Source organism: Rhizobium sp. 3T7, assembly GCF_020166565.1.
Classification (GTDB): Bacteria; Pseudomonadota; Alphaproteobacteria; order Rhizobiales; family Rhizobiaceae; genus Rhizobium.
Window position 1 is genome coordinate 337,099 of record NZ_JAIQXS010000002.1, and the last position, 57,465, is coordinate 394,563.

Below are 57,465 nucleotides of genomic sequence, written 5' to 3' on the forward strand. Positions count from 1 at the left end.
TGGACATCGGAACCGGCCTTGGAGAGGATAAGCTGGTTCACCCGTTGCATGTCCGCTTTAGTCAAATCGACCAGCGGCTTGACGGATGCCAGTTTGTTTTTGCTTTCTTCAAGCGGTATGACCACGCCCAACGACCCGGACTCCTGTTAAATTATCGAGTTGGACAATAGAAAGGGGCGATTGGCGCGGCAAGGGGTGAATTGTCGCGTCGCGCAAATTTGAAAGGGATTTTCCGGCAAATGCATGAACTTATTCGCGCCAATGATCCCGTGTTGCTCTCCTACGCGGAGAGCCTGCTGAAGGATGCGGGGATCCACTGCTTCATCGCCGATCAAGGCATGAGCGTTCTGGAAGGGTCGCTGGGCATGTTGCAGCGCCGGCTGCTTGTCGATGACGAGGAGGCGGATCGGGCACGGCGGATCCTCGCGGATGCCGGGCTCGGCGACGAACTGCGTGCTCCCAAGTGAGCCTGAGATGACGGGAGATGTTGCCGAGACGATCGACGCCTTTCATCGGGGGCTGTTCCATGTGGTGCAGCCGAAGGGCAGGGGGCATCGCTCGGGCATGGATGCAATGCTGCTGGCTGCGCTTGTGGCCGACGACCGTCCGATCAAGGTCGCGGATCTCGGTGCCGGCGCAGGTGCCGCCGGCTTGGCCGTCGCGTCGCGGCTGCCGGCCGCCGAAGTCGTGCTCTTCGAGCGCTCCGGCGAGATGGCCGACTATGCGCGCCGCAGCGTCCTCCTGCCTCAAAATGCCTATCTGGCGGGCCGCGTTTCCGTCGTCGAGGCGGATGTCACGCTAAGGGCGAAGGCGCGCAACGAAGCCGGTCTCCCCGACGAGAGCTTTCATCACGTCATCATGAACCCGCCGTTCAACGATGCGGGCGATCGCCGCACACCCGATGCCTTGAAGGCGGAGGCACACGCGATGACGGAAGGACTGTTCGAAAGCTGGGTGCGGACGGCCGGGGCGATCATGATCCCCGGCGGGCAATTGTCCCTGATCGCACGGCCGGAATCGATTGCAGAAATCATCGATGCCTGCGGACGCCGTTTCGGCGGCATCGAAGTCACCGCGATCCATCCGCGCGAGGGCGAGAGTGCCGTGCGTATCCTCGTCACGGCCATAAAAGGGTCGCGCGCGCGGCTTTCGCTGCGCGCGCCACTCATCATGCACGAGGAGGGGACGCATAAATTCTCCCCCTTCGTTGACGATCTCAACAATGGCCGGGCGGCCTATGCCAGGCGCTAGCCGGTGACGAAGTCGAACAGCAGCTTGACATTGAGACCGGCAATCAGGGCTGCGATCACGTAGGCGATTGCGCTTAGCCAGCGCGGGGCGACCAGCGCGCCCATCTTCGCCTTGCTCGCCGTAAACATCACGAGCGGGAAGACGGCGAAGGACAGCTGAAGGCTGAGCACGACCTGGGTCAGGATCAGCAGTTCCGCCGTACCCTTGTCGCCATACCAGATCGTGACGAAGGCGGCCGGAACAATGGCGATCGCACGGGTGATCAGGCGACGAACCCACGGTTGTAGCCGGATCTTCAGGAAGCCTTCCATAACGATCTGGCCGGCAAGCGTTGCCGTAACCGTCGAGTTCAGGCCGCAGCAAAGGAGTGCGATGCCGAAGAGTGTTGGAGCGATTGCCAGGCCAAGCAACGGTGCGAGCAACGAAGATGCCTCGCCCAATTCCACGACGTCCGTCTTGCCGTTCGCATGGAAGGCAGCGGCTGCAAGGATCAGGATCGATGCATTGATCAGCAGCGCAAAGCAGAGCGCTATGGTCGAGTCGATCGTCGCGTAGGTCAGCGCCTGGCGCTTTTCCGGCACCGTGTGGCCGTAAGCGCGGGTCTGTACGATGCCCGAGTGCAGGTAGAGATTGTGCGGCATCACGGTGGCGCCGAGAATGCCGAGCGCGAGATAGAGCATCTCAGGATTGGAAACGATCTCGGTCGTCGGGAAGAAGCCCCGGATCACCGCACCCCATTCCGGGTCGGCAAGGAAGATCTGCACGCCAAAGCACACGGCGATGATGGCGAGCAGGGCGATCACGAAAGCTTCTACCCAACGGAAGCCGATCTTCTGCAGATAAAGGATGAGGAACACGTCGAGCGACGTGATAAGCACGCCGAGCTCAAGCGGAATTCCGAAAAGAAGATTGAGGCCGATGGCGGTACCGATCACTTCCGCGATATCGGTCGCGATGATGGCGATTTCGGCAAACGCCCAGAGCGGAATGGAGACGTACTTCGGGTAGGCGTCACGGCAGGCCTGCGCAAGGTCGCGGCCGGACGCGATCGCAAGACGGGCGCACAGTGACTGCAGGACGATCGCCATCAGATTGGAAAGGAGGGCAACGGTCAGCAGCGCATAGCCGAACTTCGAACCGCCGGCGAGCGAAGTCGCCCAGTTGCCGGGATCCATGTAGCCGACGGCCACCATGTAGCCGGGCCCGAGGAACGCGGCGATGCGCCGCCAGCGCGTCCCGTGTTTCTGCGTCTGGATTGAGCGGTAGACATCGGAAAGCGATGCCTCTTCGCGCTCGTGTCGCCAGCCGGCCTTTGTGTTCGTATTTACGATGTCCATGCAATCTCGCCCTTTTTACCAGTAGGAGCAGTATGTCTGATTGGAATGATAATGCAAGTCATTCGCAATAAGATTTGTGAATGGGAGATGTTTTCTGCAGCGACCATTGCGTTTGTCGCTCCGTTGCATACATGGAAGGCGTTTGATGATGTCGCCGCAAAGGATGGAAAATGGCCGGATTTTTGAAGAGGTTGCTGCCGAAGCGTTTCCGCAAGGAAGGTGTGGTCATCCCCGTGGTTCGACTTCACGGCCCGATCATGAGCGGCGGAAGCCAGTTCCGGCCCACTCTCAATCTCGCCGCTGCGGCGCAGGTCCTGGAGAAGGCCTTTAGCTTCAAGGATGCGCCGGCGGTTGCGATCTCGCTCAATTCGCCGGGTGGCTCCCCGGTGCAGTCGCGACTCGTCTTTACCCGCATCCGCGAACTCGCACGTGAAAAGCAGAAGAAGGTTCTCGTCTTCATAGAAGATGTTGCGGCATCCGGTGGCTACATGATCGCGCTTGCTGGCGACGAAATCATTGCCGACCCCACTTCCATCGTCGGCTCGATCGGCGTCGTCTCCGGTGGCTTCGGTTTCCCGGAGCTGCTGAAGAAGATCGGGGTGGAACGCCGCGTCTATACTGCGGGGGAAAACAAGGTGATCCTTGATCCATTCCAGCCCGAGAAGGAAAAGGATATCGAATACCTGAAGACCCTGCAGCTGGAAATCCATCAGGTGTTCATCTCCATGGTTCGCGAACGACGTGCCGGCAAACTGAAGAACGACGATGTGGTGTTCTCCGGGCTCTTCTGGACGGGCACGCGCGGCCTCGAACTCGGCCTGATCGACGGCCTCGGCGACATGCGCCAGGAATTGAAGCGCCGCTTTGGGGCCAAAACCAAACTCGAGCTGGTGATGCCCGCGCGCGGTCTATTCGGAAGGCGCATTCCCGGTATATCGTCAGCCAACTTGGAAGGTGCCGGAGCCGGTCTCGCGACCGGACTTGTCGAGGCCGCCGAGGAGAAGGCATTGTGGAGCAGATACGGGCTCTGAGGGATTAAAGGCTGGCATCATGCCGCAACTGATAATCATTGTCGTGCTGGTGGTTGGCGCCTGGCTTCTCTACCGCCGCTTTGTTGCCGACGCGAAGCGGCTCGCCGAGCGATCCCGCCGTGCCGAGAAGGAGCGCCAGACGGGTGCCATCGGCACACTGGTCAAGGATCCGGTTACGGGCGAATACCATCTGAAGAAGGACGACGACGAGTAGAGCCGCAAAAGCCTTGACCCGTCTGGCGCGTCGTGGCACCTGTCCGCGCACTTTTGTACGAATTCGGAAGCCGTTCCATGTCTGCAGCAATCCCCGACCACATGAACCCGAAGCGCTCGTTCCAGGCGCTGATCCTCACGCTCCATAATTACTGGGCGGACAAGGGTTGTGCGGTGCTGCAGCCCTACGACATGGAAGTTGGCGCCGGTACGTTCCACCCGGCAACGACGCTGCGTGCGCTCGGTCCCAAGCCGTGGAAGGCTGCTTACGTGCAGCCGTCGCGCCGCCCGTCGGACGGCCGCTATGGCGAGAACCCCAACCGCCTGCAGCACTATTACCAGTATCAGGTCCTCCTGAAGCCGAACCCGCCGAACCTGCAGGAGCTCTATCTCGGCTCGCTCGCGGCGATCGGCCTCGATCCGCTGCTGCATGATATCCGTTTCGTCGAGGATGACTGGGAAAGCCCGACCCTCGGCGCCTGGGGTCTTGGCTGGGAGTGCTGGTGCGACGGGATGGAAGTGTCGCAGTTCACTTATTTCCAGCAGGTCTGCGGCATCGAATGCTCACCTGTCTCGGGCGAGCTGACCTACGGTCTGGAGCGCCTTGCGATGTACGTCCAGGGCGTCGACAATGTCTACGACCTGAACTTCAACGGTCGCGAGGGCGACGAGAAGATCAGCTACGGCGACGTCTTCCTACAGGCGGAGCAGGAATATTCCCGCCACAATTTCGAGTACGCCAACACGGAAATGCTGCACCGGCACTTCATCGACGCCGAGAAGGAATGCCAGGCGCTCCTCGCCGCCGGCGCGCCGGGCGACAGCGATAATCAGAAGCTGCACAAGTGCGTCTTCCCGGCCTACGACCAGTGCATCAAGGCAAGCCATGTCTTCAATCTGTTGGATGCCCGCGGTGTGATCTCCGTTACCGAGCGTCAGAGCTACATTCTGCGGGTACGGACGCTCGCCAAGGCCTGCGGCGAGGCCTTCCTAATGACCGATGCAGGTGGGGCGAATCTAGCGAAAACTGCCGCTTGAAGGGCGGCAGTCAGTGGCGATCGCCGCTTCTGGCCTCGACACGGCGCACCACCGGGCTCGCTATGTTCTGGACAAAGAAGTACGAAGCGATGGCCAGCATGTTGAGCAAGAAAAGTACTGCGCTCATGGTCTGAATGATCCTCGTCGCAAGTTTCTCGGGCACGTTTGTTTCAACCGTGCAAGATGAAAATAGGACGTGGGCCGGCGCGACCGTATCGTGATCTTTCGCTACCCTTGTCCTTGATTGTCCCGAAGAGATCGGAAATGCGGGATGACAATCTGCGGTAACGCGCATAGTCTCCCGGCATACTTTCGGGCGTTGCGGGGGATTCGTGATGTATATTATTCTTGGCCTTGTCGTTCTGGCCGCGCTTTATGCCGTCTTCATTTACAACGGCCTCGTTCGCGCACGGCAGATGGCTGAGGAAGCCTGGTCCGGTATTGATGTGCAGCTGAAGCGCCGCGCCGACCTGATCCCCAATCTCATCGAGACGGTCAAGGGCTATGCCGCGCACGAGAAGACGACGCTCGAAGAGGTCGTTGCCCTCCGCAACAAGGCCCAATCAGTTCCAGCAGGCGATGTCGCTGGTCGCGCCCAGGCGGAAGGCCTGCTTGGCCAGGCGCTCGGCCGTGTGCTGGCTCTCGCCGAAGCCTATCCCGACCTGAAGGCGAACGAGAATTTCCGCGAGCTGCAGACCTCGCTCGAGACGATGGAAAGCGAAATCCAGATGGCCCGCCGCTATTACAATGGTGCGGCTCGTGATCTGAACGTCAAGGTCGAGAGCTTCCCGTCCAATCTGGTCGCCGGCCAGTTCGGTTTCCAGAAGCGGGAGTATTTCGAGATTACCAACGAAGCGGATCGCGCCGTTCCGACGGTAAAGTTCTGATATCCGCCATTTGCCTTTGCGTAAAAGCTGCTATGAGCAGGGCATGATCGTGGCTGGAAACGGCCTTCGCGCAAAGACGGAAAAGACAAGGTTATGAGTAAAGAGAAGCTCACCATCATCCCGCCGGACAAGCCGCTGATAGGCCGCGCCATCCCCCCCGGCTCGAAGTCGATCACCAACCGCGCGCTGCTTCTGGCAGGTCTCGCCAAGGGTACCAGCCGCCTGACCGGCGCTTTGAAGAGCGACGACACGCGTTACATGGCCGATGCTCTCCGCGGCATGGGCGTGATCATCGAGGAGCCGGATGACACGAGCTTCGTCGTCACGGGCAGCGGCAAGCTGCTGCCGCCACAGGTGCCGCTCTTCCTCGGCAACGCCGGAACGGCGACGCGCTTCCTGACGGCTGCTGCCGCCCTGGTGGATGGCCCGGTTGTCGTCGATGGTGACCAACACATGCGCAAGCGCCCGATCGGCCCGCTCGTCGATGCGCTGCGTTCGCTTGGCATCGACGCATCGACCGAAACCGGCTGCCCGCCCGTCACCGTCAAGGGCACCGGCCGCTTCGAAGCGAGCCGCATCCAGATCGATGGAGGCCTGTCGAGCCAGTATGTCTCGGCGCTCCTGATGATGGCCGCCGGCGGCGACAAGCCGGTGACGATCGAGTTACTTGGCGAGGATATTGGTGCGCTCGGCTACATCGATCTGACGACGTCGGCGATGCGCGCCTTTGGCGCCAAGGTCGAGAAGACCAGCCCGGTGACCTGGCGCGTCGAGCCGACCGGCTACACCGCGGCCGACTTTGTGGTCGAGCCGGACGCCTCGGCCGCGACCTACCTCTGGGCGGCGGAAGTGCTGACGTCAGGCAAGATCGACCTCGGCGTTGCGAACGGCGCGTTCACGCAGCCGGATGCGAAGGCCTATGACCTGATCGCCAAGTTCCCGCATCTTCCGGCCGTCATCGACGGTTCGCAGATGCAGGATGCGGTTCCGACCCTTGCCGTTCTTGCGGCTTTCAACGAGACGCCGGTTCGTTTCGTCGGCATCGCCAATCTGCGCGTCAAGGAATGCGATCGCATTCGAGCGGTCTCGACCGGCCTCACGCAGATCCGTCAGGATCTGGCGCGCGAGGAAGGCGATGACCTGATCGTCCAGTCCGATCCGGATCTCGCCGGACAGCGCCTGCCGGCCAAGATCGACACCTTCGCCGATCACCGCATCGCCATGAGTTTTGCGCTAGCCGGCCTAAAGATCGCGGGCATCACGATCCTTGATCCGGACTGCGTTGGTAAAACCTTCCCGGCCTACTGGCGGACGCTGGCAGGGCTTGGTGTGACCTATGCCGACGAGGGCTGACACTATCTGACGCGGCCGGGACGCCGCAGGCGAGGGGTATGATGATCCGACGGCTTTCCGGCCTCTGCTTCGTTCTGTTTCTGATGCTTGCGGCGCGTGGCGCCATCGCTGCGGAGGTGATCAACGCCTTCGTGTCAAACATCGCGCTTGAGAAGAGCGGGGCGATGACGGTGACGGAGACGATCACCGTCAATGCCGAAGGCAATCGCATCCGGCGCGGCATCTTCCGCGATTTTCCGCTGACCTATCAGGATGAAGAAGGCCGCCTCCGCCGTGTCGATTTCGACGTTATCTCGGTCAAGCGCGATGGTCGCGACGAGCCTTGGCATACCGAGTCCATCAGTGGCGGTATCCGCATCTATGCCGGCTCGGAAGACGTCACCGTCAGCTATGGCCGCCACGAATACGTCTTCACCTACCGCACCAATCGCCAGATCCGCTACTTCGACAATCACGATGAGCTCTACTGGAATGTCACCGGCAACGGCTGGATCTTCCCGATCCTGACGGCGACGGCGACGGTCAACCTTCCTGACGGTGTCAGCGCGACCGACACTGTTTTTTTCACTGGCCCGCAGGGGGCGACGGACAGGAATGCAAGCGTTTCCGGCGGCGGCGGCCGATTGCTGTTTTCGACGACCCGGCCGCTCAATGCCGGCGAAGGGCTGACAATTGCCGTCAAGATGCCGAAGGGCTCGATCGATCCGCCGAGCGCCGACGATAAACGGCGCTGGTGGCTGAGCGACAACCGCGACTACTTCCTCGGCTTCGGTGGCCTTCTCCTCGTCTTCCTCTACTACACGCGTTCCTGGCTGAAGGTCGGCCGCGATCCGGCCCGCGGCGTGCTGGTGCCGCGCTGGGAGCCGCCCGACGGCATCTCGCCGGCACTGGTGAACTATATCGACAATCACGGTTTCTCCGGGCAGGGTTGGACGGCGCTGTCGGCCACGGCCCTCAATCTGGCGGTGCGCGGCTATGTGTTACTGGAAGACCTCAAGAACGCGATCATCATCCGCCGCACCGACAAGCCGGTCGGCAAGGAGAAGCTTGAGGCCGGCGAAACGAGCTTGCTGAATGCCGTCGGCGCCAAGGGCTCCCTGACGATCGACGAGGCCAACGGAACGAAGGTAAAGTCGGCGGGGGACAGTTTCCGGGCCGCCATCGAGCGCGAGCACCGCGGCAAATACTACAATGCGAATACCGGCTACACGACGGGTGGTATCGCACTCAGCGCCGCCTCGTTGGTGGCCCTCTTCGTCTTTGGAACGCTGGAGCCGGAGACCATCGCCTTGATGATCATTCCGATCGTCGTTGTCGTCTTTATTTCCGTCTTCGTTGCCGGCTTTGCCAAGTCGTTCCGCCCCGGCAGGTCGCTCGGCGCGAAGGTCATGTCCGTGATCGCCATCGGTATCGCCACCTTTATCGGCTTCAGCATTGTGTCGTCTCTGGCCTTGGCGCTGTTCTCGTCGCTAGTGGAACTCCACGAGACGCCAATGCTGTTTGCCATCGGCGGCATCATTCTTTTGAACCTGCTCTATGTCTTCATCATGGGTGCGCCGACGCCGCTCGGGGCCAAGCTGATGGATGGCATCGACGGCCTGCGCCAGTACATGACGCTGGCTGAGAAGGACCGCATGAATATGGCGGGGGCGCCCGAGATGTCGCCGCAGCATTTCGAGAAGCTGTTGCCTTATGCTGTGGCGCTCGGCGTCGAAAAGCCCTGGTCGAGGGCCTTCGAGACCTGGCTTGCGGCAGCAGCGGCGGGCGCAGCTGCGGCAGCCTATGCTCCCTCCTGGTATTCCGGCAATTTCGGCAGTGGCAATTTCTCCGATCGCATCGGCGGCTTCTCCTCATCGATGGCCTCGACGATTGCGTCCACCATCCCGGCACCGCCCTCCAGTTCGTCTTCCGGTTTTTCCGGCGGCGGGTCCTCGGGCGGTTTTTCTGGGGGCGGCGGGGGCGGCGGTGGTGGTGGCGGCTGGTAAGGCTTCTTGCTCAAGCATTCCTGCTTGACCTTTCGGCGCTCTCCCCTTAACCGCCAGACGGAAACGCGAAAGGGACGGGCATGAAGGTTCTGTTGATCGGATCGGGCGGACGCGAGCACGCATTGGCCTGGAAGCTGGCGCAATCGCCTGTCATGACGGAATTCTACGCCGCGCCCGGCAATCCGGGCATTGCCGAGCACGCGACCCTGGTTGCCCTCAATGTCGACGACCATGATGCCGTCATTGCCTTCTGCAAGGGCAAGGCGATCGATTTCGTCGTCGTCGGCCCGGAAGCACCGCTGGTCGCAGGCATAGCCGACAAGCTGCGCGCCGAAGGCTTTCCCGTCTTCGGCCCGTCGGCGGCAGCAGCCCAGCTCGAAGGCTCGAAGGGCTTCACCAAGGATATCTGCGCCCGCTACGACATCCCGACCGGTGCCTATCAGCGCTTCAACAATGCGCCTAAGGCCAAGGCCTATATCCGCGAGCAGGGCGCCCCAATCGTCGTCAAGGCCGATGGCCTTGCTGCCGGCAAGGGCGTGACCGTCGCTATGACCGTCGAGGAGGCGCTCGCAGCCGTCGACGACTGCTTCGAGGGCGCCTTCGGTGCCGCTGGCGCCGAGGTTGTCATCGAAGCCTATCTCGATGGTGAGGAAGCGAGCTTTTTCTGCCTGTGCGACGGCAAGCATGTCCTGCCTCTCGCAACCGCCCAGGATCACAAGCGGGTGGGCGAGGGTGACACCGGCCCGAACACCGGCGGCATGGGTGCCTATTCGCCCGCACCCGTGATGACGGCCGACATGGTCGAACGCACGATGAAGGAAATCATCGAGCCGACGATGCGCGGCATGGCCGAAAGCGGCTATCCCTTCTCCGGCGTCTTCTTCGCCGGTCTGATGATCACCGCCAAGGGGCCGGAACTGATCGAATACAATGTCCGCTTCGGCGATCCGGAATGCCAGGTGCTGATGATGCGGCTGAAGAGCGATCTGCTGCCGCTCCTCATCGCTACCGCCAACGGCACGCTGGATCAGGTCTCAGCCGAATGGACGGGCGATCCGGCCCTGACCGTCGTGATGGCATCGAAGGGCTATCCGGGCTCCTACGACAAGAACACGCCGATCCGCCATGTTCCCGAAGCGGGCGAGGGAGGCAAGGTGTTCCATGCAGGCACGGCCATGAAGGACGGAGCGCTGGTCGCGACCGGCGGGCGGGTACTCAACGTCACGGCGACGGGCAAGACGGTCGGCGAGGCGCAGACGCGCGCCTACGCGCTGCTCGATAAGGTCGATTGGGACAACGGCTTCTGCCGCCGCGATATCGGCTGGCGGGCGATCGAACGCGAAAAAAGCGTTCGGTAGATCTGCCACCAACTTGCTTTTGTTTATCGAGGCCTCCTTCGCGGTCGGTCGGAAACGACGCACATCCTCGATTTGAACAGGAAGTCAGGTCAGCGGCGTGATGTTCTGATTGAGACGGAACATATTGTGCGGATCGAGCCGCCTCTTTAGGCGCGCAAGCCGCTGGTACTTCTCCGGGCCATACGCATCTAAAGCTACGACCGTGCCGGCATCGGCTTGCTCGTTGACGTAGTTCCCAGCCATCGAGAACGTCGAAAGCGACTTGCCGGTGATCCGCCCCCCAGGCAATGCATCGGTCGTCATCGGCAGCATCGTCCCAGACCGGCTCTGCAAGCCAGTAGTAGCTGGCACCTCTTCCCGTATATGCAGTTGCCTCGTCTGCTACATTGGCCACCGCTCCTCCGAGTTGCAGCACCGAAATCTCGGCATCTGGCGTTGGCGCATCGGCGATGGAGAGCAGCAAGGTGTCGATTGCTTCATCGGTTACATCAGACCAGAATCCGCCCTTGCAATAATACCGTCGAGAACAGGCGAAGTGCTCGTCGTTGCGGCTCTGCAGGCTGAGATAGGGTAGTTTCTCAATAATCCCGATGCCACCATCAGCCAGCACTCCGAACGGTGACAAGACCGCGTGAGCGAGGGCAGCATCCCCGACCAAACTGTCGTAGTGTTGAGGCCTGTGGCTGTCGCTGTGAAGTTGAGGGTGGTTTCGCGACGCTTCATGTGAGCCGATGGAGCGCTCGGGCTTTTGTGCGCAGAAGCGGTCACAGGCGGCATGTCCTACCGAACAGTGCGAAAAGGCGTGAGCAAAACGCGAAATCGGGTCAGTTCCCTAAATTTTTACTCTTTCCCCTGACGGGATGGAAACAAAGGCGCGCTAGTCTCTTCTCAACGTGAGACGGAGTGTTCCATGCGTCAGGTCTTCTTTGCTGCGATAGCTGTGTTTGCCGCGGGTTCCGCCTGCGCCTCTTCTATCGAGGTGGTCGGCAAGGACACGCGCACCAATGGCGGGAGCATCAGCCAGGAAAGCTGCCAAAGCTGCCCGCCGCTCGAATCTGTCGAGCGCAAGAAGGACTACACCGTCCCGACCCTTACACCCGGCTCGCTGCAATCTTCTGAGATTCGCGATGTCAACGGCGAGAAGAAGCTCTATCGCACCGAAGGCTGGATGGGCGGCTCACCCGTCGTTTTCGTAACCAAGGCTCCGGCCGTGTCCATGACGGCCGCTGCACAGCCGTCCGACAACATCGACCGCGCCTCGACGACGGCTGCGGTCATCGGTGGCGACGTCAAGCCGATCGCGGCAGGCGTGGTAGGTGCGCCGAAGGAACAAACGGCCCCGCTCGACGTTTCCAAGTTTGAACTTCGGTTCTGATCTCCAGTTCCCTGCCCCAGCCTGACCAGAGTTTCGGTCGACCGGGGTCCACCCCCGCGTGGGGATAAAATGCGTCCCTGAGAGAAGCAGGGACGCATTTTTCGTCTCTAATGGGCCTTGCCGGCTGGTGTGCCTCCAATGGTCGGCGCAAGCAGACGTGCAAGGGCCTGCAACACTGTCGAAACGTTCGCCCACCGCAGATAGTGCTGAATGCCCTGCGCCTCCGCAACGGCGGATGCTCCAACTTCGCCTTCGATAGCCGTCTGTTGTGGAACTGGCTCAGGCGAAGGGGAGTAGATACGCCCCTGATCGAGGGAAAGGATGGTCAGCGTCGTTATCATGGCCGTCTCCCACTTGCGGTTTTGCTGTGGGAGGCAGTCTCTGCCGAATGGGGCGTTCCGGTCCTGAAACGCTCAAGGAAAAGTTCCGAAACGATCCGAAACTAGGGTCAGGCCCTAGCGTTCCGGGACACCCGCTATTTTCAGCCCGTCAAGGAGGGCAGCGATGCGATCCGGATATTTGCCCGCTTGACCGGCGCGGATGCGCTCGATCGTGATATCAGGCGTCAGTCGTCTCAAAGCCGCAAGGTGGCGCTGGGCTTCCTCCATGCGCCCGAGATGCGCGCTCGCAGCAACGAGCACCCATAGAGTTGGCTCGAAATTCGGATTGCTTGCCAGTGCTCTCGAAGCCCAGGCCAGGGCCTGGTCGTACTCACCGAGGATCACATGAGCGTGGGCTATACCGCAAAGCGAGAAATGTGCGCCTCGATCACCCGGGGTCAAGCGGTTGGCCCTGTGGAAGTGGCTGAGCGCATCGCTGACATTGCCGCAATGAAGATGCCCGACGCCTGCCCTGACGACGGCCATCGGATTGTTGGGATTGGATTCCGCCGCCGCTTGCAGAACCGCGAGACCCCAGTCGTAGTCCTTCACCGTCTGCATCAAGGCGACGCCGCAATGGGCCATGACCATGGCGTCGCCGGCGCCGTGCTCCAGCGCGCGGCGCGCCAGTGCGGCACATGCCTGCACATCGTCCTCGGTGAGCGCCGGCCAGCCCATTGTGTAGCGATGCTCGAGCGCCCAAGTGGCATGCGCAAGCAGCTGTGCATTGTCGGGCTCGGCGGCAAGCCCCTGCATGAGAAGGGCATATGCGGCCGCGTTGTCTTTTTCGGTCTCGGTCGAGATCTTGGCCAGGGCCTGCAGGTAGATGTCGTAGGTGGCCACGCTTCCGGGCCGTTCGCGCCGTGATCGCTCGATCTCGGCCGTTTGGATCAGTGGTTCGATCAGCATTGCGACGCTGTCGGTGATGCGATCCTGAAAGTCGAAAATCTCGTCCAAAGTGCCATCGAAAGTCTGCGCCCATATGTGCGTGCTGCTCTGGCCCTCGACAAGCTCAGCCACGATGCGCAGCCGATTGCCGGATTGTCGAATGCTGCCTTCGAGCACATAGCTGACGCCGAGTTCGGCGGCGATCTTGCGCACATCCATTGTACTGCCCTTGTAGGCAAAAGAGCAGTCCCGGGCGACCACGGCAAAGCTTCGGAACCGGCTTAGTGCCGCAATGATGTCGTCGACGATCCCATCGGCAAAATAGTCCTGCCTTGGATCGCCGCTGAGATTGCTGAAGGGGAGGACAGCGAGCGTCGGCCGTAATTCTGGGGCGGTCGCAGCGGCTTTCGCCTCCGCATTCGTCCGGATGAAACGGTAACCGACGCGCGGCACCGTCGCGATCCATTCCTGTCCGTCGGGTGCAGGGCCAAGCGCCTTGCGCAACGCCGCGACCTGCACGGTCAGGTTGCTCTCCTCGACGGCAATTCCGGGCCAGACACATTCCATCAGCGTATCTTTGGAAACAATACTCCCGCGAGCTTCAAGCAACGCTTCAAGAAGGGCGATGCCGCGTTGGCCAAGCGCGACCGCCCGCCCGTTCCGCAGCAGTCCGCAGCCGGGATCGAGAACAAATTCACCGAAGGCATGCGAAGCCTCAACCATGCCGGAAATATAGCTTAACGACTGCCAGCGGAAAACTGGAGAACGTGCTCTGGCGTGTGCGCTTCAACCTGCGGACGCGCAACTGACTCGAAATTTCCGCTAACTGCAAGAATGCACTGATTATATTTGATCCTTCGGGCCATCATCACTTGGAAATTCGTAATTCCTTCACTCCAACTCCAACTCCAACTCCAACGTATAGGGGCGCATTCTTCTGTTTGTATTTTTTCAGAAACTTCCCGATTTCATCATCATAGGAACATGTAGAGACTGGTTAAGCATTCCTTAGAATAAACTGACCATTTTTAGCGCCGACCGGTAGCCGCATGTCAATTTCGCAGCAGTAAGAGGGGGTGGCTAATCAGCCCTCGTATACGCGGTAGGAAACCGCGCCGGATATCCCAACCGAGCTCTGTTGCGAGGCATAATGAAGAATTTGAAGATTTCCAGACAGCTTATTTTGCTGGTCGTTGGCCTGATGGTAGCGTTTGCAATCGGAACCACCATCCAGGTTCGCTCCTCGGTCAATGCGATCTATAAGGAACGCTATGATATGCTGCGTTCTGAGGTTCAGTCCGCGGTCTCCATTCTCAAGCAGTACCAGGAGAAGGTGACCGCTGGCGCAATGACCCAGGAAGAGGCCCAGAAGCAGGCCTACGCTACGCTCAACGGCATGAAATATGACCCCGATGGTTACTTCTTCGGCTATAGCTACGACATCCAGATGATGTTCCACTACGATGCCTCGAAGGTTGGGCAGTTCAACAAGGGGCAGCCGGACAGCAAAGGCAAGCTCTATCGCGAAGAACTGGTCAAGCTTGGGCAGCAGGGCGGCGGTCTCGTCGAATACTATTCCACAGCGAAGCCCGGCCAGCCGGCCGGAGATTTTCGCAAGACGGCATATGCATTGGCCTTCGAGCCCTGGAAGATCGTCGTCGTCACCGGCGTCTACATGGATGATCTCGATGCCCAAGTCGATGACACGATCCTAGCCGCATTGGCTGGCAGCATCGTCCTACTCTTCGTCGCCATTGTGGCTGCCTATCTGGTCATCCGCGGTATTTCAAACCCCTTGAAGGACGTTCACAATGCCCTGCAATCGGTGGCTGATGAGGACGTCTCCATCAAAATACCGCACACCAACATGGCCAACGAAGTTGGCATGATGGCCAAGGCGACGCTGTCGCTGCAGCAGAAGGTTAAGGAGCGTCACGCCATGTCCGAGCGCGAGGCCGCCCAGCAGATGGCCCTCGACGGCGAGCGCGAAAACAGCCAGCGCCTGCAGCACGAGGAAGCGATCGCCCAGAATCACGTCGTCTCGACCATCGGCCAGGCGCTCGAGCAGATTGCCCGTGGCGACCTCACGGTCCGTTGCGCCGATCTCGGCCAGAAGTACGCTGCGCTCCGCGACAACTTCAACGATGCTCTGTCGCACCTCGAAGCCGCCATGGCCAAGGTCAGCGCCAAGGGCGGCGACATCGCCGTAAGCAAGGAGGAAATCCGTCGCGCCTCCAACGATCTGTCGCAGCGCACCGAACGCCAGGCCGCGAGCCTGGAGGAGACTTCGGCAGCGCTCGACGAGTTGACCGTCGCAGTCCGCCAGACCGCTGACGGCGCCCATGAAGCCAGCAAGCGCGTTCATGCCGTCAGCACGGAAGCGAGCCGCAGCGATGCGGTGGTCTCCGAAGCGATCGAAGCGATGAGCGGCATCGAAAAGTCGTCTGCCGAAATCGGCAAGATTATCGGCGTCATCGACGAAATCGCCTTCCAGACGAACCTGCTGGCGCTGAACGCTGGCGTCGAAGCTGCACGCGCCGGCGAATCCGGCAAGGGCTTTGCGGTCGTCGCTCAGGAAGTTCGCGAACTGGCACAGCGCTCGGCCGCCGCGGCCAAGGAGATCAAGGATCAGATCGCCCGTTCGTCCGGTCAGGTCGATCACGGCGTCCGCCTGGTCGGCGAAGCCGGTGAGGCACTGAAGCGCATCTCCGACCAGATCAAGGCCGCCAACGAGATCGTCGCCAAGATCGCCCATAGCGCCTCCGAGCAGGATACGACATTACGTTCGATCTCCTCCTCGATGAACCAGCTCGATGCCGCCACCCAACAGAACGCTGCGATGGCGGAGGAGACAACTGCTTCGGCAGAATCCCTCGCAAGCGACACCGACGAACTGTTGAACCTCATCCGCGGCTTCCGCGTTGGCGGCGGTAACGACTATGCCGCACAGGTCCGTCGCGCCGCATGAGGCTAGAAACAAAAGACGGCTGTCGGAGCGATCCGGCGGCCGTTTTTGCATGGAGGTTGGCCCAGAAGCGTTCACACGGCGCTGTGGGCCTCGCCGGTGGCGAGCCTTGCGACAAGTTCTTCGATGTCGCGGTCGGAGTAGACGGCGATGCCGGCCTGCTTCAGAAGCGCAGCCGTCACGCCATTCCCCGCCTGCCTGCTTCCCGAGAACGTTCCGTCATAGACAAAGCCAGAGCCGCATGACGGGCTGCCATCGATCAGCAGCGCATAGCGGCAGCCGGTTTCGGTCGCGAGTGCCAGCGCATTCTCCGCCGCCTTTCTGAATTCTTCCGTCACATCACCACCGCTGATCTCGACGACGCGCGCATGGCCGGCCAGCACATCCTCACCCGTGGCGCCGCCTTCGATCTCGGCCTGCGGGCGCGGCACCGGCATTCCGGCAGACATTTCGGGACAGATGGTCACCATCCTGCCTTCCTCGATCCACCGCGCGATTGCGGGGTGTGCGAGTGGCTTCGACCGGCCGTCGTAACGAACTGCATGGCCCATGAGGCAGGCGCTGACGAGAATCTTATCCATCGCTTTGGCATAGCCTCAAGGACGTGATAGTTCCAGCCCGCCGTGAGGTGTGATGAAAGGGAGCAGGGTGCAGCAAAGCATTGGCGCGGAAAAGACATGACCGATCTTGCGGTCTATGCTGGGCTTTTCCTGGCGGCTCTTGCGGCAGCCACGATTTTCCCGATGCAGTCGGAAGCTGGCCTTGTCGCGCTCATCGTGACGAAGCAATATCCGGTCCTTGCGCTGATCGCGGTGGCAACCGTCGGCAACGTCCTCGGCTCGATCGTCAACTGGCTGCTGGGCGTCGGCATCGAGCACCTTCGCGACAAGCGTTGGTTTCCGGTCAGCCAGCCCGCTCTCGACAAGGCGCAGCGCTGGTATCGCCGCTACGGCAAGTGGTCGCTGCTTCTGAGCTGGATGCCGGTCATTGGCGATCCCATCACCATCGTTGCCGGTGTTTTGCGCGAACCGTTCCCAATGTTCCTGCTGCTCGTGACTATCGCGAAGACCGTTCGTTACGCCGTTCTCGCTGCCGCGACTCTCGGGGTGATGAGCTGACGCGGGCAGAATTCCATCCTTGAATCAGAATCTGAACAAGGAGGAAATTCTGCAAATGACGCCGGATCTTAAGGTGCCATCCGCATGTCAAATCTGACGCGCGGGCGCCTTACCCCGAGATCTTCGAGAAGTCGGCGACCGTGCCGGTTGCCTCGCGGATCAGGCGCAGGAGCGCCAGTCGGTTGGCGCGAATGGCGGCGTCCTCGTCGTTAACAAGCACGTCGTCGAAGAAGCGGTCGACCGGCGCGCGCAGCCTGGAGAGCGCTTCCATGGCCGAGCGGAAGTCTTCCTTGTCCACGGCTGCCGAAGCCTCGGCCGAGGCCTTGTTGATCGCGGCGAAGAGCTCCTTCTCAGCGGCGAGCCGGAACAGGTTTTCCGAAACGCCGTCGGCGATCACCGTGCCCTTCTTCTCCTCGGCGGCCAGAATCTGCGTGGCGCGCTTGGTGCCGACCAGAAGGTTTTTGCCGTCTTCCGACGTGATGAAGGCGGTCAGCGCCTCAACGCGGCGGGCGATCATCAAGAGATCGTCGGCCTCGGGCGTAACCACGGCATCGATGAGGTCATAGCGCGCGCCCTGATCGCGAAGGTAGACCTTCAGGCGGTCATGGAAGAAGGAGAGGAGGTCGAGTTCGCGTGACGATTCGCTTTCAGCAGCACCAAGTGAGACAAGGTCGTCCCCGTCTTGGAGCGCCGAGCTTACAGCTTTCGTCACGCCCAGATCGCTATCAATCCGCGCGATATGCGACGCAATCGGCGTTAGCAGCGGAATGCGGACCTTGCGCTCGAGTAGGATGCGGATAACGCCGAGCGCTGCGCGACGAAGCGCGAACGGATCCTTCGAGCCCGTCGGCTTCTCGTCGATGGCCCAGAAGCCGGTCAGCGTGTCGAGCTTGTCGGCGAGCGCAACAGTGATCGCAACCTTGTCCTGCGGAACGCGGTCGGTCGGACCCATCGGCTTCCAGTGGTCCTCAATCGCTGCTGCGACCGATGCATCCTCGCCCTGGAGCGCCGCATAGCGGCGGCCCATCAGGCCCTGCAGTTCCGGAAACTCGCCAACCGCCTCAGTGCGAAGATCCGCCTTGGCAAGCACTGCTGCCCGGTCGACCAGCTTGTAGTCGGCGCCGATCTGCATCACGAGCTTGGCCGCCAGTGCGCGAATGCGCTCCACGCGCGCGCCCTGCGTTCCAAGCTTGGCATGGAACGTCACGTTGAGCGCATCGAGCTTGGCCATGCGCTGGTCGAGCGGCTTGGAAAGGTCGAGGTTGAATTTTGCGGCCGAAGCCTCCAGCGTTTCCAGATCCGGCAGATTGCCCTGGTCGCGCTTCCAGAAGTGCAGCGCGTCGGAAAGGCGAGCGCGTACGACCTTGCCGTTGCCGCGGATGATCTCCTTGCCGCCGTCGCTCGCCTGGATGTTCGAAACGAGGATGAACTTGCTTGAAAGCGTGTCGCCGCCGACTGGGCGCGTCACGAAGCACTTCTGGTTCGTCTTGATGGTCAGCCGGATGATATCGGCCGGGATCGAGAGGTAATCTTCCTCGAAGCTTCCCATCAGCACCTGCGGCCACTCGACGAGCCCGGAGACCTCTTCCAGCAGGCCTTCGTCCTCGACCAACTCCAGCCCGTTCGCAAAGGCGACATCGCGGGCGTCGTGCAGGATGATGTCCTTGCGGCGATCGGCGTCGAGAATGACCTTCGCCTTTTCAAGATTGGCGACATAATCGTCGAAGCGCTTCACGGTGATGGCATCAGGCGCATGGAAGCGATGACCATAGGTCACGTTGGAGGCAACGATGCCGTCGATCGTAAACGGGATGACGGCCGTTTCCTCATGCTCCGTGCCGAAGGTGCAGACGATCGACTGCAGCGGACGTACCCAGCGCAGCGAGCCGGGCTGAGCAGAGGCCGCGCCCCAGCGCATCGGCTTCGGCCAGGGGAAATCGCGGATGATGCCGGGCATGATATCGCTGATGATCTTTTCGGCGGCGCGGCCCGGCTTGGAGATCACGGCGATGTAGAAGTCGCCCTTCTTCGGATCGCTCTGAACCTGCGCCTCGGAAACGGAGGAAAGGCCGGCGCCGCGTAGGAAGCCTTCGATCGCCTTCTCGTTGGCGTCTGTGCGGGGCCCCTTCTTCTCTTCGCGCACATCGGCGGAACGCGCCGACAGGCCGCGAATGTCGAGCGTCAGCCGGCGCGGCGTCCAGTATTCGCGCGCACCCTCGTAGGAAAGTCCTGCCTCGACAAGCGCATCGGTCACGAGCTTCTTCAGGTCGCCGGCAGCCTTGCGCTGCAGGCGGGCCGGGATCTCTTCGGAGCGGAGTTCTAGGAGCAGATCTGGCATGTCACTTTCCTTGCCTTCTCTGGGGAAGGCGCCACAAAGGCGGGGCTAAAAACGGTCGCCTCTGCTAGCAAAGAATGCCGCATCTGCACAACCGCAAAAACGGCTGCCAGCCGTGCTATGTTGCTGTGGATAGGGACGTCGGGCATTGCCTTGTCGTTTTTCGCCGCTATGGTCCCGCAACTTTTGTAAAACGCAGGAATTCTCATGGCCGCTGACCTCCGCTCGCTCGCCGCTGTCATCTCCTCCGAAATCAATGCCCGGCCGGACCAGGCCAAGGCAGCGATCGAGCTGCTCGACGAGGGTGCGACCGTGCCCTTCATTGCGCGCTACCGCAAGGAAGTGACGGGCGGGTTGGACGATACGCAGCTGCGCAATCTGGCGGAGCGGCTGGTCTATCTGCGCGAACTGGAAGCGCGCCGCGACACCATCGTCGAATCCATCACCGGCCAGGGCAAGATGACCGAGGAACTGCTCCGCAAGATCACCGGTGCCGCCAGCAAGGCCGAGCTGGAAGATCTCTATCTCCCTTATAAGCCAAAGCGCCGCACCCGTGCAGAGATCGCCCGCGAGCGTGGCCTCGGGCCGCTGGCGGAAGCAATCCTTGCAGACCGCTCAAAGGAGCCTGCCACGCTGGCGGAAGGCTACATCACAGCCGATGTGCCCGATGTGAAGACGGCACTCGAAGGCGCGCGTGATATCGTCGCTGAAGGCATCGCCGAAAATGCGGACCTCCTCGGCAAGCTGCGTGCCCATATGCGCGGTGCGGCCTTGTTGAAGGCGAAGGTGGTCGACGGCAAGCAGACGCCGGGCGAGAAGTTCTCGGACTATTTCGACCATTCCGAGCGCTGGGCGACCGCACCGGGCCATCGCGCGCTCGCAATGCTGCGCGGTTGGAACGAGGAAGTGCTGACACTGACGATCGAGGCCGACGCCGAGGTTGCCTCTCCCAACAAGCCGGTAGAGCGGATGATCGCGGCCACCTATGAGATCGGCGCGAGCCGCCCCGGCGACCGCTGGCTGATGGAGGTGGCGAGCTGGACCTGGCGCGTCAAGCTCTCCATGTCGCTGTCGCTCGACTTGATGCGCGAGCTTCGCGAGCGCGCCGAGGAAGAGGCGATTCACGTCTTCGCCCGCAATCTCAAGGACCTGTTGCTCGCAGCACCCGCCGGTTCGCGCCCCACGATGGGCCTCGATCCGGGCATCCGTACCGGCGTCAAGGTCGCCGTCACCGATGCGACCGGCAAGGTCGTCGCGACGTCCACCGTCTATCCTTTCCAGCCGAGAAACGACGTGCGCGGCGCGCAGCTGGAGCTTGCTTCACTGATCCGCAAGCACAATGTCGAGCTGATCTCGATTGGTAACGGCACCGGCAGCCGTGAGACCGAGAAGCTGGTGGCCGACATGCTCGCCGAGCTGCCGGGCGCCAAACCGACCAAGGTGATCGTCTCGGAAGCAGGCGCCTCCGTCTATTCAGCCTCGGAAACGGCAGCGTTGGAATTCCCCAACCTCGATGTATCGCTGCGCGGCGCCGTCTCCATCGCCCGCCGCCTGCAGGATCCGCTGGCCGAGCTCGTCAAGATCGAGCCGAAGTCGATCGGCGTCGGCCAGTATCAGCACGACGTCGACCAGCAGAAGCTCTCGCGCTCGCTCGACGCCGTTGTCGAAGATGCGGTGAATGCCGTCGGCGTCGATCTCAACACTGCCTCCGCGCCGCTGCTGTCGCGCGTCTCCGGTCTGGGTGCCTCGATTGCCGACGCGATCGTCAAGCACCGCGACAGCGAAGGCCGCTTCGAGACGCGCCGCGATCTCCTGAAAGTCGCGCGCCTCGGCCAGCGCACCTTCGAGCAATGCGCCGGCTTTCTGCGCATTCGTGATGGCAAGGAGCCGCTCGACGCCTCCTCGGTCCACCCGGAAGCCTATGGCGTCGCCAAGAAGATCGTTGCTGCCTGCGGTCGCGACCTGCGTGCGCTGATGGGCGATAGCGCGGCGCTGAAGGCGGTCGATCCGCGTCAGTTCATCGACGAGAAATTTGGCCTGCCGACAGTGAAGGACATTCTGGCCGAGTTGGAAAAACCCGGCCGCGACCCGCGCCCGAGCTTCAAGACCGCGACCTTTGCCGAAGGCGTCCACGAGATCTCGGATCTCAAACCCGGCATGATACTGGAAGGCACGGTCACCAACGTCGCGGCCTTTGGCGCTTTTGTCGACATAGGCGTCCATCAGGACGGATTGGTTCACGTTTCCCAGCTCGCCGATCGCTTCGTCAAAGACCCTCACGAAGTTGTGAAAGCTGGCGATGTCGTGAAGGTTCGCGTCGTGGAGGTCGATGCGAAGCGCAAGCGCATCAGTCTGTCGATGAGAAAGGACGACGGTTCGCAGCCTTCGGCGCCGCGTGGCGAGTCGCGTGGAAATCAGCCGGTTCGCGGTCAGAACGACCGACGTTCTGCCCCTTCAAAACCGGAGAGTCAGGGAGCCTTTGGCGCTGCGCTGGCCGAAGCGATGAAGCGAAAATAAGCGCTTAGCAGTCGCATTTGCAAAAATGTCACACTTCGGAGGCCATGTCGCCGGGGTGCGAATTATGGCGCTTGTAAGGCGGGCGAGAGGTACTAAGTTGATTGGACTATCCTGTCACATTGCGAGGCCTTGTTCATGGCGTCGGCTTTCTTATCGATCGTCAAAAAACTCATCCGCAAGGGTAATCTGAAGCTCACTCTCGCCAATGGCGAGACGCATATGGTGGGCGACGGCACTGGTGATCTGGTTGTCGTTCGCGTTGCCGACGAGGAGGCGGAGAAGCTGATCCGCCGCGACCCCACCCTCAAGCTCGGCGAAATGTACATGGAGGGCCGGTTCATTCTTGAACGCGGCAGCATCTACGATTTCCTGGAGATGGTGAAACAGAACACCACCAACGAAATCTTCGATATCCCGATGGCGGCCCTCCTGATCAGCCGCATCGCTCTTCAACAGTTGAAAAGCCGTCTGCCGGTCAATCGCAACAAGCGCAACGTCGCGCACCACTACGATCTGTCCGAAAGGCTGTTCGAACTCTTCCTCGACGAGGATTGGCAGTATTCCTGCGCCTACTACGACCCACCGGGCATCAGCTTGGAGGAGGCCCAGGTTGCCAAGAAGCGCCACATCGCCGCCAAGCTCCTGCTAGAACCGAACCAGCGCGTGCTTGAGATTGGCTCCGGCTGGGGCGGCATGGGCATGTATCTGGCGGAAGCCGCGCCCGGCCTTGATGTCACCGGCATCACGCTCAGTGAAGAACAATTGAAGATCTCGCGCGAGCGTTCGAAACAGCGCGGTCTGGCCGACCGCGTCCGCTTCGATCTGCAGGACTACCGGACGATGACCGGTCAGAAGTTCGATCGCATCGTCTCGGTCGGCATGTTTGAGCATGTCGGCATCGGCAACTTCGACAAGTACTTCAAGAAAGTGCACGAGTTGCTGGCCGATGACGGCGTCATGCTGCTGCATTCCATTGCCCGACCGAAGCCAAGCTTCGCGACCAACGCCTTCATCGAGAAGTATATCTTTCCGCAAGGCTACATTCCCTCGATCGGAGAGACGATCCCCGTGATCGAGAAGGCCGGTCTTCTGGTGCGCGATGTTGAAGTGCTGCCGCTTCACTACGCCCAAACGCTCCGCCATTGGCGCGAGCGTTTCGTTGCCCACAAGGCGGAAGCCGTCGCCCTGTACGATGAGCGCTTCTTCCGCATGTGGGAGTTCTATCTGGCCGGTTCGGAAATCGGCTTCCGCTGGGACGAACTCTTCGTCATGCAGATCCAGATTTCCAAGAACCAGTTTTCCACGCCTGATAACCGCAACTACATTGCGGAGAACGAGGCGAAGCTGAAGGAATTCGAGGCGACGCGTCCGCCGCTCGAAAAGGTTATACTCTGATCAACCGGGAAGGCGCGGCACCAACCGCGCCTTTTCTTTTTTGGAAAGAGACCGGCACATGAGCAGTGCGTTTCCCGAGATCTATCTCGTCCGGCACGGCGAAACGGAATGGAGCCTTTCCGGAAGACACACCGGCCGCAGCGATATTCCTCTGACGGCAAACGGCGAGGAAGCGGCGCGCCAGCTCGGTCCGCGCCTTGCGGGCAAGAGCCTCGCCGCCGTGTGGTCCAGCCCGTCGCAGCGTGCCCGCAACACCTGCGAACTCTCCGGCTTTGGCGCCGGCGCGATCGTCAAGGACGATCTGGCCGAGTGGGACTACGGCGCCTACGAGGGCATCACCACCAAGGAAATCCATGCAAGCCGACCCGGCTGGCAGCTGTTTCGCGATGGGTGTCCGAGCGGCGAGGCGGCAGGCGATGTCGGTGCACGGGCAGATCGGATCATCTCGGAACTGCGGCAGGCCAATGCCCCCATCCTGATCTTCTCGAGCTCGCATTTCCTGCGCGTGCTCGGCGCCCGCTGGCTCGGACTACCGCCGGCCAATGGCGCCTGCCTCATCCTGGACACGGCAAGCATCAGCGTTCTCGGCTACGAGCACGATGTGACGGAGCCGGTAATCCGACGATGGAATAGCGTATAGAAATACGACTTTGACGAGCAGTCTCGACTCAGATTGAGTGCGTGTATAGACGCGCGAGGGAGGGCGGGATGCTACGCGAGACATTCAGCATTATCGGCAGAAACTGGTCCATGTACGTGGTTGTCGTCATCGGTACCATGGCCCTTTCGATATTCGATGAACTCTCGGGCAAAACGACGTCCGGTGGAGCGACGAGCTTCATTTGGAGTTATGTCGCGATGTGTGTTCAGGGGGCGGTCATTTACTCCGCGCCGTTTGCTGAGGTCGGAAAGCGCGCGGGCTTCGGACGAACGTTTCCTTACTTTCTCAAGACCGTAGCGCTTCTCATCGGAGCGCTCGTCATCTCGCTGCCGATATTCATGTTTTTGCCCTCGGAGTTAGGCGTATCTGTAAGCGTGCTGCTGTTCGCTTTCGCTCTGTTGGTCGCCTATGCACTGGTATTGTCGCTTTTGGGAACCTGGCCAACTTCGAGCATCACCGGTCGCGGGACAACGCTTGTGGATGCTCTCCGGCGCGGCACAGCACGATTTTTCCCAACGTCCGGTCGGCTCGTTGCCGGGATGATTTTGCCGGCGGTTCTGTCGATGCTGCTTGTCGTGGTTACGTCTCAGTTTGGGACCTCGCCGTTGCCGTTGGTCGATGGGAAACCGAATGTCGTCATGCTCGCGATCTCGGCTGCCGCGGCATTTCTTCAGGCGCTCGGTGTGAGCTATGCCGCAGTTGTCGTTGCCCGCGTTTATCTTTCAGGGGAGCAACGTTTTGCGGAGTTTGGCACTGCGGCCGCATGATGGCTTGACCCGCACCTTGACCGATCGCTAGATGGCTTCATGCAACAGATCGGCGGAATAAACGGGCGCGTTGCGGATGCGCCTTCGAACAATTGGGTTTATCGGGTCCTGCCTCCATGGCTCTGGCCCTATGCGCAGCTTGCGCGGTGGGATCGGCCGATTGGCTGGCAGCTCCTGATGTGGCCCTGTTTCTGGTCGGCGGCGATGGCCGCAAATGCGACTGCCCATCTTGGGCAGTTTTCCGGCGGCCAGCTGATTTTCCATCTTGTACTTTATTTCATCGGCGCGGTCGCGATGCGGGGGGCAGGGTGCACCTATAACGATCTCGTCGATCACCAGATCGATATGGAAGTGGCCCGCACCCGCTCGCGGCCGCTGCCATCCGGCCGCGTGACGCGCACGCAGGCCAAGATGTTCATCGTCCTGCAGGCGCTGGTTGGGCTGCTCGTCGTTCTGCAGCTTAACTGGTTCTCGGTCATCCTCGGCGTCGTCTCACTCGCCATCGTAGCGCTTTATCCCTTTGCCAAGCGCTTCACGGACTGGCCGCAATTCTTCCTCGGCCTTGCTTTTTCCTGGGGCGCCTTGATGGGTTGGGCGGCGATTTTTGGCAGCCTTTCGCTGGCGCCGATTGTCCTCTACATCGCCTCGGTCGTCTGGACGATCGGTTACGACACGATTTATGCCCATCAGGACAAGGAAGACGATGAGCTGATCGGCGTTCGTTCCACCGCGCGGCTGTTCGGCGACAAGACGAAACAGTGGCTCGTTGGCCTCTATGGTCTGACGCTCGTGCTCGCCTTCTGCGCCTTCCTCGTTGCGGGCGTCGGCCTGTTTGCCTATCTCGGCCTGCTCATTGCTGCCGGCATGTTTGCCTGGCAAATCGTAACGCTGGATATCAGCGACGGCGATCAGTGCCTGGCATTGTTCAAGTCCAACAATCGCGTTGGCCTGATCATTTTTCTCGGCCTCTTTCTTTCTCTTCTTTTCGTCCTGCCCTGAGGCGGAAACGACAATACCCGGCACAGCGGCCGGGCATTGATAATCTGAAACGGGGCGCCCCCTTAGCTGCGGGCGATAATTTCCTTGCCTTCGATCTTCATGGCGACGCCGAGCTTTCCGGTTGTGCGGCGCACGAGGAAGCGCGGGCGGCGATTGGCGAAGTAGGAGTGGCGGCGCCGCGGCTTCAAGGCGCTGGTGCGTAGGTCGCCTAGATGTTCTTCGAGCGGACGTGCGACGCCGTCGGCCTCGACCATCAGCATCGGAATGCGGAAGGCTTCCGACCAGCTGCGCCAATCGGCGGCGATATCCGCGAGGTCGTGAGCGACCAGCAGCGGTACGCAGAGCTCCGGATCTTCGTGGTGAAGCTCCAGTGTTACGGTCACTTCGCCGTTGCCGTGGTCAATGGCGCGGGCGGCAACGCCCTTGAAGGCGCGCTTGGGAAGTGCGATCGAAAGCGGCAGGCCGCTTGAGGGAAGAACCTTGCGCAGGATAGCGCCACGTTCGTCGATCGTTATGCTGACGTCACTTGAGGAGTCGTGGATGGCGTAGCTGACCTGCTGGGGAAAGCGAGACGGATCGAGACGCAGTGTCGTTCCAGCCCATACGGGCTTCATAACGGTGTTGTTCATGTTCATTCTACCCTTGTCTTACCTGAGAGCCGGTTTCCGGTCTTCTCCTCGGGGCTTTTCGCCCTCTATGGCTCGACAATAGGCGGCGCCTGTTCCGGACAGCTTAAAAATTGCGGTTAAGAAAACTTTGCCTCCCTGGATGGTTATCAAAACCGAAGCCGGCAAGGTTTCCGGAGGATGAACGCCGGCTGTGCCATATTGCAACGCAGGATGGGTAAGTCTCGGGTAAGCTTTTTATCGCAAAATAGCGCAGAACCAATCTGTCATACTTTGAAGACTTTGCCGAAAAGGGCGCGTTATGATCTCTGCTTCGATGGCCTACAACATATTGTCGGGGAACATGAAGCAGAGCCTGGATCGCGTTGCCGCCCAGGCAACGGTCAAGCGCGACGCTGAGTATTACAAGGAAAACATCAACAAGGTCAAAGACGTCGACGATTTCCTCGGCAACTACCGCCTCTACAGCTACGCGATGAAGGCCTATGGCCTAGATGACATGACTTACGCCAAGGCCTTTATGAAGAAAGTGCTGGAAAGCGATCTCACCAACGCCGATAGCTTCGCCAACAAGCTGACAGATACGCGATACAAGGAGTTCGCTGCCGCGTTCAATTTCAATTCGCCGGCAGCGGATGCGCAGAGCGACGCCCAGGAAGACGATCTGATTGGTCTCTACACACAGTCCTTTGCGGACGAGAGCAAGAATGCCACGACCGAGACCGACTATTACAGCAACGCAATCGACGCGGTGCAGGATGTTTCCGACATTGTCAGCAACAGTCGTGTCCGCACCTATGTCCTGAAAGCCTACGGCATTGACCCGACCTACGTCTCGAAGGACTTCCTGACGCAGGTTCTGACAAGCGACGTCAACGATCCAAACAGCTTCGTGAACGTCAACGGCAACGACAAATACAAGGCGCTTGCTGCGCAATTCAATTTCAACGCCGATGGCACCGTCAGTGGTGCCGCTCAGACGACTGCGCAGAAGAATGCTGTAATGGAGCAGTACAATCTGACTGTTCCGTCAATCGCGACGCCGGCGGCCGCCGACTATAACAAGGCCTACTACCTGTCCAAGATCGGAACGATCACCAATGTCTCCGACCTAGTAGCTGATAGCCGGCTGGCGTCCTATATCAAGACAGCGTTCAGCATGGGGGACCTCAGCAATGCTGCCCTGAAGCTGGTGCTGACCGATGCCAACTATGCGAATACGTTGGGATATGGTGAAGCCCACAGCGCGTTCAACTTTAACGCGGACGGCACGATCGATTCTACCGCAGCCTCCTATACCGCGCAAACCTCCGATCAGATCGATGCCATGGCTGATATGGCGTCCGCAGCGTCGAGCTACTATCAGTCCAAGATTGTCACAATTACGAATGTCGACGATCTGATAGCCGATCCAAGGTTGACGCGCTTCATCAAGGATGCCTACGGCATGCCGCAGACGCTGAGCGATGCCGATCTGAAGCGCGTGCTCACGGATTCGACCTATGCCTCGACGCTCGGCTACGACAACGTCCACGCGGCCTTTAACTTTCTCGCCGATGGCACGGTGTCGGACAAAGGCGTTGCGCAGACCACTGCGCAGGCGCGTTCCACAAATTCCGGCGCCAATGCCAACCTTGACTATTTCCAAAGCAAGATAGGCGCCATCTCCAACGTGGACCAGCTGATCGCGGATCAGAAGCTTACAAGCCTCATCAAGTCGGTCTACCGGATGCCTGCCGATACCAGCGACGCGGACCTGAAAAGCATTCTGACCGATCCAAGCTTTGCCTCCGCTCGGGGCTTTACCAGCGTCAACCAGGCATTCAGCTTCGCGTCGGACGGATCAGCCGCGGCGGCCTCCGGTCCGCAGGGCGCCGAACAGCTGATGAACACGACCGACAGCTATGCGGTCCGTTATGATGATGCACAGCAAGAGGCCATCGACGCTGCTGTCGCCAACTACAAAGAGCGGATGAGCGACGACAACATCAAGAAGGTGGATGATTTCCTCCGCTCCAATGCGACGGCGGATCTGAATAAGAAGAACGATGACCTGCCTGACCCCTATCAGATGGCGCTGCGCGCCTATGGGCTGACGGAGCAGGACGTGCCGCGTTCGACATTGCGCAAGCTTTTGAAGAGCGACCCCTATGATCCGAACGGTTATGTCGCCTCGTTCAAGGACGAGCGCATTACTAATCTCGTCCGCGCCTTCAATTTCGGCAGCGACGGCAAGATCACGTCGGAAGTGCAGGCTCTCTCTCCTGCCGTCATGGCCAAGTATGCGACAAACTACAAGTCGCGTGCCACCATGGGAATGAGCGACGGCTCGATCAAGGACAAGGCCTCGAAGGATGCGACGACGGCCGTCGACAATTTCGCCAAGGGCATGGCAGAGGTGAAGTCGCTCGACGATTTCCTGACGAACGACAAGCTGACAAGCTTCGTGCTGAAGGCGAACGGTCTCGACCCCACGAAATACGACGAGGAGACCTTGCGGAAGATCTTCACGTCCGACCCGTCCGATCCGAAGAGCTATCTGAACACAAAGGCAGATTCGAAGTTCAAGGAAATCGTCGCCGACTTCAATTTCGATACCCATGGCGACCTGACCCGCGCCAAGATCGGCGCGGTCCAGAACGTCGGCGCCGAGGATCGCACACAGCAGAGCTATCTCCAACAGACCCTCGAAACGCAGCAGGGTGAAAGCAATGACGGCGTTCGCCTTGCTCTCTATTTTGCCCGCAAGGCGCCCGACATAACCTCGCTCTACACCATCCTCGGGGACAAGGCGCTGTTCCAGGTCATCACGACCACCTATAGCCTGCCGAGCGGCATTTCGAGCATGGATGTCGAAAAGCAGGTCGATCTTCTGAAGAAGTTCGTGAATCTCGACGATCTTCAGGATTCGAAGAAAGTCGACAAGCTGATGAAGCGCTTCACCGCTATGTACGATCTGCAAAACAGTTCCAGCAATTCGCCCGCACTGACGATTTTGACCGGCGGCACGTCGAGCTGACGATCTCGAATATCTCTAATCGACGCTGATGACCTTGCCAGGGTTCATGATGCCGGCCGGGTCGAAGGCGCGCTTGATCCTGCGCATGAGGTCCATTTCGATCGCCGGGCGGATCGAAGCCAGTTCATCGCGCTTCAGCTGACCGATCCCATGCTCGGCCGAAATCGATCCGCCATGCGCCAGCACGAAGCCATGGACGACATGGTTCATCTCGCGCCAGCGCGCCAGAAAGGCGTGCTTGTCTGCACCGATCGGCTGGGAAATGTTGTAGTGAATGTTGCCATCGCCCATATGGCCGAAGGCGCAGATGCGGGCGCCGGGCATCGCGGCCATCACCGCTTCGCCGGCCTCGCGCATGAAGGCGGGGATTGCCGAAACCGGCACGGAAACGTCATGCTTGATCGATCCGCCTTCCGGCTTTTGTGCATCCGACATGCTTTCGCGCATATGCCAGAGCGCCTTCTGTTGCGCGACCGAAGAGGCGACCGCGGCGTCCTGAACCAACCCGGCTTCGAAGCCCTGCTCAAGCAGCGCCGTCATCATCCGCTCGGCGGTCTCGGCCGAATCGGACGTGGAAATATCGACTAGGACATACCAAGGATGCGCCGATTCCAGCGGATCGCGCACTCCCTCGATGTTGCGGGCGGTAATCTCGACGCCGAAGCGTGGCATCAGCTCAAAGCCCGTCAGCGAGGTGCCGCAAAGGCTGGATGCCAGGTTGAAGAACGCAAGGGCATCCTCGAGCGAATTGAGCCCGGCGAACGCGACCTGCTTGCCAAGCGGTTGCGGAAAGAGCTTCAGCACCGCGCCGGTAATGATGCCGAGCGTGCCTTCAGCGCCGATGAAGAGGTCGCGCAGATCGTAGCCGGTGTTGTCCTTCTTGAGGCGACGCAGTCCGTTCCAGATTTCGCCGGTGGGCAGCACGACCTCGAGGCCGAGGCAGAGCTGGCGCATGTTGCCATAGGCAAGCACGGCGGTACCGCCGGCATTCGTCGAGAGATTGCCGCCGATCCGGCACGAGCCCTCGGAGCCAAGGGACAACGGAAACAGCCTGCCGTGCGCCTCTGCGGCGTTCTGCACGTCTGCGAGGATCGCGCCGCCATCGGCGACCAGAATGTTGGCTACCGGATCGACATCCCGAACCTTGTTCATGCGTTCGAGCGAAATGATGATGTCGGACTTGCTCTCGCGCGGCGTCTGGCCGCCGACGAGACCCGTGTTGCCCGTTTGCGGCACGACGGCAGTTCCGGTCTCGGTTGCGAGCTTCAGGATCGCCGACACTTCTTCGACGGAGCCGGGCTTCAGAAGGAGAGGCGAGGAGCCATGGTAAAGGCCGCGGTTTTCGATGAGATGCGGCGCGAGATCCGCCTCGCTGCGAAGCGCGTGTTTCTCGCCGACGATGGCGGCTAAGCGGTCGAGAAGTTCGGGGGAAACGCTGCTCATCGAAACGTGGTCCTTTTCGCTATTCGCGTGGCGCGGCAGCGCGGCGCAGCCGGTCGTTAATTGCCTCGCCAAGTCCTTCGTCGGGGATGGTTGAAAAGGCGATCGTCGAGGCGCCGCTGGCATCGGCCTTCTTCATATAGTCGAACAGATTGGCCGCTGCCTCGGCAAGATCCCCGTCGCGGCTGAGATTGAGGACGATCCTTGCGTCATCGGCGCCGGCAACGGAGGTCTTGCCGAAGGCAATTAATGCCTCGCTGGAATCGACATGCGTCGCGTCCAAGCGGACGCTTGCGCCAGGCGCATAGTGGGACGCCAACATCCCAGGCGCCTCTATGGCCGCAGACGCCTTCCGGGATCTCAGAAGCTTCTGACCGGCCACGCGTTCGATCTCGGAGGCCGGCAATCCGCCTGGTCTAAGGAGCCGGACTTTGCCGTCCTCGACCTTGACGATCGTGGACTCGACACCGACGGTGCTGGCGCCGGCATCGAGGATCAGCTTGATGCGCTCGCCGAGATCGGCGTCGACATGGGCAGCGCTCGTTGCACTGATCTTGCCCGACGTATTGGCGCTGGGCGCGGCGAGCGGCCGCCCGAAGGCGCGGATCAATTCGCCTGCAAACCCCTTCGGCACGCGGATGCCGACGGTATCGAGACCCGCAGTTGCCAGCGAATGAATGGCGCTCTCGGGTTTTAGCGGCAGCACGAGCGTGAGCGGGCCGGGCCAGAAGGCTTCGGCCAGCGTGCGCGAAACGGGGTCAAACTCCGCGTGTCTTTCGGCCATGGCAAGATCGGCCATGTGGCAGATGAGCGGGTTGAAACGCGGGCGGCCCTTGGTCTCGTAAATATGGGCGATCGCAACCGGATTGGTGGCATCGGCGGCGAGCCCGTAGACGGTCTCCGTCGGGATTGCGATCGGGAATCCTTCGCCAAGTACCGCGCAACCGACTTCGATAGCCCGCTGCCTGTCCTTCGTGATGTCGATCGATCGTGCCATGCGCTGTCCGGATTGCTGTCCGGCAGTCCTTATGCCTTCCCGGCGATTGGATCAATATCAGAGCGGGCCGATGATGCCGATCAGAGCTGGCGAATGATCTCGCGCAGCTGCTCGTTGCGTGCGCCAAGCAGCAGCACATTCTTGATGGCGATTTGCGGATCGTCGGTCCGGAAGAGCAGGCCGTTGCCCCGCACCGAGCGGTCGATCGTCATCCTTTCGGGCGTATGTTCGCCCGGCTTGATGGCGACGGCGAAGTACATGCGCGAATACTTCACATCGATCTTCTGGAAGAAATTGTCGTTGTCGCCGATGTCAGCGTAGAAATTCGCGATGTAGAACGCCCAGCTGACTTCCTCGTAGCGGGCGAATTTCGTCCGCGCCGCCGTCACATGGCAGTAGCCGAGATGCGGGCTGTCCTCCAGGGTCCGATGAAACAGCATCTTTGGAAACTGGATCGAGTGGTGAAAGCCATTGATATGTTGATGCGTTCTGGCGCCGGCTGTCTCCAGCTTGCGGCCTGTCCTCTCCGCGACTTCATCATGCGTGAGGTAGCGCCGTTCCTCGGCGAGCCAGTGCGCCCGGGTGCGCGTGATCTTTCCGGTGCGCAGAAATTCGGAATGCGAGGCGACCGGTGCCGCGTTACGTGCATTGCTGTTGCTGGCGTCGAAATAGCGAAGCTTCGCCATGGTGGATATCCGCATGCATGTCTGATGCGGCAAGGATAGGCAATCATGCTTAACGGTAGATTAAGCATGACCTCCGTCCGCAGGTTGGTGGACCTAGTTCAATGGCCATCATGTCGCAAATACGATAGCCGTGGCGATGCCGTGCCGAAAGCCCAAGCATGAATTGGGTTGCGTCGATGTCGTAATTGGCCTTACTTGCGGAGAACGAAGCATTTGTAGGTTGGCGCCGTGTTCGATTCCGCAGTCCTTTGTCGCCTGTCGTCATTTTCGAAGCCAATGTCGCTTTACAACCAAACGCCGCGCGCCTGCGGTGTTTAAATGTCTTTCAAGAAAGTCTCCTGACGGAGAGGGAGCGAAGCTTCCGGCGGCTTTCGCCTTCGATCAAGCGGCGGCCCCACCATACGAGGATATGCAGATGGATATTCGCAGCAACGTATTGCGGCAACTCAAGACCCGGCGGGAAGGCTTCAGTCTCGAGCAGCCCTTCTATATCGACGAGGATTACTTCAAGCTCGATATGGAAATGATCTACTATCGCGATTGGCTGTTCATGGGCCATGACTGCGAGTTGCCGAAGCCAGGAGCCTATTTCACCGTTCAGATCGGCGACTATCCTGTTGTCATCGTTCGCGGCCGCGACAACGTCATCCGCGCCTTCCACAACAGCTGTCGCCATCGCGGTTCGCGCGTCTGCACGAAGGAGCACGGTTCCTCGGTTCGCCTCGTCTGCCCCTATCACCAGTGGGCCTACGATCTCGATGGCAAGCTCGCCTTCGCTCGCCACATGGGCGATGATTTCGACAAGAGCGGCTATGGCCTGAAGCCGGTTCATTGCGAGAGCTTCGGTGGCTACATCTTCATCTGTCTCGCCCAGAACGCGCCGGATTTCCAGCCAGTGCGCGACATGGTGGCTCCTTACATGCTGCCACATCATTTGAGCGAGGCAAAGGTCGCCTTCCAGAGCACGATCATCGAAAAGGGCAACTGGAAGCTCGTCTGGGAAAACAACCGCGAATGCTATCACTGTGCGGCCAATCATCCCGAGCTTTGCCGTACTTACCCGGAAGCGCCGAGCGTCACGGGCACGGACGGTGGTGCCGACGATCCCGAGATCGCCGGTCACTGGTCGCGCTGCGAGGCGGCCGGACTGCCCAGCAAGTTCCAGATTTCTCCGGATGGCCAGTTCCGCACGGCCCGCATGCCTTTGATCGAGGATGCCGAGAGCTACACCATGTCCGGCAAGCGCGCCGTCAAGCGGCCTCTTTCGGAGGACGTGACGATCGATCGCATCGGTACGATGCTGCTGTTCCACTACCCGACGACCTGGAACCACATTCTCGGCGACCACGCGATCTCCTTCCGCGTGCTGCCGCTCAGCGCTAACGAAACGGCGGTTACGACCAAGTGGCTTGTGCACAAGGATGCCGTCGAGGGCGTCGACTACGATCTGGCCGAGCTCACCCACGTCTGGACCGAAACCAACGATCAGGATCGCCGTATCGTCGAAGAGAACGCTTTCGGCATCCATTCGCCGGCCTACGAGCCTGGCCCTTATTCGATGCTGCACGAGGGCGGCGTCATGCAGTTCCTCGAATGGTATTCACACTTCATGGTCAATCGCCTGCAGGGCGATCAGGCGAAGCTCTCAGTCGTCGCCTGATCCAAAGGACTCCCTCCCAAGTGGCCCCGCTCTCTGAGAGGCGGGGTCTTTTTTGAGGAGGGCTCCTCAGAAGTCGCGGCGGGTACGGGCCACTTCGCTCTGCGGTATCGAGGAGGTGACGATAGGGTCCGGTGCAATGGCGGCGGTGTCCATGGCAGACTTTCCCCGCGGCTCCATCTCGATCTTGGCAAGGATGAGCGGCGGATCGGGCTCGCGCGCAGGCAGGAGGTTGCCGCGTGCCCATATCTTTGCGAGTGCCGCCCGGCTCATCGGCGCGACGTTGACATCGATATCGGTCAGTGTGCCCGGCACGCGGTAGGGGCAGCGCCGCTTGCTGCAGTTCGTTCCGGACGAGAACTGCCACATCAGGTAGTTGTCCCAGTTTCCCATCGGGAACACGCCCTTCACGTCGGGCTTGTATCGCGCATACCAGATCGGCAGGCGTGCCAGCACCGGATAGTCGTTGCGGTAGGCGGCGATGTAACGGGCAGTGTTGTGATTGGTGTAAAGAACCGGATAGCGTCCGGTTCTCGCCCTGATATGGCCTGCGAAAATCTGCGCGTCCTCCAGCGACATGAACTGTTGCGGATCGATGCCCTCCAGGTCGAGGACCATCATCTCGTCGTCCTTGGGGTCGGCATAATCGAGGAAATGGTTGGCTTGGTCGACCGGATTGCCCGGCCGTGCAAGGTGATAGGAGCCCCACAGCAGGCCGGCCCCCCGGGCAACGAGCCGTCGCGTCTGAAAGAGCTCGCGGCTCACCGCATATTTGCGCCACATGGTCTTGCAATGCGCAACCGTGTCCCCGGCATGATCGCCGGTGCAGGAGAAGCTTTCCGGAAGTCCGTCGGAGGCCTTCGAGATAAAGGCGGAGATACGCTTGTCGGAAAGCAGCGAATCCCAATCGATCCTGTTCAGTTCATAGGCGTCGACGACGAGCGCGTTGTTGGGGTTCTTCCAGGGAAGGATGTCAGTGGCCGCAGCCGGAGTCGGAGCCCCCACGACAAGCGCCGGAACCACCAGGCGAAGCAGAAGATTTCTCCAGGATCGCTTCATGGAATGAGCGTGGTGAAAGGCGGTTAATGTCCAGTTAATCCGCGATCGCTTAAAAACGGAAAGTCGCATCAACGGCATGAAAACGGATCATTGGAACGGTTTCATAGCCTTCGCGTTATCATGCGCGCGTATTCGTACTGGGAACGGAGATTCCGTGAGTGGATTTTTTAAGAAGATAGCGATTGCCGCCATATCGTTCGTGACGCTCGCCAGTGGCCTGGTGCCTTCGCAGGCAATGCAGATGCCGGCTTTGCCGCAGGTCGAAAAGTCTGGTGACGTCCAGGACGTGCAGTATTGCCGCGGCCCCTATTGCCGCCCCGGCTTTCGCCCGGGATACCGGCCGGGCTACTATCCCGGTTATCGCCCGGGTTATTATCCAAGGTATCGCCCAGCCTACCGGCCTGGCTGGTATGGCGGCTACCGCGGCTATCCCTATTACCGAAACGGCTACCGCTACTCCAACGGATACTGGTTCCCGCTGGCTGCCTTCGGTGCCGCCGCAGTGATCGGCGGCGCGATCGCCTCGCAGCCAACCTATGTCGCTCCTCTGGCGGCTCCGCTTGCCTCGAGCCACGTGGCCTGGTGCGAAGCGCGCTACCGCTCCTATCGCGTCTACGACAACACCTTCCAGCCGTACAACGGCCCGCGCCAGCAGTGCATTTCACCGTACTACTGAATGAAACAGGCTTGTCGCAAGGCCCGGCATCAATGCCGGGCTTTGCGTTCACAGAATACGAACGCGCTTCAGCAGCCACCATGCCAACAGGATCGAAGCGATGATGAGGGCGAACGCGTATTCCGTCCCTCCGCTGCCTTCGGCAAAGGGCAGGTTCGTCGTGTTCATGCCGAAGAAACCCGTCACCAGCGTCGGCGGCAGCAGGAAGGCCGTCATGATCGACAGAATGTAGAGGTGCCGGTTGGTCTCGGAGGACAGCTTCGAGTCGATTTCTTCGTGCAGCAGGCGCGCGCGATCCTGCAGGGCATAAATATCGTGGTCGACCGTTTCGAGACGGCTTGTAAGACGCCCTGCGACGTCCTCGAAGCCGAACGGCATTTCGTCGTCGTGCGACGCCGCGGCCCGGCGCATCAGGGCGAGAACCGTTCTCAGGTGCCTGTGGAGCCTGACGACCGTGCGCCGGACCGGCGCCAGCCGCCGGCGTTCGTCACGCGGCGTGTTGTCGTAGACGAAATCCTCGATAACGTTGAGTTCATCCGTCATCTCCATGACGATCGAGAGGAGCGTGCGCTGGAATTCGATTACTAGGGTCTCAAACAGGTCGACGGGACGTTCGAACTTTGTCGGGTTCTTCTCGACCAGCGCCCGAGCGCGCTCGATGCTGCGCAGCGGCTGCAGGCGCGTGGTGATGATGAAGCGATCGGATATCGCAAAATGCAGCCAGCCGAGGTCAGCCGTCTCGTGATCGAACTCGCGCTGACAATCCACGAGCGTGCCGTAGAGCATCTGTTCGTCGACGGTGATCGCGGCATGCGTGTCGCGCGTTATCAACGCCGCCTTGGCATCGTCGTTCAGGCCCTCGATCGTATCGAGCAGGCCGGGAACGCGGGCATCGGCGAGATTGAGGTGCAGCCAGTAGAAGCCGCCGCCGCTCGTGAGTTCCGCCTGCGGCGCGCTGTTTGCAAGGCGTGTCGCCCTGCCGCCATCCGGCGGAAAGCGGTAGGCCCACACGAGTCCCGGTATGTTGGCAGGCAAGGTATCCATGGTGCGCCGGTCCTCTTGCGATGGCGGTCTATCTCCTTAGCGATTGTCTATGACGGTTGTTTGTGCAAGTGCGTAACAGTGCAGACAGCCCCTTAATCCCCGCGCATAGCCACCGGAAAGTTTGAAATTGACGTTTACGTAAAAATCAATTAGCTCTGCCCACGGAGAGGTCGAGGGGCGTTTCGCTTGGCGGCCAGGGATGCGAGGAGATCATTGATGTACAAGGCGCCCGTCGAAGAGATTTCGTTTACACTGAAGCATGTGGCCGGCTTGGGCAGTGCAATCGAGGCCGGTTTACTTGGCGATCTCGGCGAAGATCTCGTTGACGCCATCCTTCACGAAGCAGGGCGGTTCGCCACGGATGAAGTGGCACCGCTCGCCGAAATCGGCGACCGCCAGGGCTCGCGCCTCGTCGATGGCAAGGTGGTAACGCCGGATGGTTGGCGCGAGCTCTATCAGAACTGGATTGCCGGCGGCTGGAACGGCCTGATCGCACCTGAGGAGTTCGGCGGGCAGGGGCTGCCCCACATGCTGAACGTCGCGGCGCTCGAGATGTGGAATTCCGGATCGATGGCATTCGCGCTCTGCCCGACACTCACCATGGGCGCGATCGAGGCCATCAGCAGCCATGCTTCGGACGAACTCAAGAGTACATACCTTGCAAAGCTCGTTTCCGGTGAATGGACCGGCACGATGAACCTGACGGAGCCGCATGCCGGCTCCGACCTCGGTGTGCTCAAGACCCGCGCGGAGCGTCGGGGCGATGGCACCTACCGCGTCTTCGGCCAGAAAATCTTCATCACTTGGGGTGAACACGACGCCGCCGACAACATCGTTCACCTGGTGCTCGCGCGCCTGCCGGATGCACCGGCCGGAACGCGGGGCATCTCGCTGTTCCTCGTGCCGAAGTTCCTTGTCAATCCGGACGGATCTCTCGGCGCCCGCAACGATCTGTTTGCCCATTCGCTGGAGCACAAGCTCGGCATCCACGGCTCGCCGACCTGCACCATGATCTATGGCGACGGCAAGTTTGGTGAAGAGAAGGGCGCGATCGGCTGGCTGGTCGGCGAGGAAAACAAGGGCCTCGCCTGCATGTTCACGATGATGAACAACGCCAGGCTTGCCGTCGGGATGCAGGGCGTGGCAATCGCCGAGGCGGCGACGCAGAAGGCGATTGCTTATGCGAAGGAGCGTACTCAGGGTAAGGCGCCGGGCTGGACGGGTGGCGGTATGAGCCCGATCATCGAACATCCTGATGTCACCCGTATGCTCGTGACGATGAAGGCGCTGACACAGGGTGCCCGCGCGATTTCCTACGCCTGCGCGCACGCCATCGACATGTCGCATCGCGCGACCGACGCCAAGCCGCACTGGCAGGAGCGCGCTGCGCTGCTGACACCGATCGCCAAGTCCTTTTCCACCGATGTTGGAGTCGACGTGGCTTCGCTCGGCATTCAGGTGCACGGCGGCATGGGCTTCATCGAGGAAACCGGAGCTGCGCGCTACCTACGCGATGCACGTATCGCGCCGATCTACGAAGGCACCAACGGCATCCAGGCGATCGACCTTGTCACCCGCAAGCTGACGCTTTCCAACGGCGAGCAGGTACACGGGCTCATTGCCGAGCTGAAGCAGATTGCCGACCAGGTCCGCCACTCCAACCTCGAAGGCTTTGGTGCGACCGCAAACCGGCTCGACGCAGCCACAACCGACCTCAGCGAAGCGACGGACTGGTTGCTGGCGCAGCTGCGCGATGGCAAGACGGCCGAGGCTTTGGCCGGTGCAACACCCTATCAGCGCCTCTTCGGCCTTGTCCTGACCGGTTGCTACCTTGCCAAGGGCGGGCTCGCGCAGTCGCCGGATGGTGGCTCCGAGAAGCGCATCGCACTCTGCCGCTTTGCCGCGGAGAATTTTCTTTCCGAAGTTGCTGCGCTGAAAGACAGCGTCATCAGTGGCGCCGCAAGTCTTGCAGCCGCCAAAATCGTTCTCGCCTGAGGAACCATCATGACAGAGCACGTCATCGTCGAGCAGGATGCAGCCCACCCCGGTATCCAGATCATCCGCTTCAACAGGCCGGAAAAGAAGAATGCCATCACCCGGGCGATGTATCGGACGATGGCGGACGCGCTGATCGCCGCCAACGGCGACACGGAGATCCGGGCAACGGCCTTTCTCGGCACCGAAGGCTGCTTTTCCGCAGGCAACGACCTGGGTGATTTCCTGGCCGCCGCCATGGGTGGCGCCATGCCGCGGGAGATCGTTGAGTTCCTTTATGCCCTGGTGGGCTCCGAAAAGCCGATCGTCTCCGGCGTCGACGGGCTGGCGATCGGTATCGGAACCACCATGCACATGCATTGCGATCTAACCCTTGCTTCCGCGCGCAGCCAGTTCCGCACACCGTTCGTCGATCTGGCGCTCGTTCCGGAAGCGGGATCCAGCCTGCTTGCGCCGCGCATCATGGGTCACCAGCGCGCCTTCGCGTTGTTGGCAGCGGGCGAGGGCTTCTCTGGCGAGGAAGCACGGGAGGCGGGACTTGTCTGGAAGGTCTGCGCGCCCGACGAGGTCGAAGCCACGACACTGGCGGCCGCCGCCAAACTCGCGGCCAAACCGCCGGAAGCGCTGAAGATCGCGCGCAACCTGATCCGCGGCGACCGCGATGAGATCATTGCCCGCATCGATGATGAGGCACGCCACTTCTTCGATCGCCTGCACAGCGCCGAAGCGAGGGCAGCCTTCGAAGCTTTCATGCGGCGCTGACGTTGGAAATATTTGAATTTTGTTAAATTTTAAGCCTGTTTTAAATACCCCTCTAATATTAGGGGCGTGACGGCGCGCAGATGTCGCAGCTGTCCGGGCGCATGAGGCGCTTTGTTCAGCTTTGCCCATCGCCTGCGCATCGAGTAGCCCGCGTTTCGTCAAGTACGGCGCGGACCGCTCCCGAAAGGAAAATCCTTGAAAAAGAAGACGAACTTGATGACGCGCATCCTCGTTGCTGCGTCTGCCGTTGTTCTCGCGGCCTTTGCCGCCTTCTCCCACTACATCAATTCCGTCGAGCGGAGCACCGCGACCGCCGCGATCGAAGCCAACATCAGCTCCTCCGGTGAGCAGGCAGCCAACAGCCTGGCCAACTGGATGAACGGGCGTGTGACGCTGACAGCGATGGTCGCCAATGCCATCGGCCGTGCCACGGATCAGAAAGGCGTCGAAGCCGTGCTTCAGAATGATGTTCTGACCAGCCAGTTCGTCAGCACCTATTTCGGCGACGAGCAGGGCGTCTTCACCATGTGGCCGAAACTGCCGATGCCTGACGGCTATGATCCGCGCAAGCGCCCTTGGTATCAGGACGCCGTCAAGGCCAACGCGGCCGTCATGACCGAACCATATGTCGATGCGTCGAGCGGCGATCTCATCATCAGCTCGGCTGTCCCCGTCAGCCACACCGGCAAGCTGGCAGGCGTTGTCGGTAGCGACTTCTCGCTGAAGACCATGGTCGACATGATCAAGAAGATTGATCTCGGCGGCAAAGGCACCGCCTTCCTCGTCAGCAAGAGCGGGCAGATTCTGATCCATCCGGACGCGAAGCTGGTGACGAAGACGCTCGCCGACGCTTTCCCGGTTGAGACGCCGGCGATCAAGGCAGGACTGGCCCCAACCGAGTTCGCCGGTAAGGATGTCTTCGTCAGCTTCATGCCGGTTGCCGGTCTGCCCTCGGTCGAGTGGTATCTCGGTTTCGTCGTCGACAGCGATGTCGCCTTCGCCTCTTTGAACGAATTCCGCATTGCCGCAACGATTGCCACGATCCTCGCGGTCGGTCTGATGATCGCCGCTATGGCCTGGCTGCTGCACGGCCTAGTGATCCGCCCGGTGACCGACATGACGGCAGCAATGCAAAAGCTCGCCGCTGGCGATCTCTCGGTCGCCATTCCCGGCGAACAGCGCCGTGACCAGATCGGTTCGATGGCCGAGGCCGTTGCCGTCTTCAAGAAGAACGCGATCGATCGCGAGCGTCTGGAGGGCGAAGCGGAAACCCGCCGCACACTGACCGAGCGCGAGGGCCGGGAACGCGAGCAGCAGAAGAATCGCGAAGCAGCGGAAATCCGCGATGCAGTCGACGCGCTTGCCAGCGCCCTAGGCGCGCTGTCGGACGGCAACCTTGCGCATCGCATCGAGACGCCATTTGCACCACACCTCGACCGCCTTCGCAATGACTTTAACACGGCCGTCACCAAGCTCCACGGTGCCCTGCATGCCGTCGGCAACAACGCTCATGCCATCGATGCCGGCGCCAGCGAAATCCGCACCGCCGCGGATGGCCTTGCGCGCCGCACCGAGCAACAGGCAGCCTCGGTCGAGGAAACGGCCGCTGCGTTGGAGGAGATCACGACAACGGTTAAGGACACAGCTCGCCGCGCCGAGGAAGCCGGCAATCTCGTTTCCCGCACGCGCAATGGCGCCGAGGAGTCCGGCAACATCGTTCGCAAGGCTGTTTCGGCGATGACCGAGATCGAGCAGTCGTCGCAGAAGATCGCCAACATCATCGGTGTCATCGATGATATCGCCTTCCAGACCAACCTGTTGGCGCTGAACGCCGGCGTCGAAGCAGCCCGTGCAGGTGAAGCCGGCAAGGGATTTGCTGTCGTGGCTCAGGAAGTACGCGAACTGGCACAGCGTTCGGCTAAGGCAGCCAAGGAAATCGAAAGCCTGATCACCGCCTCGAACGATCAAGTTCGCTCCGGCGTGACGCTCGTCGGCGACACCGGCAAGGCGCTGGAGACGATCGTCGGCCAGGTCCAGGAAATCAACCGCCACGTCGATGCGATCGTCACGGCAACCCGCGAGCAGTCGACCGGACTGGCCGAGATCAACACGGCCGTCAACACGATGGACCAGGGCACGCAGCAGAATGCCGCCATGGTCGAGGAACAGACGGCGGCAAGCCACGGGCTGGCGCAGGAGGCCGCGAAGCTGATGCAGCTGCTTGGCCAGTTCAACCTCCAAGCAGCATCCCAGGCTGCGGCGTACAGTCGTCGCGCCGCCTGATAGATTTAAGTCCTGTGGAATCAGAACGCTCGCGCTCGTCGCGGGCGTTTTCGTTGGGAGGCTGCGACTGCAAGGGAAAGCGCTTGCCGCGTCGTGGAGGCGGCGACCAGCGATGATTAAAAAATATTACTTTTAATCAAATCTTACGGATCTCCGTCTCTAGTGAGATCCAATGCATGACGCAGGACGGATATCGTCCGTACCGTTTCCCGATATCACCAAGGCGAGTGACGCGCAGGCGATCGATCCTGATCGGTTGGGCCTTGTCACTTTGGCCGTATGAGACCGCCCCATGTCCAAACTGAAGATAAAAACGCTCCTTCCGCTTCTCTTCCTGTCGCTTGTTGTCATTGCCTTGGTACAGGGTGCGATCGCGGCCTTCTCGCTGACCAATCTGGAAGCCAATACCCGGCAGATCGGCGTGCAGAACATTCCGAACACCGAGCGGCTCCACGCGATCGTCACGACGCTGAACGACGTTCGCCGCAGCTACGCCGACTATCTCCTTGCAACGGGCAAGACGGATTTCCGCAACGCCGAGACGACACTGAAGGCCCGCCGCCAGCGTCTCACCACGGCGATTGACGCCTTCGATAAGCAGCCGAAGAGCGACTACATGAACCAGAATTTCGGTCGGCTGCAGAAGGCGCTGGCCAACGATGCGGCACTTGCCGACAAGATCATCGCGCTGGCACTCGACAGCAAGCGCAGCCAGGCGAATATCCTCTATCGCGGCGAACTCTCGATGTCCGCCAACAACATCCAGACCCTCGTCGACGGAATGCTGGCAAAGGATCGCCAGTCGACGGATGCGGCGCTTGCCGCCGCAGCCGGCAACTACAGCGCAGGCGTCCTGTCGATCGTCGGTGGCCTCGTCGTCGCGCTTGCCGTCGCCGTCGCCGCCGCCTTCCTCGCGTGGAAGCGCATCTCGCTGCCGATCTCGACGATCGCCGCCCGCATGGCCCGTCTGGCAGACGGCGATCTCGACACCGCCGTCCCCTATGCCGGGCGCAAGGATGAGATCGGCGACATGGCGGCGGCCGTCGCAGTCTTCCGCGACAACTCCTTCGCGCGCCTCGATCTCGAGCGCAACGTCGAGCATACCCGTGAACAGGCTCAGCAAGAGCGCGCCCGCAACGAAGCCTCGAAGGCCCGTGAAGCCGCAGAAATCCAGCATGTCGTGGATGCGCTTGCCGAAGCGCTGGGCGCGCTCTCGCAAGGCGACCTTGCACGGACGATCGAGACACCTTTTGCCGATCACCTCGATCGGCTGCGCAGTGATTTCAATGCCTCCGTCGCCAAGTTGCGGACCGTCCTCCAGGAGGTCGGCGACAACGCGCATGCGATCGACGCAGGCGCGGGAGAGATCCGCACGGCCACAGACGGCCTTGCGCGCCGCACCGAACAGCAGGCGGCCTCCATCGAGGAAACGGCAGCAGCACTTGAAGAGATCACAACGACAGTCAAGGACACGGCGCGTCGCGCTGAGGAGGCCGGCAATCTCGTTTCCCGCACGCGCAATGGCGCCGAAGAGTCCGGCAACATCGTTCGCAAGGCTGTTTCGGCGATGACCGAGATCGAGCAGTCGTCGCAGAAGATCGCCAACATCATCGGTGTCATCGATGATATCGCCTTCCAGACCAACCTGTTGGCGCTGAACGCCGGCGTCGAAGCAGCCCGTGCAGGTGAAGCCGGCAAGGGATTTGCTGTCGTGGCTCAGGAAGTACGCGAACTGGCACAGCGTTCGGCTAAGGCAGCCAAGGAAATCGAAAGCCTGATCACCGCCTCGAACGATCAAGTTCGCTCCGGCGTGACGCTCGTCGGCGACACCGGCAAGGCGCTGGAGACGATCGTCGGCCAGGTCCAGGAAATCAACCGCCACGTCGATGCGATCGTCACGGCAACCCGCGAGCAGTCGACCGGACTGGCCGAGATCAACACGGCCGTCAACACGATGGACCAGGGCACGCAGCAGAATGCCGCCATGGTCGAGGAACAGACGGCGGCAAGCCACGGGCTGGCGCAGGAGGCCGCGAAGCTGATGCAGCTGCTTGGCCAGTTCAACCTCCAAGCAGCATCCCAGGCTGCGGCGTACAGTCGTCGCGCCGCCTGAGGCAAGCAAAGCTCGTAACGAAAAGGCCCGCACGCGGGCCTTTAACTGACTCTGGAATACCCAAATCAGGGACTCGCGACGGAAGTAGTCGTGAAGTTTCCAGAGTCGGCGATCTTACTGCGAAGATCAGGACCTCTACGAATGGCTCGGAGGTCCAAGATTCTGAGGCTCCCCGATTTCGATCGCATGCCTGTCAGGGTCATAAAAACGGAACACCCTTTGCCCCCATGTTTGCCGTTCGACAGGATGGATCAGCTCGACATGCGGTGCGATGCTTTCGAAGGCCGCATCGACATCCTCATGTTCAAAATACAAAAGCAGATTTCTCCGCCCATAGGGTTCTTCAGTGACAGGCGGTTGCCGCCAGATCGTTTGTTCAAGCGACATTCCATCGTGGATCGCAAAGCCAGTCTCGAAAAGCACGAAGTTTCCGAAGTCCTCCAAAATCTGCAGGCCAAGTGTCTTGCGGTAAAATTCCTTGGAGCGATTTATGTCGCGGACGAAAGGGATGGGATTGATAAAACGCATCGAGTTCCTTTCGAGATGCTCAAGACCGTTGAGCCTTGCTCGCAGGGCAACCTCTTATTTCTCCAGCGTCGCCACGACCTCGACATGCGGCGTCCACAGGAACTGATCGATCGGCGTCACGCTTGTGATGCCATAGCCTCCCTCGACAAGAAGAGCGAGATCGCGCGCCAGCGTCACGGGATTGCAGCTGACCGCCACAATCTTCTTGACGTTCGAGCGCGCCAATTCCTTGCACTGAAACTCAGCCCCAGCGCGCGGCGGATCGAAGACCACGGCGTCGTAGGCTTTCAGCTCCGAGGTCATCAATGGCCGGCGGAAGAGGTCCCGTTTCTCGACACTGACTGGTTTGAGGCCCTGGGTTTTGCGGGCGGCGTGATCGAGCGCCGCCAACGGCTTGTCCTCGCTCTCGACGGCATGTACCCGACCAACACGGGCGAGGCGAAGCGAAAATGTGCCGGCACCGGCGAAGAGATCGGCGATGCGCTTCGCCTTGCCGACATGCGCCAGAACGAGTTCCGCCATTGCGTCCTCTGCCGGCTTGGTCGCCTGCGTGAAACTACCGGGTGGCGGAACGACATTGACGCCGCCGAAGTCGACGATCGGCTTGGATGGTTCGACGAGGATCTCGTCGTTGAGCGAGACGCGGGCGATGCCGCGAAGGGAAAGCACAGTCTCAATCGCCTTGCGACGCTGCTGGTCGGAGAGCTTCTTGATGCCGTCGACCGCAAGATCGAGGCCGGACAGCGTCTCCAATACGGTGATGCGGAACGCTTCGGCGCTATTGGCAAGTGCTGCACCAATCGCCTTGATCGCCGGCAGCCTAGCCATGATGCCCGCCGACGAGATGGGACATTCCTCGATGGCGACGATATGGTGGCTTTCGGCTTGATTGAAGCCGATCAGCATGTCCTTCTCGGTTCGCCGTGCGGCGAAGACGACACGTCGCCGTTCGCCGGGATGAGCGGGGACGAGCTCGGCAACATCTGGCGTCAATCCTTTCGATTTCAACGCATCGACGACGAGCTGCCGCTTGAAGCGGCGGTAGGTCGCATCGTTCATGTGCTGCAGGCTGCAGCCGCCACAGGTGCCGTTCACTCCGTCCGGGCCGAAATGGCGGCAGGGCGGGTCCTGACGATCGCCTGATGGGGTCGCGATGGACATCAGCGTGCCATGGTTTTTGACGCGCGCGATGGCAACGGTTTCGCCGGGCAGGGTGAAGGGCACGTAGATCGGCGCGCCGTCTGCATGCACGATCCCGTCGCCTTGGGCGCCGAGCTTTTCGATCGTAACTGTTTGCGTGCTCAAGGTTTCGTTCCTGCGAGTAGAAATTCCTGGTTCCCGTCGCCGCCGGCGATCGGGGAGGGGATGAGGCCAAGGCTGTTCCAGTCCATATCTTCGACGAACCAACGCTCGAGCTCGGCTGCGACATCAGGCGCCGAAGACGGGTCCTTGAGAAGCCCGCCTTTGCCGATCGCATCGCGCCCGGCTTCGAACTGCGGCTTGACGAGGAGAGCAGCGATGGCTCCCTTTTCCGCAAGGTCGAGGGCAGGGGTCAACGCTAGCTTCAGCGAGATGAAGGAAACGTCAGACACAATGAAGGTGATCGGGTGCCCGATATCCTCGGCCGTCAGGTTGCGGGCGTTCAGGCCTTCGGTATTGGTCACGCGAGGATCGTTCGATATGCGCGGATGCATCTGGCCATGCCCGACATCGATCGCGGTGACGTGTGCCGCACCGCGCGCCAGAAGGACTTCCGTGAAGCCGCCGGTCGAAGCGCCGACATCGAGACAGCGATGCCCCGACGGATCGAGCTTGAAGTGATCCAGCGCGGCTGCCAGCTTCAACGCAGCGCGCGAGACATAGTCCTGCGCCGGATCGTCGATCTCGATGACGGCATCCTCGCCAAATAGTGCGCCCGCCTTCGTCACCACCTTCCCGCCGACCTTCACGGTGCCGCGCTGCACGGCATCGCGCGCCCGGGACCGGCTGGCGAAGAGACCAAGGCTGACAAGAAGCTGGTCGAGGCGTTGCGTGTTCTGATCTGACATGCGCTGTCCATGCAGGGCAAAGCCAAGCCTTGCAAGCCTTTTGTTCCTGAAACGCTTCCGTGTCTCGCTCGCGACGTTCGCCGCGTCGCACAAACTTAAGCAAATTTAAAGTCTGCCGTCATAGGGTCGGGCGGATTGCAGCGGCTCGTGAAGCTGCTTCCCGCCATGATGGCCCACCTCCCAATTTGCCGATCATGTTCCCATCCGCCGAATTTTCCGGGCATGCCTTGGCGTGCCGTTTCCCCATGGCCGCAGGCCGTCAGGAGAGATTGACTGATGTTTGTTAGAAACATGTCCTTGAATGGTAAGCTCGCTGCGACATTCGCAGTGCTGATCCTTATCTTTCTGTCCGTTTCCGCCTTTGTCTACTCGAAAGCAGGCGCCGTTTCCGCCGCGTCCGAGCAGCAGAAGAAATCCGAGCGTCTGGTCAACCAGATCGATGACGCGCTGCAGGCCATGCTCGAACAGGCGGTGAACCTGCGCGGCTTCCTGCTGTTCCGCAGCGACAGCACCTATGGTGACATCTTTGCCAACCGCGAGCGAATGCTGAAGGCGATCGCCGCTGCACGCGAAACCGCAGCCGGCAACAGTGATTTCATCCAGCAGATCGACGGTATGCAAAAGGCCGCCGATCTCTATTTCCACGAGCTTGCCGAACCGCAGTCCAAGGCTCGCAAGGAAACCGACATGCCGATCGACCAGATCGTCAAGATCGGCGTCAACGAAACAAAAGGCCAGCTCGACGGGTTCCGTCAGGCGTCCGCCAAGATCAAGGCTGCCGCGCGCGACGAGTCGAACGCGCTTGCAGCTCTGCAGGCGGATGCCGGCAGCGATCTCCGTGCCACGCTGCTGACCGGCGGCATCGCTGCCGCCTTTGCCGCCGTCCTTCTTGCCTGGATGCTGTCGCGCAGCATCGTTCGCCCGATCGTCGGCATGACCTCAGCGATGGGACGCCTTGCCGGCGGTGAGAACAACATCGACGTTCCGGCCCTGGACCGCCAGGACGAAGTCGGCCGCATGGCCCAGTCGGTTCTGGTCTTCAAGGACGCGGCGATCGAGAAGCTTCGCCTGTCCGGCGAGACAGACCGCATGCGTAGCGACGCCGAGCATCAGCGTCAGGCGAGCGACGAACAGAAGGCCCGGGAGGAAACCGAACTTCGCTTTGCCATCGAAGGCCTTGCAGGCGGTCTGTCGGATCTCGCCAACGGCAACGTCGCCGTTCGCATCACGACGCCGTTCGCATCGCAATTCGATCGCCTGCGCAGCGACTTCAACAACGCCGTCGAGAAGCTGCAGGACGCCCTCCAGTCCGTCGGCCGCAATGCTTCCGCGATCAATGCCGGCGCCGGCGAAATCCGCTCGGCTGCCGACGATCTCGCACGTCGGACCGAGCAGCAGGCAGCTGCCGTCGAGGAAACCGCAGCAGCGCTCGAGGAGGTCACAACCACCGTTCGCGACTCCGCCAAGCGGGCCGAGGATGTCGGCCAGCTGGTCGAGCGCACGCGCCTCGGCGCCGAGAAGTCCGGCGATGTCGTTCGCAAGGCCGTCTCTGCGATGCAGGAAATCGAAAAGTCCTCCGGTGAGATCAGCAATATCATCGGCGTGATCGACGACATCGCCTTCCAGACCAACCTTTTGGCGCTGAATGCCGGCGTCGAAGCGGCACGTGCCGGTGAGGCCGGCAAGGGCTTTGCCGTCGTCGCGCAGGAAGTGCGTGAGCTGGCGCAGCGCTCGGCCAACGCGGCCAAGGAGATCAAGGCGCTGATCAACACCTCGGGCACGCAGGTCAATGCAGGCGTCTCGCTCGTCGACGAAACCGGCAAGGCGCTGGCCGAGATCGTCGGCGCCGTCCAGGAGATCAACAAGCATGTCGGCGCCATCGTCACCGCAACCCGCGAGCAGTCGATCGGCCTGCAGGAGATCAACACGGCCGTCAACAACATGGACCAGGGCACGCAGCAGAATGCGGCCATGGTCGAAGAGCAGACGGCGGCCAGCCATTCGCTCGCGCAGGAGGCTGGCGCCCTCGACGATCTGCTGCGGCAGTTCAACCTCGGCAATAGCGTCGTCGCGGCAGCCCCTCGCGCCGCTCCAGCCCACCCGGCATCGCGTCCTGTCGCCTCTCCGGCTCGTGTCCTGAACAGCCGTGTCGCCAGTGCCTTCGGCGGCAAGGCAGCAACTGCCGCGGCCGTCAAGGAAGACTGGACCGAGTTCTGAGACTCGGGCCCATTTGAACGAAAAAGAAGGGCGGCCCGATCGGGCCGCCCTTTTCAATGGGGTGGGGACACTCCCGCTATCGGACCGCTCCCGCTAGGAAATTGGCTCGGCAATAGGTCGATCCAGAAAAGCCGCGTAGAGCGCTGCCAACATTGCCAGCGATGCCGATATCAGCAACGCCCAGAACAGCGCATAGACCGTCGCTGACTGCGCAACAAACACGCCGGCTATCGAGACGACAAGCGCTCCACCGGCGATCGACATCGCGGCGGCCAGCCCGGCGGCAGTGCCAGCAATTTCGGCATTCACCGAATGCACGCCGGTGTTGGCGGCAGGCATTGTCAACCCGTTGCCGATGCCGAGGATCGCGAAGACGACGACGATTGCCCTCCATCCGAACAACTCGTCAAAAAACCCGCCAAACAGTGGGCCGAGCATCGGTGCGATCGCCCATCCCATGGCCAGATAACCCAACTTGCTCGCCGCTTTGCGTTCGGCCGACGTTTCGTTGATGATGACGAGCACGATGGAAAAGCAGGTCGCTATGGACGCTTGCATCGCCCGAAACACAAGGAAGACGCCAATAGTGGTCGCGAGCGCGCAGCCAACAGACGCGGCGATGAATATCGAAATCGCAATTAATGCGACCGGCCTGCGTCCGTATCGATCCGAGATTGCGCCCGCGACAAGGTTCGTCAAGGCGGTAGCGATCGCGTAGCCGGCAACCGCGAGGTTGACGAGTGCGAAATCAGCTCGGAACGTCGCGGCAATATGCGGTAGCGACGGCAGGATCGCGTTCATCGGCAGCACGGCGATCGCCGAGAGCAGGATCAGGGTCGTCAGCCGCGGCGGGCTAGCAGTGGAAGGGACAACGGTTGTCCGGGTCGTTGGTGTGCTCGAAGTGTCAATGGGATTGTGGCCCGTCATGGCGTTGGTCTTTTCCCGTGGGAGATGGTGAAAGCCTGACGAGGCGCGCTGAACTCCAGCCATAAAAAAAGGCCCCGTCAGGAGCCTGCTTACCGCGCATGGGTGCTTTCGCCGGATGGCTATGCCATCCCGCCCATGCGCTCTATCACCACGATGAGAACCATTGCGATTTTCATGATCGTTACAGCTAGAGAGAAATTTGCCTGTCGTCAATGCGGGCAGGCAGAGACGGGGCCTGTGCGTCAGGCCGCCATTTCGCGCCGGCAAGGATGCAGGAGTCTAGCCTGCGACGCCGACAGCCAGGCCACGGCCAAGCGCCTTGAACACCGTCGAGACGATCCCTGCACGGTCGAGGCCTGCGTGGGCATTCATCACTTCCGGCTTTGCCTGTTCCATCCACACGTCGGGCATGACAAGCGATCTGATCTTCAGGCCGTTGTCGAGGAGACCGTCCATCGCCAGGAACTGCATGACCTGACTGCCGAAGCCGCCGATTGCACCTTCTTCAACGGTGATCAAAATTTCGTGGTGGCGGGCAAGCTGGCGGATCAGATCGTGATCAAGCGGCTTGGCAAAGCGCGCATCGGCAACCGTCGTCGAAAGGCCGGCTGCATCCAGATCCTCTGCCGCAAGTAGACAGTCGGCGAGGCGGGTGCCGAAGGAAAGCAGCGCCACCTTAGAGCCTTCCTTGACGACGCGGCCCTTGCCGATCTGCAGGATCTCGCCGCGGGCAGGCATTTCGATGCCGATGCCTTCGCCGCGCGGATATCGGAACGAGATCGGACCGGCATCATAGGCCGCTGCGGTTCGCACCATGTGTTTCAGTTCGGCCTCATCCGCCGCCGCCATGACCACGAAGCCGGGCAGGGTGGCCAGGAAGGTCGTATCGAACGAACCTGCATGGGTCGGGCCATCGGCGCCGACAAAGCCGGCGCGATCGATGGGGAAGCGAACCGGCAGCCCCTGGATCGCAACGTCGTGGACGACCTGGTCGTATGCACGCTGGAGGAAGGTCGAGTAGAGGGCGGCAAACGGCTTGAAGCCCTCGGCTGCGAGGCCCGCCGCAAAGGTCACCGCATGCTGTTCGGCGATACCGACATCGAAGCAGCGCGACGGGAAGACGCTTGCGAGCTTGTCGAGCCCGGTACCGTTGGGCATGGCGGCGGTGATGCCGACGATCTTGTCGTCGAGCTCCGCTTCCTGCACCAGGGCCTCGGCGAAAACACTCGTGTAGCTCGGTGCGTTCGGCTTCACCTTCGCCTGCGCCCCGGTGATAACGTCGAACTTGTTGACGCCGTGATATTTGTCGGCTGCAGCCTCCGCCGGCGCATAGCCCTTGCCCTTCTGTGTCACGACATGGATCAGAACCGGACCTTCCGCATTGTCTCGTACATTACGCAGCACCGGCAGCAGGTGCTCGAAGGAATGACCGTCGATCGGACCGATATGATAGAAGCCCATCTCTTCGAACATGGTCCCGCCAGTCACATAGCCGCGGGCATGCTCGACCGCGCGGGTGATGGCGCGATCGACGTTCTTACCAAGGTAGGCCGTCAGTTTCTTGCCGAAATCACGGAAGCCCATGTAGGTGCGGCCGGAGGCTAGGCGCGCGAGATAGGCGCTCATTGCGCCGGTCGGCGGCGCAATCGACATGTCGTTGTCGTTGAGGATGACGATCAGCCGGGCATCGAGCGCGCCGGCGTTGTTCAAGGCCTCATAGGCCATGCCGGCCGACATCGCGCCGTCGCCGATCACCGCGATCACGCGGCGGTCGGTCTTGTCGAGTTCCGAGGCAACCGCCATGCCGAGGCCGGCGGAAATCGACGTCGAAGAATGAGCGGCGCCAAAGGGATCGTATTCGCTTTCAGCGCGCCGCGTGAAACCGGAAAGTCCGTCTTCCTGGCGCAGCGTGCGGATGCGGTCGCGTCGTCCGGTCAGAATCTTGTGCGGATAGCACTGGTGGCCGACATCGAAGATCAGCCGGTCTTCCGGCGTGTTGAAGACGCTGTGGATCGCAATCGTCAGCTCCACCACGCCGAGGCCCGCGCCGAGATGGCCGCCGGTGCGTGACACCGCGTCGATCATTTCATCCCGCACCTCGCGCGCAAGCTGCGGCAGGTCGCGATCCTCCAGCTTTCGGAGGTCGGCTGGATAGATAACCTTGTCCAGCAGCGGCGTCTTCGGCGGTTGTGTCACGGGTGGGCGCTCTTTCTTGTCATTCTTGGGCAGGATGCCTTTAAGCCATAAATTGCGGTGAAAAAAGTCGATTTCAAGAATGGCTGAAACTCCTTTCTAGAGGAGATCAGCCTTCCGGCAAAGGTATGAATTCTTCTTCGTCCCCCGGAACGATGTCGAACTTGCCGGTCCGCCACTCTTCCTTTGCCTTTTCGATGCGCTCTTTCGAGGACGAAACGAAGTTCCACCAGATGTAGCGCTTCGAGTTCAGTGGCGCTCCACCGAACAGCATCAGATGGCAACCCTCTCTGCCTGCTTCGAGCGTGATCGCATCGCCGGGGCGGAAGACGAGCAGCTGATCGGCGGCAAATCTATCGCCCGATATCACGACTTCGCCTGACAGCACGTAGGCCGCCCGCTCCTCGTGTCCCGCAGCGAAGGGAAACTTTACGCCGGCCTCGAGACTGATATCGGCATAGAGCGTGTCCGAGAACACCTGCACCGGCGAGGACATTCCCTCGAACGATCCGATGACGACGCGTCCGCGCACCCCACGTTCGTCGATCACGGGCATGTCGCTCTTTTCGGTGTGTGCAAAGGAGGGATCGATCTCCTCCTTGTCGTCGGGCAGGGCAAGCCATGTCTGCAGGCCCGACATCAACAGCGGATGGCCGCGCAAGTTGTCAGGCGTGCGCTCGGAATGCACGATGCCGCGTCCTGCCGTCATCAGGTTGATGTCGCCGGGGCGAATGACCTTTTCGGTGCCGAGGCTGTCCCGATGCCGGATCTCGCCGTCGAAGAGGTAGGTGACCGTCGACAACCCGATATGCGGATGCGGCCGTACGTCCAGGGCCTCGTTCGGCTTCAGGATCGCCGGCCCCATGCGGTCGAAGAAGATGAACGGCCCAACGAGCCGCCGCTGCCGCGTCGGCAGCGCTCGCCGCACCTCGAAACCGCCGATATCGCTGGTGCGCGGGATGATGAGGTTCTCGATCGCGTCGCAACTGAAGGCGTCGCCGGGCAGGGGGTCTTTACCGGGGAAGAAGGACATGAGCGGGTCTCCGATCAGAGTAGCAACACCTTAACCACAAGCGGCACAGAGGCAAGCGGCGGCCGGCAATGTGGCACAGCCGATATAATCCGTCCGATAGTATAAAGCGTTTCTTCACCGACCAGCAGACTTTGCTGCCGGAGCGGCCGGGACGCCCTTGTTTCATCTTGAGATACCTGCCAGCAAGAGAGGTGTTTTGAGCAGCGGGAATATTGTCGTATATGCAATATAATCAAAGGCGTAAGGTTAGTAAGACGAGTGCAGGAGCCGGTCTCTTGGCAGTGGGACTAGCTCTCTCCTCCTGCGGGACAAATCCGAACTCGCTTCGGCCCTTGCCAAGGCAAAGCGCTACGGCGTGAAGGAAACCACCAAGCTTGGCGATTCGAACATCGGCATGACCAGCGACGATTCTATGTCGGTTCAGGTCAAGCTGAAGCGGGAATGCGCCGTCACGAGCCCCAACCGCTCGAATCCCACCCTTCATGCGCAGTTTCTGCGCACCATCGCCGAGTTCGCAGATGCGGCGCCGCAGGCAAACAAGGCGGGAGTGCCATTTACCGGCACCATTCGGGGCCATCGCTTCGTCTTCATGCATGACAGGAAAGGCGGCGAAGCCTACGGGATGATCAGCCTGGAGAAATAGTCCGCGCGCAATGGCGGTGGTCGAACAATCACTGCCCGTCCAGCGGCTCGACGCCCTGCGGCTTGCCGGCGCGGTCGAGGCGGATCTTTTCGATGCGGTTTTCGGCGGTCGACAGCAGCGTTTCGCAATGCTTCTTCAGCGCCTCGCCGCGCTCATAGATCTCGATGGATTCGTCCAGCGCCACGTCGCCGCGTTCCAGCCGGGCCACGATGCTTTCGAGTTCGGCAACAGCCTTTTCGAAGGAAAGACCGGAAACCTCCGGCTTGGCGCTGTCAGTCATACTCAACCCTTCATCATTCTGAGAATATGCAGGCCGGCCGATTCGGCGAGGCCTTCGAGATCATAGCCGCCTTCCAGCAGGCTGACGACCCGGTTTCCGGCGCTTTTGTCGGCCACCTCGAGCAAGCGCCCGGTTGCCCAGTCGAAATCCTCGCCGACGAGATTGATCTGTGCCAGCGGATCGCGGTGATGCGCGTCGAAGCCGGCCGAGATGATGATCAGGTCCGGACGGAAATCGAACAGCGCCGGCAGCACGCGCGATTTGAATGCCTCGCGGAAGTGATCACTGCCGACGTTCGGAGACAGCGGCGCGTTGACAATGGTGCCGTGCTTACCGCTCTCGTCCTTGGCGCCGGTGCCGGGATAAAGCGGCATCTGGTGCGTCGAGCAGAAGAGCACGGAAGGATCGTCCCAGAAGATATCCTGCGTGCCGTTGCCGTGGTGCACGTCCCAGTCGACGATCGCCACGCGCTCCGCGCCATGCACCTTCTGCGCATGACGGGCGGCGATCGCGGCATTGTTGAAGAAGCAGAAGCCCATCGCCGTCGATTTTTCGGCATGATGACCGGGCGGGCGGGCAGCAACGAAGACGTTGTCCGCCTTGCCGGTGAAGACGTCATCGACAGCGGCCATCGCGCCGCCGATTCCCGTCAGTGCCGCTTCGAAGCTCTTTCTGCTGGCATAGGTATCGGCTTCGAGCTGATTGATTTCGCCATCCTCTTCCGGTACCTGGCGCAGGACCGAAAGCAGGTGCTCTTCGGGATGGGCAAGCAGCACGGCTTCTTCGGCGGCTTGCGGCGCGCGCTTGCGGTCAAGCCCAGCGAAATTCGGATGCTCCAGGGCCACGTTGATTGCTCGCAGACGGTCGGACCGTTCGGGATGGCCGGCGGGCGTTACGTGTTCCAGGAAAATCGGGTGCTCGTAAAGGCGGGTGCTCATAGGATCACTCTATCTTTACCTCCCGTTATGATCCACAGCAGATGGGGCTCGACGCTGCGATTTCAACAAGCGCGCGCCTTGTTCCTCGTACCGGTCCTCCCGTTTACTTCGGTCGGCCTCGCGGCTACTCTCCGGGGCGGGGGAAATTGGTAGAAAGATCAATGAACGAGGTCACGCGCACCGTTGAGATGAATGTGCCGTTCCGCGACGTCGACATGAACGGCCAGGTATTTTTGGGTTCCTATATTTCCTATGCCGAGTCCGTGCTGGCCACCTTCTGGTCGTCGAGGCCACGGTTGGAGAATGAGCCGCTTTACATCGCCAGCAAGGTGACCTGCATCTTGCATCGGCCGATGCATTACGACGAGAGAGTCCTGTTCACGGCATCGGTCGACAAGATCGGCGTGCGTTCGGTTGGCTTCATCATTTCGGCCGATATCGGCGATGAGCGCTCTGCGGAGGTCGAAATCATCTGGCAGGCGCGCTCACGCGAAGATCGTTCGCCAGTCCCGCTTCCCGAAGTGACGCGCGACTGGCTTTATGGTTTCGTCGACTAGCTGCGCACCGGCAGCAGGGGATAACCAACCATGACCGCGCGGCCGACAAGAGCCGCAACGAACGCCTTGACGACGTCACCGGGAATAAACGCCATCGAGCCGAGGAAGGCCTTGGCGAGGCCAAGCTGGGCGGCGACCGCCAGATAGACGATGCCGAAGGCGTAGAGAACCACGATGCCGCCGATCATTGCGGCAAGGAGAAAGCCGACCGTCTGCACCAGCGCCGACTGTTCGGATTTGACCAGCCGCTCGCTGACGTAGCCGGTCACGAAAGCAGCGAATACCCAACCGATGAGGAAGCCGGTGGTCGGTGCGGCGAAAGCGGCAAGCCCGCCGCGGCCGCCTGACAAGACCGGAAGGCCGATCGCGACAAGCACGAGAACAATCAGGACCGCGATCGTGCCACGGCGCGCGCCGAGCACGACACCCGCCATCATCACGCCGAGCGACTGCGCGGTGATCGGCACCGGAATGAAGCCGAGCGTGATCGGCGGCAGAATGCCGAGCGCGACGATGATGGCCGCAAAGAGGGCGGAGAGAACGAGGTCGCGAGTGCTCATGCAGGGCTCCTGTTAGCGAGTTCTCAAATTGACATGCCGCCGAACGCCGCGCGCGTCAATCGCCGCGGCAATGTTATCCGCATCCCTCAGCGTCAGAATGATCAGTGGCACGAGCACTGTTGTCGGTCGCACCTTGATGCCCCGTGCAGCGTGCGCCTCGCGGATAGCCTGGTAACGGCCGAGAATCTCGGGAACAAAGCGGACGACAAGGCCGACAGCGAGGCCGACATCGTCGGCCCGGAGGAGGCCGAGGCGCTCCAGCGGCCGCGCCAGCAGCGTAATCTGGTCGATGAATTGCGCGATCGTTGTCGTCGCCGTCACGGCGGCGGCAAACAGCATCAACGCCGTCAGCCGCAGCAATGCGACGACCGCAACATGCCAGGGATTGAAGGCAAGACTGAACAGTGCAACGACGAGGATGGTGAGGAATATCGGCTTCAGCCGCGCAAGCGCTGACCGCGCCGGGAGGCCGATGCTGAAGTAGATCGTGGCCGTCGCGAGCACTGCCAGGGCAAGCAATAGGAAGTTCGCCGAAAGGAAGAGCAAGACGCCAAGAGCGGCAAGCACTAGCAGCTTGGCGCGGGCGGAAAGGCGGTGCATGGCGCTGTTGCCTTCGACGAAAAGCGACTTCATCGGCTGGCGATCTCCCTGTAGCGGCGGATCGCTTCTGTGGCAGGCGCGTCGGCAACAAGGTTGCCTTCGTGGAAAACCAGCACGCGTTCGTAATCAGCGACCAATTCCAGATCGTGGCTGATAACGATTGCGTTCTCTGGAAGGCCTTCCACCAGCCTCTGCACGAGGCAGCGGTTCTTGAGGTCCAGCTGGTTGGTCGGTTCGTCCAGGATAAGAATGTCGGGCCCGGTAGCCAGCACAGAGCAAAGGGCTGCAAGTTGGAGCTCCCCGCCCGAAAGCTCGTGGGCGCGGCGGTCGGCAAGATGGGCGGCGCTGAAACGCTGCAGGACCGCCTCCACCTTGGCTGTTATTTCTGCCGGTTTGTATCCGCGGCTCTTCAGGCCGAAGGCGATATCGTCGCGCACGACGGGCAGGATGATCTGGTTTTGCGGGGACTGGAAGATGAAGCCGACATCGGTAAGGATCGCCTTGGCGTCGGCCGTATCGCGCCCGTTGACGACCACGCGCCCGACGCTCGGCTTGGTCAGGCCGTTGATGAGACGCGCAAAGGTCGTCTTGCCCGAGCCGTTGAGGCCGATGATGCCGACGCGCTTTTCTGTGAGCTGCAGCGTGACTGGTGCCAGCGCGACGCGCGCACCATAGCTGACCCCTGCGCCTTCGAAACGGATATCCACTTGGTCCCTCGTGAATTGAGAGGC

Annotated in this window: 51 protein-coding genes (1 of these 51 only partly in view); 27 read left to right on the plus strand and 24 right to left on the minus strand. The window is 61.0% G+C overall.

What is annotated here, in order from left to right:
• Positions 1-131, minus strand: the beginning of a protein-coding gene (locus K9B32_RS04430) for a polyprenyl synthetase family protein (protein ID WP_224560719.1). 886 nt of this gene lie to the left of the window's left edge; the window shows 131 of its 1,017 coding nt (coding positions 1-131); it begins with the start codon at positions 129-131; its stop codon lies off the left edge, out of view.
• 108 nt (positions 132-239) lie between these two features.
• Between K9B32_RS04430 and K9B32_RS04435 the strand changes: the two genes are divergently transcribed.
• Positions 240-467, plus strand: a complete 228-nt coding sequence (locus tag K9B32_RS04435; RefSeq protein ID WP_224560720.1) for a DUF2007 domain-containing protein — start codon at positions 240-242, stop codon at positions 465-467.
• Between the two features lie 7 nt (positions 468-474).
• Positions 475-1,251, plus strand: a complete 777-nt coding sequence (locus K9B32_RS04440) for a tRNA1(Val) (adenine(37)-N6)-methyltransferase (RefSeq protein ID WP_224560721.1) — start codon at positions 475-477, stop codon at positions 1,249-1,251.
• Here the strand turns inward: K9B32_RS04440 and K9B32_RS04445 are convergent.
• A complete protein-coding gene (locus K9B32_RS04445; RefSeq protein ID WP_224560722.1) occupies positions 1,248-2,588 on the minus strand; it encodes an Nramp family divalent metal transporter in 1,341 nt (446 codons plus the stop codon). The genes K9B32_RS04440 and K9B32_RS04445 overlap by 4 nt on opposite strands.
• Positions 2,589-2,758: 170 nt before the next feature.
• Between K9B32_RS04445 and K9B32_RS04450 the strand changes: the two genes are divergently transcribed.
• The 7 genes from K9B32_RS04450 to purD all read left to right on the plus strand — a co-directional run bounded on the left by K9B32_RS04450 (position 2,759) and on the right by purD (position 10,453).
• Positions 2,759-3,619 carry a S49 family peptidase gene (locus tag K9B32_RS04450; protein WP_224560723.1) on the plus strand — a complete coding sequence of 287 codons (861 nt, stop codon included), beginning with the start codon at positions 2,759-2,761 and terminating at the stop codon, positions 3,617-3,619.
• Between the two features lie 19 nt (positions 3,620-3,638).
• Positions 3,639-3,833, plus strand: a complete 195-nt coding sequence (locus tag K9B32_RS04455) for a hypothetical protein (RefSeq protein WP_224560724.1) — start codon at positions 3,639-3,641, stop codon at positions 3,831-3,833.
• 77 nt (positions 3,834-3,910) lie between these two features.
• Positions 3,911-4,870: a glycine--tRNA ligase subunit alpha gene (locus K9B32_RS04460; RefSeq protein WP_224560725.1), complete on the plus strand. Its 960-nt coding sequence runs from the start codon at positions 3,911-3,913 to the stop codon at positions 4,868-4,870.
• 335 nt (positions 4,871-5,205) lie between these two features.
• Entirely contained in the window at positions 5,206-5,757 is a 552-nt protein-coding gene (locus tag K9B32_RS04465; RefSeq protein WP_224560726.1) for a LemA family protein, read from the plus strand.
• Positions 5,758-5,850: 93 nt separating this feature from the next.
• Positions 5,851-7,110 carry a 3-phosphoshikimate 1-carboxyvinyltransferase gene (locus K9B32_RS04470; RefSeq protein WP_224560727.1) on the plus strand — a complete coding sequence of 420 codons (1,260 nt, stop codon included), beginning with the start codon at positions 5,851-5,853 and terminating at the stop codon, positions 7,108-7,110.
• Between the two features lie 41 nt (positions 7,111-7,151).
• Positions 7,152-9,095, plus strand: a complete 1,944-nt coding sequence (locus K9B32_RS04475) for a DUF2207 domain-containing protein (protein ID WP_224560843.1) — start codon at positions 7,152-7,154, stop codon at positions 9,093-9,095.
• Between the two features lie 80 nt (positions 9,096-9,175).
• A complete protein-coding gene (gene purD / locus K9B32_RS04480; protein WP_224560728.1) occupies positions 9,176-10,453 on the plus strand; it encodes a phosphoribosylamine--glycine ligase in 1,278 nt (425 codons plus the stop codon).
• Positions 10,454-10,537: 84 nt separating this feature from the next.
• Here purD and K9B32_RS04485 read toward each other — a convergent pair whose 3' ends face one another.
• Entirely contained in the window at positions 10,538-10,756 is a 219-nt protein-coding gene (locus K9B32_RS04485) for a BBE domain-containing protein (protein ID WP_224560729.1), read from the minus strand.
• 607 nt (positions 10,757-11,363) lie between these two features.
• Between K9B32_RS04485 and K9B32_RS04490 the strand changes: the two genes are divergently transcribed.
• A complete protein-coding gene (locus K9B32_RS04490; RefSeq protein ID WP_224560730.1) occupies positions 11,364-11,828 on the plus strand; it encodes a plant virulence effector HPE1-like domain-containing protein in 465 nt (154 codons plus the stop codon).
• Between the two features lie 107 nt (positions 11,829-11,935).
• Here K9B32_RS04490 and K9B32_RS04495 read toward each other — a convergent pair whose 3' ends face one another.
• Positions 11,936-12,169 (minus strand): hypothetical protein, encoded by a 234-nt coding sequence (locus K9B32_RS04495; protein WP_224560731.1) that lies wholly within the window; start codon positions 12,167-12,169, stop codon positions 11,936-11,938.
• Positions 12,170-12,283: 114 nt separating this feature from the next.
• Positions 12,284-13,819, minus strand: coding sequence for a winged helix-turn-helix domain-containing protein (locus tag K9B32_RS04500; protein ID WP_224560732.1), 1,536 nt, complete (start codon positions 13,817-13,819; stop codon positions 12,284-12,286).
• Between the two features lie 427 nt (positions 13,820-14,246).
• Here K9B32_RS04500 and K9B32_RS04505 point away from each other — a divergent pair, with 427 nt between their 5' ends.
• Complete coding sequence (locus K9B32_RS04505; protein WP_224560733.1) at positions 14,247-16,064, plus strand: methyl-accepting chemotaxis protein; 1,818 nt, start codon at positions 14,247-14,249, stop codon at positions 16,062-16,064.
• Positions 16,065-16,135: 71 nt separating this feature from the next.
• On the opposite strand, the gene K9B32_RS04510 is transcribed toward K9B32_RS04505, so the two are convergent.
• A complete protein-coding gene (locus tag K9B32_RS04510; RefSeq protein WP_224560734.1) occupies positions 16,136-16,642 on the minus strand; it encodes a DUF523 domain-containing protein in 507 nt (168 codons plus the stop codon).
• Positions 16,643-16,738: 96 nt separating this feature from the next.
• Between K9B32_RS04510 and K9B32_RS04515 the strand changes: the two genes are divergently transcribed.
• Positions 16,739-17,179, plus strand: coding sequence for a YqaA family protein (locus K9B32_RS04515; RefSeq protein ID WP_224560735.1), 441 nt, complete (start codon positions 16,739-16,741; stop codon positions 17,177-17,179).
• Positions 17,180-17,288: 109 nt separating this feature from the next.
• Here the strand turns inward: K9B32_RS04515 and glyS are convergent, their stop codons facing one another.
• On the minus strand, positions 17,289-19,517 hold the full coding sequence (glyS, locus tag K9B32_RS04520) for a glycine--tRNA ligase subunit beta (protein WP_224560736.1): 2,229 nt from the start codon (positions 19,515-19,517) through the stop codon (positions 17,289-17,291).
• Positions 19,518-19,721: 204 nt separating this feature from the next.
• Between glyS and K9B32_RS04525 the strand changes: the two genes are divergently transcribed.
• The 5 genes from K9B32_RS04525 (at position 19,722) to ubiA (ending at position 25,853) form a co-directional block, all read left to right on the plus strand.
• Positions 19,722-22,031, plus strand: a complete 2,310-nt coding sequence (locus K9B32_RS04525) for a Tex family protein (protein ID WP_224560737.1) — start codon at positions 19,722-19,724, stop codon at positions 22,029-22,031.
• Between the two features lie 135 nt (positions 22,032-22,166).
• A complete protein-coding gene (locus K9B32_RS04530; RefSeq protein ID WP_224560738.1) occupies positions 22,167-23,426 on the plus strand; it encodes an SAM-dependent methyltransferase in 1,260 nt (419 codons plus the stop codon).
• A 58-nt stretch (positions 23,427-23,484) separates the two neighbouring features.
• Positions 23,485-24,066 (plus strand): histidine phosphatase family protein, encoded by a 582-nt coding sequence (locus K9B32_RS04535; RefSeq protein WP_224560739.1) that lies wholly within the window; start codon positions 23,485-23,487, stop codon positions 24,064-24,066.
• A 68-nt stretch (positions 24,067-24,134) separates the two neighbouring features.
• Positions 24,135-24,854 (plus strand): hypothetical protein, encoded by a 720-nt coding sequence (locus K9B32_RS04540; protein WP_224560740.1) that lies wholly within the window; start codon positions 24,135-24,137, stop codon positions 24,852-24,854.
• Positions 24,855-24,893: 39 nt separating this feature from the next.
• Positions 24,894-25,853 carry a 4-hydroxybenzoate octaprenyltransferase gene (gene ubiA, locus K9B32_RS04545; RefSeq protein WP_224560741.1) on the plus strand — a complete coding sequence of 320 codons (960 nt, stop codon included), beginning with the start codon at positions 24,894-24,896 and terminating at the stop codon, positions 25,851-25,853.
• A 62-nt stretch (positions 25,854-25,915) separates the two neighbouring features.
• On the opposite strand, the gene K9B32_RS04550 is transcribed toward ubiA, so the two are convergent.
• Positions 25,916-26,482 carry a DUF6101 family protein gene (locus K9B32_RS04550; protein WP_037082805.1) on the minus strand — a complete coding sequence of 189 codons (567 nt, stop codon included), beginning with the start codon at positions 26,480-26,482 and terminating at the stop codon, positions 25,916-25,918.
• A 298-nt stretch (positions 26,483-26,780) separates the two neighbouring features.
• On the opposite strand from K9B32_RS04550, the gene K9B32_RS04555 reads away from it, so the two are divergent.
• Positions 26,781-29,498: a DUF1217 domain-containing protein gene (locus tag K9B32_RS04555; protein WP_224560742.1), complete on the plus strand. Its 2,718-nt coding sequence runs from the start codon at positions 26,781-26,783 to the stop codon at positions 29,496-29,498.
• A gap of 15 nt (positions 29,499-29,513) precedes the next feature.
• On the opposite strand, the gene K9B32_RS04560 is transcribed toward K9B32_RS04555, so the two are convergent.
• The 3 genes from K9B32_RS04560 to K9B32_RS04570 form a co-directional block, all read right to left on the minus strand.
• On the minus strand, positions 29,514-30,941 hold the full coding sequence (locus tag K9B32_RS04560) for an FAD-binding oxidoreductase (protein ID WP_224560743.1): 1,428 nt from the start codon (positions 30,939-30,941) through the stop codon (positions 29,514-29,516).
• A 19-nt stretch (positions 30,942-30,960) separates the two neighbouring features.
• Positions 30,961-31,935: an L-threonylcarbamoyladenylate synthase gene (locus tag K9B32_RS04565; RefSeq protein WP_224560744.1), complete on the minus strand. Its 975-nt coding sequence runs from the start codon at positions 31,933-31,935 to the stop codon at positions 30,961-30,963.
• Positions 31,936-32,015: 80 nt separating this feature from the next.
• A complete protein-coding gene (locus tag K9B32_RS04570; protein ID WP_007793251.1) occupies positions 32,016-32,621 on the minus strand; it encodes a DUF6656 family protein in 606 nt (201 codons plus the stop codon).
• 415 nt (positions 32,622-33,036) lie between these two features.
• Here K9B32_RS04570 and K9B32_RS04575 point away from each other — a divergent pair, with 415 nt between their 5' ends.
• Positions 33,037-34,281, plus strand: a complete 1,245-nt coding sequence (locus tag K9B32_RS04575; RefSeq protein ID WP_007793249.1) for an aromatic ring-hydroxylating oxygenase subunit alpha — start codon at positions 33,037-33,039, stop codon at positions 34,279-34,281.
• A gap of 66 nt (positions 34,282-34,347) precedes the next feature.
• Here K9B32_RS04575 and K9B32_RS04580 read toward each other — a convergent pair whose 3' ends face one another.
• Entirely contained in the window at positions 34,348-35,337 is a 990-nt protein-coding gene (locus K9B32_RS04580) for a glycoside hydrolase family 25 protein (protein WP_224560745.1), read from the minus strand.
• Positions 35,338-35,491: 154 nt separating this feature from the next.
• Between K9B32_RS04580 and K9B32_RS04585 the strand changes: the two genes are divergently transcribed.
• Positions 35,492-36,013, plus strand: a complete 522-nt coding sequence (locus K9B32_RS04585; protein WP_224560746.1) for a BA14K family protein — start codon at positions 35,492-35,494, stop codon at positions 36,011-36,013.
• Positions 36,014-36,061: 48 nt separating this feature from the next.
• Here the strand turns inward: K9B32_RS04585 and K9B32_RS04590 are convergent, their stop codons facing one another.
• A complete protein-coding gene (locus tag K9B32_RS04590) occupies positions 36,062-37,057 on the minus strand; it encodes a transporter (protein ID WP_224560747.1) in 996 nt (331 codons plus the stop codon).
• 216 nt (positions 37,058-37,273) lie between these two features.
• Between K9B32_RS04590 and K9B32_RS04595 the strand changes: the two genes are divergently transcribed.
• The 4 genes from K9B32_RS04595 (at position 37,274) to K9B32_RS04610 (ending at position 44,210) form a co-directional block, all read left to right on the plus strand.
• Positions 37,274-39,052, plus strand: coding sequence for an acyl-CoA dehydrogenase (locus tag K9B32_RS04595; protein ID WP_224560748.1), 1,779 nt, complete (start codon positions 37,274-37,276; stop codon positions 39,050-39,052).
• A gap of 9 nt (positions 39,053-39,061) precedes the next feature.
• The gene (locus K9B32_RS04600; RefSeq protein ID WP_224560749.1) at positions 39,062-39,814 is read left to right on the plus strand and encodes a crotonase/enoyl-CoA hydratase family protein; all 753 of its coding nucleotides are present in this window, start codon (positions 39,062-39,064) and stop codon (positions 39,812-39,814) included.
• Positions 39,815-40,009: 195 nt separating this feature from the next.
• On the plus strand, positions 40,010-42,097 hold the full coding sequence (locus K9B32_RS04605) for a methyl-accepting chemotaxis protein (protein ID WP_318013313.1): 2,088 nt from the start codon (positions 40,010-40,012) through the stop codon (positions 42,095-42,097).
• Between the two features lie 292 nt (positions 42,098-42,389).
• A complete protein-coding gene (locus K9B32_RS04610; protein WP_224560750.1) occupies positions 42,390-44,210 on the plus strand; it encodes a methyl-accepting chemotaxis protein in 1,821 nt (606 codons plus the stop codon).
• A 135-nt stretch (positions 44,211-44,345) separates the two neighbouring features.
• Here the strand turns inward: K9B32_RS04610 and K9B32_RS04615 are convergent, their stop codons facing one another.
• The 3 genes from K9B32_RS04615 to K9B32_RS04625 are packed head-to-tail and all read right to left on the minus strand — an operon-like array spanning position 44,346 to position 46,786.
• A complete protein-coding gene (locus tag K9B32_RS04615; protein ID WP_224560751.1) occupies positions 44,346-44,738 on the minus strand; it encodes a VOC family protein in 393 nt (130 codons plus the stop codon).
• A 54-nt stretch (positions 44,739-44,792) separates the two neighbouring features.
• Positions 44,793-46,043, minus strand: a complete 1,251-nt coding sequence (locus K9B32_RS04620) for a class I SAM-dependent RNA methyltransferase (RefSeq protein WP_224560752.1) — start codon at positions 46,041-46,043, stop codon at positions 44,793-44,795.
• Positions 46,040-46,786, minus strand: coding sequence for a TlyA family RNA methyltransferase (locus tag K9B32_RS04625; RefSeq protein ID WP_224560753.1), 747 nt, complete (start codon positions 46,784-46,786; stop codon positions 46,040-46,042). Before K9B32_RS04625 ends, K9B32_RS04620 begins: the two co-directional genes overlap by 4 nt.
• A 276-nt stretch (positions 46,787-47,062) precedes the next feature.
• Between K9B32_RS04625 and K9B32_RS04630 the strand changes: the two genes are divergently transcribed.
• Positions 47,063-49,003 (plus strand): methyl-accepting chemotaxis protein, encoded by a 1,941-nt coding sequence (locus K9B32_RS04630; protein WP_224560754.1) that lies wholly within the window; start codon positions 47,063-47,065, stop codon positions 49,001-49,003.
• 93 nt (positions 49,004-49,096) lie between these two features.
• On the opposite strand, the gene K9B32_RS04635 is transcribed toward K9B32_RS04630, so the two are convergent.
• From K9B32_RS04635 to K9B32_RS04645, 3 genes are all read right to left on the minus strand, one after another.
• A complete protein-coding gene (locus K9B32_RS04635; RefSeq protein WP_224560845.1) occupies positions 49,097-49,930 on the minus strand; it encodes an MFS transporter in 834 nt (277 codons plus the stop codon).
• 279 nt (positions 49,931-50,209) lie between these two features.
• Complete coding sequence (dxs, locus tag K9B32_RS04640) at positions 50,210-52,126, minus strand: 1-deoxy-D-xylulose-5-phosphate synthase (RefSeq protein WP_224560755.1); 1,917 nt, start codon at positions 52,124-52,126, stop codon at positions 50,210-50,212.
• A gap of 106 nt (positions 52,127-52,232) precedes the next feature.
• Positions 52,233-53,156 carry a pirin family protein gene (locus tag K9B32_RS04645; RefSeq protein ID WP_224560756.1) on the minus strand — a complete coding sequence of 308 codons (924 nt, stop codon included), beginning with the start codon at positions 53,154-53,156 and terminating at the stop codon, positions 52,233-52,235.
• A 355-nt stretch (positions 53,157-53,511) separates the two neighbouring features.
• Between K9B32_RS04645 and K9B32_RS04650 the strand changes: the two genes are divergently transcribed.
• Positions 53,512-53,799, plus strand: a complete 288-nt coding sequence (locus K9B32_RS04650) for a hypothetical protein (RefSeq protein WP_224560757.1) — start codon at positions 53,512-53,514, stop codon at positions 53,797-53,799.
• 28 nt (positions 53,800-53,827) lie between these two features.
• Here K9B32_RS04650 and K9B32_RS04655 read toward each other — a convergent pair whose 3' ends face one another.
• Together K9B32_RS04655 and K9B32_RS04660 are read right to left on the minus strand one after the other, a co-directional pair.
• Positions 53,828-54,079, minus strand: coding sequence for an exodeoxyribonuclease VII small subunit (locus K9B32_RS04655; protein ID WP_224560758.1), 252 nt, complete (start codon positions 54,077-54,079; stop codon positions 53,828-53,830).
• Positions 54,080-54,081: 2 nt separating this feature from the next.
• Entirely contained in the window at positions 54,082-55,017 is a 936-nt protein-coding gene (locus K9B32_RS04660) for a histone deacetylase family protein (RefSeq protein ID WP_224560759.1), read from the minus strand.
• 161 nt (positions 55,018-55,178) lie between these two features.
• Between K9B32_RS04660 and K9B32_RS04665 the strand changes: the two genes are divergently transcribed.
• Entirely contained in the window at positions 55,179-55,574 is a 396-nt protein-coding gene (locus K9B32_RS04665) for an acyl-CoA thioesterase (protein WP_037082786.1), read from the plus strand.
• Here K9B32_RS04665 and K9B32_RS04670 read toward each other — a convergent pair.
• The 3 genes from K9B32_RS04670 to K9B32_RS04680 are packed head-to-tail and all read right to left on the minus strand — an operon-like array spanning position 55,571 to position 57,441.
• Positions 55,571-56,134 (minus strand): biotin transporter BioY, encoded by a 564-nt coding sequence (locus K9B32_RS04670; RefSeq protein WP_224560760.1) that lies wholly within the window; start codon positions 56,132-56,134, stop codon positions 55,571-55,573. The genes K9B32_RS04665 and K9B32_RS04670 overlap by 4 nt on opposite strands.
• A gap of 12 nt (positions 56,135-56,146) precedes the next feature.
• Positions 56,147-56,767 carry a CbiQ family ECF transporter T component gene (locus K9B32_RS04675; protein WP_224560761.1) on the minus strand — a complete coding sequence of 207 codons (621 nt, stop codon included), beginning with the start codon at positions 56,765-56,767 and terminating at the stop codon, positions 56,147-56,149.
• Positions 56,764-57,441 carry an energy-coupling factor ABC transporter ATP-binding protein gene (locus tag K9B32_RS04680; protein WP_224560762.1) on the minus strand — a complete coding sequence of 226 codons (678 nt, stop codon included), beginning with the start codon at positions 57,439-57,441 and terminating at the stop codon, positions 56,764-56,766. Before K9B32_RS04680 ends, K9B32_RS04675 begins: the two co-directional genes overlap by 4 nt.
• Positions 57,442-57,465 lie beyond the last annotated feature (24 nt).

Coding starts and splice junctions, on each gene's coding strand:
- K9B32_RS04535 (WP_224560739.1), top strand. CDS start 23,485: ATGAGCAGTGCGTTTCCCGAGATCTATCTCGTCCGGCACGGCGAAACG.
- K9B32_RS04515 (WP_224560735.1), top strand. CDS start 16,739: ATGACCGATCTTGCGGTCTATGCTGGGCTTTTCCTGGCGGCTCTTGCG.
- K9B32_RS04580 (WP_224560745.1), bottom strand. CDS start 35,337: ATGAAGCGATCCTGGAGAAATCTTCTGCTTCGCCTGGTGGTTCCGGCG.
- K9B32_RS04450 (WP_224560723.1), top strand. CDS start 2,759: ATGGCCGGATTTTTGAAGAGGTTGCTGCCGAAGCGTTTCCGCAAGGAA.
- purD (WP_224560728.1), top strand. CDS start 9,176: ATGAAGGTTCTGTTGATCGGATCGGGCGGACGCGAGCACGCATTGGCC.
- K9B32_RS04660 (WP_224560759.1), bottom strand. CDS start 55,017: ATGAGCACCCGCCTTTACGAGCACCCGATTTTCCTGGAACACGTAACG.
- K9B32_RS04525 (WP_224560737.1), top strand. CDS start 19,722: ATGGCCGCTGACCTCCGCTCGCTCGCCGCTGTCATCTCCTCCGAAATC.
- K9B32_RS04465 (WP_224560726.1), top strand. CDS start 5,206: ATGTATATTATTCTTGGCCTTGTCGTTCTGGCCGCGCTTTATGCCGTC.
- K9B32_RS04565 (WP_224560744.1), bottom strand. CDS start 31,935: ATGGCACGATCGATCGACATCACGAAGGACAGGCAGCGGGCTATCGAA.
- K9B32_RS04550 (WP_037082805.1), bottom strand. CDS start 26,482: ATGAACAACACCGTTATGAAGCCCGTATGGGCTGGAACGACACTGCGT.
- K9B32_RS04505 (WP_224560733.1), top strand. CDS start 14,247: ATGAAGAATTTGAAGATTTCCAGACAGCTTATTTTGCTGGTCGTTGGC.
- K9B32_RS04560 (WP_224560743.1), bottom strand. CDS start 30,941: ATGAGCAGCGTTTCCCCCGAACTTCTCGACCGCTTAGCCGCCATCGTC.
- K9B32_RS04460 (WP_224560725.1), top strand. CDS start 3,911: ATGTCTGCAGCAATCCCCGACCACATGAACCCGAAGCGCTCGTTCCAG.
- K9B32_RS04635 (WP_224560845.1), bottom strand. CDS start 49,930: ATGACGGGCCACAATCCCATTGACACTTCGAGCACACCAACGACCCGG.
- K9B32_RS04540 (WP_224560740.1), top strand. CDS start 24,135: ATGCTACGCGAGACATTCAGCATTATCGGCAGAAACTGGTCCATGTAC.
- K9B32_RS04670 (WP_224560760.1), bottom strand. CDS start 56,134: ATGAGCACTCGCGACCTCGTTCTCTCCGCCCTCTTTGCGGCCATCATC.
- K9B32_RS04655 (WP_224560758.1), bottom strand. CDS start 54,079: ATGACTGACAGCGCCAAGCCGGAGGTTTCCGGTCTTTCCTTCGAAAAG.
- K9B32_RS04495 (WP_224560731.1), bottom strand. CDS start 12,169: ATGATAACGACGCTGACCATCCTTTCCCTCGATCAGGGGCGTATCTAC.
- glyS (WP_224560736.1), bottom strand. CDS start 19,517: ATGCCAGATCTGCTCCTAGAACTCCGCTCCGAAGAGATCCCGGCCCGC.
- K9B32_RS04435 (WP_224560720.1), top strand. CDS start 240: ATGCATGAACTTATTCGCGCCAATGATCCCGTGTTGCTCTCCTACGCG.
- K9B32_RS04595 (WP_224560748.1), top strand. CDS start 37,274: ATGTACAAGGCGCCCGTCGAAGAGATTTCGTTTACACTGAAGCATGTG.
- K9B32_RS04485 (WP_224560729.1), bottom strand. CDS start 10,756: ATGACGACCGATGCATTGCCTGGGGGGCGGATCACCGGCAAGTCGCTT.
- K9B32_RS04510 (WP_224560734.1), bottom strand. CDS start 16,642: ATGGATAAGATTCTCGTCAGCGCCTGCCTCATGGGCCATGCAGTTCGT.
- K9B32_RS04675 (WP_224560761.1), bottom strand. CDS start 56,767: ATGAAGTCGCTTTTCGTCGAAGGCAACAGCGCCATGCACCGCCTTTCC.
- K9B32_RS04610 (WP_224560750.1), top strand. CDS start 42,390: ATGTCCAAACTGAAGATAAAAACGCTCCTTCCGCTTCTCTTCCTGTCG.
- K9B32_RS04500 (WP_224560732.1), bottom strand. CDS start 13,819: ATGGTTGAGGCTTCGCATGCCTTCGGTGAATTTGTTCTCGATCCCGGC.
- K9B32_RS04570 (WP_007793251.1), bottom strand. CDS start 32,621: ATGGCGAAGCTTCGCTATTTCGACGCCAGCAACAGCAATGCACGTAAC.
- K9B32_RS04665 (WP_037082786.1), top strand. CDS start 55,179: ATGAACGAGGTCACGCGCACCGTTGAGATGAATGTGCCGTTCCGCGAC.
- K9B32_RS04590 (WP_224560747.1), bottom strand. CDS start 37,057: ATGGATACCTTGCCTGCCAACATACCGGGACTCGTGTGGGCCTACCGC.
- K9B32_RS04555 (WP_224560742.1), top strand. CDS start 26,781: ATGATCTCTGCTTCGATGGCCTACAACATATTGTCGGGGAACATGAAG.
- K9B32_RS04645 (WP_224560756.1), bottom strand. CDS start 53,156: ATGTCCTTCTTCCCCGGTAAAGACCCCCTGCCCGGCGACGCCTTCAGT.
- K9B32_RS04490 (WP_224560730.1), top strand. CDS start 11,364: ATGCGTCAGGTCTTCTTTGCTGCGATAGCTGTGTTTGCCGCGGGTTCC.
- ubiA (WP_224560741.1), top strand. CDS start 24,894: ATGCAACAGATCGGCGGAATAAACGGGCGCGTTGCGGATGCGCCTTCG.
- K9B32_RS04455 (WP_224560724.1), top strand. CDS start 3,639: ATGCCGCAACTGATAATCATTGTCGTGCTGGTGGTTGGCGCCTGGCTT.
- K9B32_RS04600 (WP_224560749.1), top strand. CDS start 39,062: ATGACAGAGCACGTCATCGTCGAGCAGGATGCAGCCCACCCCGGTATC.
- K9B32_RS04575 (WP_007793249.1), top strand. CDS start 33,037: ATGGATATTCGCAGCAACGTATTGCGGCAACTCAAGACCCGGCGGGAA.
- K9B32_RS04470 (WP_224560727.1), top strand. CDS start 5,851: ATGAGTAAAGAGAAGCTCACCATCATCCCGCCGGACAAGCCGCTGATA.
- K9B32_RS04530 (WP_224560738.1), top strand. CDS start 22,167: ATGGCGTCGGCTTTCTTATCGATCGTCAAAAAACTCATCCGCAAGGGT.
- K9B32_RS04615 (WP_224560751.1), bottom strand. CDS start 44,738: ATGCGTTTTATCAATCCCATCCCTTTCGTCCGCGACATAAATCGCTCC.
- K9B32_RS04445 (WP_224560722.1), bottom strand. CDS start 2,588: ATGGACATCGTAAATACGAACACAAAGGCCGGCTGGCGACACGAGCGC.
- K9B32_RS04475 (WP_224560843.1), top strand. CDS start 7,152: ATGATCCGACGGCTTTCCGGCCTCTGCTTCGTTCTGTTTCTGATGCTT.
- K9B32_RS04630 (WP_224560754.1), top strand. CDS start 47,063: ATGTTTGTTAGAAACATGTCCTTGAATGGTAAGCTCGCTGCGACATTC.
- K9B32_RS04625 (WP_224560753.1), bottom strand. CDS start 46,786: ATGTCAGATCAGAACACGCAACGCCTCGACCAGCTTCTTGTCAGCCTT.
- K9B32_RS04440 (WP_224560721.1), top strand. CDS start 475: ATGACGGGAGATGTTGCCGAGACGATCGACGCCTTTCATCGGGGGCTG.